Consider the following 57,671-nt stretch of genomic DNA (forward strand, 5'->3'; position numbering starts at 1 on the left):
GGCATCTCTGCGAGGCTGCGTGGTTATCCTCCGACAGGTTCTCCGTGCCGATAGGGATCGGCATGGATGCCATGATCAAGTCATGGCATGACGAAATCGAGAGTTGGTGGCCCCCAACCGGATCGCTCAGCTTTTGGCGGCTCGAAACAAAACGAGCGCCCCAATCCCAACCCCATCCTTCGTCATGCCATGGCTCGACCATGGCATCCATGCCGTGCCCTCTCCTTGAGCAAGGCATCTCTGCGAGGCTGCGTGGTTATCCTCCGACAGGTTCTCCATGCCGATAGGGATCGGCATGGATGCCATGATCAAGTCATGGCATGACGAAATCGAGAGTTGGTGGCCCCCAACCGGATCGCTCAGCTTTTGGCGGCTCGAAACAAAACGAGCGCCCCAATCCCAACCCCATCCTTCGTCATGCCATGGCTCGACCATGGCATCCATGCCGTGCCCTCTCCTTGAGCAAGGCATCTCTGTGACGCTGCGTGGTTTTCCTCCGACAGGTTCTCCGTGCCGATAGGGATCGGCGTGGATGCCATGATCAAGTCATGGCATGACGAAGGAGAGATCGGCGCGTGTGGCGATTCACGCTGGTCGCCTCGCCCATTGCCCGGCGAGGCAATCTCCCGTAATAGTGCGCTCCAAAGATCCCCGGATTCCCAATTCAAGCACGGAGACGCGAGGCCCCATGGCGCGCCAGTTCATCTACCACATGCATGGTCTTTCCAAGTCCTACACGGGCGGCAAGAAGGTGCTCGACAATATCCACCTGTCCTTCTACCCGGACGCCAAGATCGGCATCCTCGGTCCGAACGGTGCGGGTAAGTCGACCCTGCTGAAGATCATGGCCGGCCTCGACAAGGACTACACCGGTGAAGCTTGGGCCGCCGAGGGCGCCAAGGTCGGCTATCTGGCACAGGAGCCGCAGCTCGACAATACCAAGACCGTTCTTGAGAACGTCATGGAAGGCGTCGCGCACAAGCAGGCCATCATCGACCGCTACAACGAGCTGATGATGAACTACTCGGACGAAACCGCCGAGGAAGGCGCCAAGCTGCAGGACATCATCGACGCCGAAGACCTCTGGAACCTTGAAAGCAAGGTCGAGATGGCGATGGAAGCCCTGCGCTGCCCGCCGTCTGACAGCCCGGTCGACAACCTGTCGGGCGGTGAGCGCCGCCGCGTTGCCCTGTGCAAGCTGCTGCTCAGCGAACCGGATCTCCTGCTGCTCGACGAGCCCACCAACCATCTGGACGCCGAGACCGTCCACTGGCTGGAGCGCCACCTGCGCGAGTTCAAGGGCTCCGTGCTGATCATCACCCACGATCGCTACTTCCTTGACAATGTCACCGGCTGGATTCTCGAGCTCGACCGTGGCCAGGGCATTCCCTACGAGGGCAATTACTCGGTCTATCTGGAAAAGAAGACCAAGCGCATGGTCCAGGAAGGCCGCGAGGACATGGCGCGCAGCCGTGCCATCGCCCGTGAACGCGAGTGGATGGGCATGTCGCCGAAGGGTCGCCAGACCAAGTCCAAGGCCCGTATCAAGGCCTATGAGGACCTGCTGTCGGCGCAGGAAGAGCGTATCCCGTCGATCGAGCAGATCATGATCCCGGTCGGCGAGCGCCTCGGTGCCAACGTGATCGAGTTGAAGAACGTCTCGAAGGGCTTTGGCGACAGGCTGCTGATCGACAACCTGTCGTTCAAGCTGCCGCGCGGCGGCATCGTCGGCGTCATCGGTCCGAACGGTGCCGGCAAGTCGACCCTGTTCCGCATGCTGACCGGCCAGGAAACGCCGGATTCGGGCGAGATCATCGTCGGCGACAGCGTGCGCCTTGGCTATGTCGACCAGTCGCGTGATGCGCTGAACCCGACCAACAACGTCTGGGAGGAAATTTCCGGCGGCGCCGAGGTGATCTATCTCGACGACAAGGAAATCAACTCGCGCGCCTACTGCTCTTCGTTCAATTTCAAGGGCCCGGCACAGCAGGCGAAAGTGGGCGACCTCTCCGGTGGTCAGCGCAACCGCGTGCATCTGGCCAAGGTGCTGAAGCAGGGCGCCAACGTGCTGCTGCTTGACGAACCGACCAACGATCTCGACACCGAAACGCTGGCCGCGCTCGAAGACGCGCTGGAAAACTACGCCGGCTGCGCCGTGGTCATCTCGCACGACCGCATGTTCCTCGACCGTCTGGCCACCCACATGCTCGCCTTCGAGGGCGACAGTCATGTGGAATGGTTCGAGGGCAACTTCGAGGACTACGAGAAGGACAAGGTCCGCCGCCTCGGCGCCCATGCCGCCGATCCGCGCCGCATCAAATACAAGCCGCTGACCCGCTGAGACTTCACGGTAAAAGACAAATCCCCGGGGCAGGCCCCGGGGATTTTTTTGCCTGCTTGTAGTCTCTCAATCGTCATCCCGGGCGCAGCGAAGCGGAGACCCGGGACCGGAGAGCCAAAGCCTTTCGGCTTCTGGTTCAATGAAATCGTGAGACCTCGGCTCTCCGGTCCCGGCTCGGCGCTTCGCTTGGCCGGATGACGGACGTGAGGGTACGGCTTGCCTACAAGACGATCCCGGGGCTGGCCCCAGGTTTTTGTCTCCATTTCGATGGATCACTGCGCCGGCTGTCCCGCCGCCGGTGCGCCATCCGTTGCCCCGTCCAGGCTGCCTGAAACGGCCGCTCCGGCAGCGGCGATCTGCGCTGGGGTCGGGTTGGGGATCACGTATCCGTCCTCTGTGGCAACCCGCACGGTTACCTCGCGGTGGGCAAAGTGGATGCCGTTCTTTTCGAACAGCTCCTGCAGGCCGGCATAGATCACCTTGCGCAATTCGAACTGCTTGCCCGGCCTCGACATGAATTTCACACGGGCGATCATGGCGCTGTCTTCCATCGACAGGATGCCCTGCGACTTCAACGGATCGAGGAACATTGGCCCGTAGTAGGGATCGTCCAGCAGTTCCTGCCCGAACTTCTTGATGATCTTGCGCATCTTCTCCGTGTCCGTGTCATAGGTGACGCGGAAGGCGAGCTTCATGATGGCCCAGTCGCGCGAGTAGTTCTGCACGTGCTTGATCTCGCCGAAGGGCACCGTGGTCAGGGCCCCGCGATGGTGACGCAACTGCATCGAGCGGATCGAGATCTTCTCCACCGTGCCCTTGGCGCCACCGATGTCGATGTACTCGCCTTTGCGGAAAGCGTCGTCGATCAGGTAGAACGCGCCGGAGAAAATGTCCCGGATCAGGGTCTGCGCGCCGAAGCCGATGGCCAGACCTACGACACCGGCACCGGCGAACAGCGGGGCGATGTCGATGCCCATCTGCGACAGGATCAGCATGCCGGAGATGACGACGATCGTGATCAGCAGGAAGTTTCGGAAGATCGGCAGAAGCGTCGACAGGCGCGAGTCACCCTGGCCGCCCACTTCGACTTCGGTTCCGCCATGGGCATCACCTGGCGGCTTCTGGCGCCGCATGGCCTGCGCCACGGCAATCTCGACGGCCTGGTAGGCCATGTAGCCGAGGAAACCGACAATCGCGATCTCGATCGTGTTGCCGATGATCGAGCTTTTGTCCTGGATCGAGATGCCCCAGGCCTGCAGCAGCAGCCAGGCTGAGAACACCAGTGTCAGCACACCGGCGCCATGGTCCAGCAACTCGCGGTAGGGGGCTCGGGCCGCCTCGTTTTCAAGTGCCTCGGCCTCGGCCTGGGACGCGTTCGCGGCCTCGTCGCGCGCCTCTCCCGAAGATTCGGCGCTGCGCTCGATGTCACTGACGAGCGCGGCCTGTGCACGCCTTGTGTCAAGGCGGGGAAGCAGGCGGTCGATCACCAGCAGCAGAAGCGCATAGAGAACCAGCGCTGCGATCAGCGATTGCACCGGGGCCGCCACCAGTCCGATGGCAAACGGTTGGTCCAGCAGGATGCGGACAGACGACATGCCGAAGGCGAAGACGAAATAGAGGATCGCGAGCACATGCCAGATCCGGGCGATGAACTGCACCGGAGCAACAGTGTCTGTCTCCTCCGCGCCCAGGATGGCACCGGCAACGTCCATGCGCCACAGCACTGCAATGGCCGACAGGACGAGCGTGGAGAACGCCGCCGAGCCGACGAGGGCGAGTTTGTGGGCGTCCGCATCAAGACCGAGTTTCGACATCCACAGGCAGATCGCCAGCAGCAGGATGGAGATGCCCACACCGGCGCGGAGTGCGTTGTAGAGCCCGTTAGCGGCCTGGTCGCTGAGGGCAAGCATCCGGTGATGCGCGGAGTCCGGGGCCAGGACGTTGAAAAAGATCAGCCGGGCTGCGAGCCAGGCCGTATAGGCGGACAGCCCGGTCATCACGGTGATCCGGGCCGCCTCCGTCTCCTCATGCAGCATCACCGCAACCAGCCAGGCGGCAAGCAGGAATGTGATGATCTCAAGGGCCATGACGACGCCTCGGCCGAGAAGAAAGGCGATCTTCTCCGTCCGGGTTTCTGGATGCCGGGCAAAGCGGGCAAGGTAAACCGCCTTGGCCCACCGGCGGAATATCAGCTTCGTGCCGGTTCCGGCCAGAATGGCGAGAAGCGTGACAAGGATTGCGCTCCACAGCCAGCCGAGGCTGCCATCCGGGGACATGGCGCGCAGGGTCGCAGTGATGCTGGCCGGCAGTTCGGGCAGTTCTGCGAGGATTCGCTGCACTGCTCCGCGCAACTGGAACGTCTCGGTCATGGTCTGGCCCATGTCCTTGGACAACTGGTCGTAGGCCGAAATGTCATAGGCGGCGGATTGTTGCGGCGTTGCTGCAAGGCCCGCTGCGCTGGCGGGCGATTGCTGTTCCTGCGCCCGGACAGGCAAGGCGGCGAGGCTCAGGAGAACCAGGAGGGCAAGGAGGCCTCTCCTCCACAGCGAGCGCATCAGATTGGATATGCCTTGTGGCGGGCAAGCCTGCCCACCCTTTGCCTGCACCGAACCGGTCATCGCGTCGCGCCCCCTTGTAACCACGCGGCATAAAAGCGGAAATGGGGCTGGGAAACAAGCTGGCCCTGGCTTGCGGCGGTGAAAGCGGGGTGGATGCCAGTGGGGCTGATACACGGCAAAAGGCTCCTGTGCCGAAAGGGCAAAGGGGCCTCGTGCAAACAGGACGCTGCATCCGGCGTTGCTGACGGGGCCGGCCACCGGCAACGGCCCCAACTGCCTGGCGTCAGTGAGTGACCATGTCGTCCCAATGCGCCAGCTTCTGGCGGGCTTCGTCCGGGCGCATCGCCTCGTACTGGGCCAGGGCCATGGCGCGGGCCTGAACCGACAGCCGGTGCCGCCAGGGGCCGACCTTGAGCAAGGTCGCCACGGTCAGCGGGGTAAAGCCATGCGCCTTGGCGACGGTTAGGAACGGGTCGACATCGAGCCGGACCATCCAGTGGCTGGCCTCGTGCAGGCCGATGCGGGTCAGGCAGGCAAAGGCCACGACCGCTTCGGCGAAACGGTCATCGGCGGCAAACCAGCGCAGGGTCGCTTCGGTCAGGCGGCCATCGCGGGCCATGGTCATGACCCGGCCGCGGGCGGTCTCGAAGTCATAGCGGCTCAGCCAGTAGTCGTTTGACATGCGCTGGGCGGCAATGCTGGCAGCCTGCGGCAGCTTCTCGGCATCAGCCGCCGCCGCCGTTCCGGCCAGTTTCTGGCGAACAGCTTCGGTGGCCACCGAGACGAGTTCCTGGATCTGGTCCTCGGCGAGGTCGGTGCGGTCGCTGAGGGCGAGCTGCAGGGGCTGGTCCGAAGACGCTGCTTCCAGCAGTCCGGCCATGCCTGCGGGAGAGAACGTCGCACCCTGATTGGCAGCTACCCGGCGTTTCACCCGGATATCGCCGCGCTTTACCAGCACGTCGGTGACCTCTTCCGACAACATCTCGCGCTGTGCAATGGCAAGCCTGTGCGCATTGCTCTGGACGTCTGCGATGTCGACCAGATCACGGTCGCGCAAGACATGGGACCGGCGCAGGATCAGCTCTGCAACGTCGATCTCGTCGCTTGCCAACTGGCGGATGGTGCGTTCCGGCCCCCGGCGCAGCTCTGACAGCCGTTCGGCAACGAAACGGCGTACTTCTGTTTCTACCATGTCAACCAGACGCAGCAGGACGGAGTCGTAGATATCGACCTGCTCGTCGGTGCATTTCTCTGAAGTTAACGAAAACAGCACGGCGACATGGCGGGCTAGTTCCGCTCGTCTGTCTGCACTTGTTTCACTTGATAGATCCTGAAAATTCACGAGCTCAGTCTTATAAGCTTCCACCATTCGAAATCACCCGGCCCTTTGGACATGTGACCCTTCTAGTGTGCAGTTTTAAAGATAAGAAAAATCTGTATGCGTTGAAATTATACTTCTTTGATCGATATTTTGTTCAATTTTTATCGAGTATGTCTCCAGATCTTGGTTGTTATGCTTTGGTAGGATGGGAGACTTGCGCCAATCTGGAGCCATTTCCCGAACGGGCGGCGGGGCCTGCGCGGGGCTGACCTGGCCCAAAAAAGAGGGGCGATCCGCAGATCGCCCCTGAAGTCGGGCATCAAAATGGAAACATGGTTACCGGCAGATTTCGCATCACGCGGGGGCGATGCCCTGTCGGTAGAAACATGCGAGGAGCCGGTTCGGACGCGTCTGGCTTGCGCCATCAGGGTCAAACGAACCGGCAGCAAGGTGCCAGCTTGGGCCGATCAGGTCCAATCGGATTGATTTGCGTCGTCGATCAGTTATTTTTATCGAATGCTGTCACTTCGCCAACTTCGCTATCTTGATGCCCTTGCCACGCACCGGCATTTCCGCCGGGCGGCGGAGGCCGTGTCGGTGTCCCAACCGGCCCTGTCGATGCAGATCCGGGATCTTGAACTGGAACTCGGCCTTGCCCTTGTCGAACGGCGCAGCGGGGCCGTGCGCTTGACGGCGGACGGGGAGGAAGTGGTGCGCCGGGCCCGGCGGATCCTGTCGGATGTGCGTGATCTTGCAGATTACGCCAGGCATCGGGGGCGGCCGCTCAGTGGTCCGCTGCGCTTGGGCATCATTCCGTCGATTGCGCCTTATCTGCTGCCACGCGTGCTTTCGGTGCTGCAGGCCAGTCATCCGGACCTGCAGTTGACCCTTCGCGAGACGCTGACGGATCAACTTTTGGCTGAACTCAGCGACGGCGATCTGGACGTGGTCATCGTGGCGCTTCCGGTTTCGCAACCTGATCTCGTGGTGATGCCGCTGTTTCAGGACAGGTTCCTGCTCGCCGTGCACAACCGGCCCGACCTTGATGAACGGCTGCGGGTCAGTGTCGATGACATCCGCCAGCAGGATCTGTTGCTGCTGGAGGAGGGGCACTGCCTGCGGGACCAGGCGCTGAACTATTGCCAGGCGGTTGTGGGTGGGCGGCGCTCTGCCTTTGGCGCGACCAGTCTGGCGACGGTCATGCAGATGGTGGCGGCCGGATATGGCGTGACCCTGTTGCCGGAGATCTGCGCCGACGTTGAGGTGCGCGATGACCGGGTTGCGCTGCTGCGCTTTGCCGATCCTCAGCCTGCGCGCATGGTCGGGCTGGTCTGGCGCAAGTCCTCGCCGCGCCGGCAGGACTTCGAGACGCTGCGCCAGACATTTGCCGAAACCCTCAGTGATCTTGGGGTTGCGGTGCCGGATCTGGATGCGCCGGGCGCCTAGGTCTCAGGCTGCAACCGGCGTGACCCTGTAGACACAGCGGCGGTCGCCGGACAGGAGATGTTCACATCGGTCGATCACGGTTCCCGGGCCCAGGACCTTTTGGAACAGGGCCAGTTCAGAGCGGCAAAAGCCCTGGCAGGCCGTTGCGGCGGCGCAAATGGAACAGTGGTTCTCGATGAAAAGCCAGCCGCCCGTGCCGTCCTCCTCCACTTCGGCCATGTAACCTTCGCGGCTGCGCAGCGCGGCAAGCCGCTCGAGGCGCGTGGCAACGTCCGGGGCATCGTCCAGTTCGGCGCCATAGACCGCTTCGGCCTCCTGCTCGCGCAGGGCAATCAGGCGGTCCAGGCCTTCTTCGCCATAAATCTGGCGCAGGCCACCCAGCAGCCCGGCGACCAGCGTTGCATGATTGTCGGGAAAGCGCGCATGGCCTGCGGCTGTCAAGGCCCAGACGCGGCGGGGACGGCCAACCGACCCTTTCTGATCTTCGAAATCGACCAGGCCTTCCCCGGCCAGCCCGTCGAGATGCTGGCGGATGGCAACGGGCGTAACCGCCAGCGTTGCGGCGAGGTCGGCAGCGGTCTGGGGGCCGGATCCCTTGAGGGCGTTGAGGAGACGGGTTCTTGTACGATCGGACATGTCTGTCTTCTAGCACGGATGGAGAGATATAAAAAGTTTTCTCTTTTCATATTCGACGCCTCATATTAAGTAAGAAAAATCTTTCTTAATAGGTGCGTCATGACCCTTCTTCACCGTTTCCGGCTTGCGCTGTCGTTGTTCACCTCTCGCCGGTTCCTGGCCGGAACGGGGAGGATATGGCGCAGGCGGCCCCTTCCGTTGCCTGGGTATCTGCGCCGCGATGTGTTTGCAGATGAGGAGGTTGGCACAATGGCGGGGCGGGGCTCGCCTTCTGCCGGCCTTTCCCCTAGACCGGGAGCAGGCGAGGCGGGGGCGGCGAGCAATGGCGCAAGGCACGAAGCGGCAACAGGACATGCGCAAGGCCTTGCGGGCCATGGCGCCGCGCATTCCGATGCTGGACGCGGCGGCCATCCTTGAAGCCGCACAGGTCGGCCACTTGCGGCATCTGCCGGTGTCGATTGCTGTCTGGCAGGTTCTGGCAAGTCACGTCCGGCATGAGCATACCGATTATGACACGTTGCTGGACGAGGGGTATGACCGGGACGCGGCGCGCTATTTCGTGGCCCCGGCCATGAACGAGGTGCTCGAGGACTGGGGCTGCGCCCGTCGCATCGGCGAGGAGGACGCTGGCGACGGGATCTAGCGTACGGTTTCCAGGATCCAGAGGAAGGCCATGGCAACCAGCCCGAGCGCCGGAAGGATGATGGCGGGGTAGCCGAAGGCGGCAATGGCCAGAAGCCACAGCACCACCATGTTGAAGGCAAACCACAGCCGGTCCTCGTCCGAGCCATGGATCGCCTCGCGCAGGAACAAGTTGAACACCGGCACGAGCATCAGGATGCGCAGCAGCAGGATCGGCGGGGTTTTGTGGCTGGACGCGGTGGTAACGGCAGACATGATGGGCCTCGGGGGTCAGAGCAAACACAGGCACTGCAGGGAAACTGCTTACGCGCTACTGCGTAGATGGCTGCTGACGGCGGCGAGGTCACTGCGGCGCGATGCCCTGCGGCAGGGCGCCACAGGGTATTGGTCGTCTCGGTGCCAGAGCGCAAAGGGTCTGCGCGCGCTAAGGGGCTGCGCGCGCTCAGGGTCTGCGCGCGATCAGGTCGATCTCAACCAGCGCACCAACAGCAAGGCCGGTGACCCCGATGCATGTGCGGGCGGGCAAGCGGCCGGGGATGAAGAAACGGCTGTAGGTCTCGTTCATCGCCGCGTAGTCGCGCTCGAACTCGGTCAGATAGACGCGGGCCATCGTCACATGCTCGAGGCCAAGGCCGATGCCGGCCAGCACCAGTTTGAGGTTCTCCATCACCCGCGCGGTCTGGGCGGCTACGCCCTCGGGAAGTGGTGCGTCCGGCGCCTCCGGATCGGTCGGCATCTGCCCGGTGACAAACACCCAGCCATCGGCCTCGACCGCATGGGAGAACGGCGCGACCGGACGCGGGCCGCCCGGAATCATGTGGTGGATCGGAAGCATCTCGGTCCTTTCGCGGGAGTTCCTGGTTCAAGCCTGCGGATAAAGCCAATGTTCGGGGATATGGGCCGTCACAAGTTCGCCCGGACGGATGACGCCCGGCTTCTCGACAAAGGCAACCAGCCCGCGCCGGTTGCGGGCCTTCTGCGGGAACAGGAGGTCAAGGCCCTCCCGGTCCGGATAGTGCTCGGCGATCCCCTTGCCGGCAATGCGGCAGGGCACGTTGTCGCCGTCCACGCGCAGCACGACGCCATCCTCGAACACCAGCCGCGTGCGCGGCGGCACCAACGTGAAATGCGCAATGCCGGAGACGAGAATATTGCCGCCGATCCAGCCGGCATCGATCCGCGGCAGGTCCATGCGGCTGGCGATGACCTCCAGTTCCTCGGTAGACAGCAACGAGATCTGGCGCTCGTTGACCATCTCGGTGCCGCGCGGATACCACGGCTCGCGCCCGCCCGAACGGCGGGTGAATCCGGCATGCCGATCCCCTGCAATGCCTTCGAAAGCCAGGGGCAGTGTCTCGACATCGTGGGTGCGGAAGTCATCAGGAGAAGCAGTTGCCAGCACGCGCTCGACGATACCCTTGATCCGGCGTCCGGGTGTGCGGACCAGCCCTTCGGGAAAACCGTGTTCGCGCTGATCATGTGCTGCGTCTGCCATGCTTGGCTCCTTCTATGTTTACGGCAAGCTATAGCGTGGCGAGAGAGCAGGGGCCAGAGCGCCCCGGTTTTCACATTCGGTCATCACAGTCGGTCATCACATCCGATCAGTGCAGGCGTCCAAGGGACAGTGCCCAAAGTCCGAGGAGACCGCCGCCATGGCCGCACCGCTTGCCAGCATCACCTTGTCGCTCGTTGATCTTCGCCCCGTCACCGACCGCAAGTCCGCCCTCTACGTGCTCCTGACCGCCGAGGACGTCACCGGGCTTGGCAATATCGCGGCGAACACAATGACGGCCCTGTCCGACATTCCTGGGGCGGAAATCAGCTTCACCACGATCACCAGCGGCCGGCTTTACGTGGGGCTGGAGCCCTTTCCCAATCCGCCGGTCCCTTATGGCTCGTCCTGTTATGGCTGGATCGAACTGACCCGCACGGCCAGTGACGAAGGCGTCTGGCTCAACCTGTCCAACGTCGACCTGCTGGCGCTGCCTTTGTCGGTTGCCGGCACGCTGACAGGCGGCTCGCCCTTTTCCCTCGGCTTCAAGACGCCCGTCTCGACGCTGATGACGCAAGTCCAGACCTCCGCGCTGGTGCCTGGCCCTGCCGGCCTGACGGCCGTTCTGAAGGCCTGGACAGGGCAGACCATGATCGCGGGCCCGACCATCGCGCCACAGGCCTACCGCCCCTTCGATCCTTACGTCGATGCCTTGACCATTGCCAGCGCGCCGCTCTTGCTGACATCCGACACGCCCGCCGGCGGTGCAGCGCTCACCATGTCCGGGTCGTTCCTTGCCCCCGGCAACGCCTTCGACCCGGTGGTCAGTCTCACCAGCGCGGCAGGCGATACATTGCAGATCACGGCGGCAAACCTCACCAGCGCCATCATCTATCGTTGCGACGGCGGCACGCTCACCTTCAACGGCCAGATCTATCCGCAGAACAGGACAGCCGCGAATGATCCGTTCGGCGATCCGGCGCAGCAGGTCATTACCAACTCGCTGTTCCGCAATCTGATGATCGGCCTCAACGAGGGCTACTTCACCACGACAGGGCCCAACGACAGCACCCAGTTCGCAGGGCAGGTGCCCTTTGCCACCGGCTACGGCAATCCTTACGCAAAGGTCATCCACGCGGGCAGCAACTCCTATGGCTACCCCTATGCCGACGATAACCTGAAGGTGCTGGTGACCGCCGATCCGTCAGAGCCGATTGTCGTCTCCGTCCTGTCCCAGTCGATGGCCGAGGGCTATTCCGCTGACCCTGCCGGCTCTGCTGCCAACCAGCCCACGGCAGGCACCTACCAGTTCGGCATCGGTGCCGGCAGCGGCGCGCTCGGGCCGATCCGCATCGGCAACTGGGTCTATCCGGCCAATGCCTCCGGTGCCTTCGGCGGCTTCCTGCCCGCCCTGCCGGACTGGACGAAGATGGTCTTTTCTGGCCTCGGGCCGGGTCACTACATCTGGGTCCGCGACGGTCAGATTGATGCCGGCACCAGTCTCACCGCCCCCGGCGCCTGGGACCCGACAGGCACGGTCTATTTCTGGCCAGCCGATCTTGCCTGGGTCTCCGGTGCCACGCCGCCGCCTTTTCCCGGTCCTGTGCCGCTCTGAGGCAGGGTGAGCCCGGCCTGATCCGCCGGATGAGGTGGCAGCGAAAAGCCGAGTCTTCAGAACCACTTCGCGCCATCCGGTGAGGCGGCCCCATGGCCTCCTCGCCGGATGAGCTGCTTCATGCAGTGAATCATCGCTCCATCCCTTCGCCATCCGGGCAGAACCCCGGAAACCGGTGCTTTTCCTCACGTGGCACGGCAAGCGCGGGCGTCAAGTTCCCGGTCAGCCGCAACGCCGGCGGCTCTGGTTCGCCCGCATCCTCAAGTTCAACAAGGTGGAAAAGAACGAGTCATAAGAATCGCTTGAGGGTTTCCGTTTATGGTGTGGGTGATGCGCTGCAGCATGCAGGCGACCGCGCACCTGCCATTTTGCATTAAGCACTTCTCAACCACTTGAACGCTGCGGCATTGCCACGCGCCGGCGGAACGGACATGGTGGCTTGCGTCGAGCTTCGATCTCGTATAAAGATATCTTTATATCAGCTATTGATGTGAGCGGAATGAACGAGCCCCAGTATCTTGCGATTGATGACCTTCTCTCGGGCCTCAGGGCTGCGGGGGAGCCGAGCCGTCTGCGGCTGCTGGCGCTTCTTGCCCGAAGTGAACTGACGGTGAAGGACGCGACCGCCATTCTCGGCCAGAGCCAGCCACGCATCTCGCGTCACCTGAAGCTGCTCGCCGAGGCGGGTCTGGTGCGCCGTTATCCGGAAGGGTCCTGGGTTTTCTATCGTCTTGCGGAAGATGCTGCCGGTGATCTTGCCCGTGATCTGGTCGCCCGCCTGTTGCCGTCCGATGCTGTGCTGGATGCGGATGCCACCCGCTTCGATGCCCTGCGCCGGGCCAAGGCCGAGGAGGCCGCCGCCTACTTCGCCGCCAAGGCGCGCGACTGGGACAAGGAGCGCTCGCTGCACATTGCCGAGAGCGATGTGGAAGCGGCGATGCTGCGCGCCCTGGGCGACCGGCCGTTCCATTCCTTCCTCGATCTGGGCACCGGCACCGGCCGCCTGCTGGAACTGTTCGCCGACCGCTACACCACGGCGCTCGGTGTCGATGCCTCGCATGACATGCTCACGGTCGCCCGCGCCAAGCTGGCCGAGCTGGGCCTGTCGCGGGCGCAGGTTCGCCATGGCGACATCTATGCGCTGAATGTGCCGCCGGCCTCCTTCGATGTGGTCGCCGTGCACCAGGTGCTGCACTTCCTCGATGATCCGGCCCGCGCCCTGGCGGAGGCCGCGCGCGCGCTGCGTCCCGGTGGCCGTCTCATGATCGTCGACTTCGCCCCGCATGATCTTGAGTTCCTGCGCGAAGGCCATGCCCACCGCCGCCTCGGCTTCTCCCGCGATCAGATGGCGCGCTGGCTCGATGCCCTCGACCTGAACGTCGAACTCGTCACCGACCTGTCGCCCGCTGCCGCTGACGGGTCGCAGCTCACCGTCACCCTGTGGCTGGCGCGCGATCCGCGCATCGTCACCGATCTTCCGCTCGCCGATCTAACCCGTGAGGTTGCGTAACATGACTGCCTCGACTTTCGCCCGTCGTTCGCGCCTCGCCGAGCGCACCCCGATTTCCGCCTCCTTCGAGTTCTTCCCGCCGAAGAGCGACAAGATGGAAGCGGCGCTCTGGTCCACCGTTGAACGGCTGGCGCCGCTCAACCCGTCCTTCGTCTCCGTCACCTATGGCGCCGGCGGGTCGACGCGGGAGCGCACCCATCGCACGGTGGAGCGCCTGCTGAAGGAAACCCACCTGCTGCCGGCCGCTCACCTGACCTGCGTCGGGGCTTCGCGCGCCGAAGTCGATGCGGTCATCCAGGATTACTGGGACATCGGCGTGCGCCACATCGTGGCCCTGCGCGGGGATCCGCAGGAGGGCCTGGGTGCCCGTTACCAGCCGCGCGCTGACGGCTACGCCTATGCCTGCGATCTGATCGCCGGCATCCGCGCCGTCGGCGATTTCGAGATTTCCGTCTCCGGCTATCCGGAGCGCCATCCCGAAAGCGCTGACTGGAGCGTCGAGATCGACAATCTGAAACGCAAGGTCGATGCCGGCGCGACGCGCATCATCACCCAGTATTTCTTCGACAACGACCTGTTCGAGAGCTACCTGGAGCGTATCGCCAAGGCTGGCCTCTCGATCCCGGTCGTGCCGGGCATCCTGCCGATCCACAATTTCGAACAGACCATGGTGTTCTCGGCCAAGTGCGGCACCTCGATCCCGCACTGGCTGGCCCGCCGCTTCGCCGGCCTCTCCGAGGACGCCGAAACGCGCAAGCTCGTTGGGGCGGCCGTTGCTTATGAACAGGTGATGGATCTGGTCGATCGCGGCATCAACGACTTCCATTTCTACACCATGAACCGCGCCGACCTGACCTACGCCATCTGCCACATGCTGGGGCTGGGCCAGACCGAAGGCGCCCGCCAGGCGGCGTGACGGGTTTTGGCCCGCATGTTGGACCTTGAAGTGTACTGAGGCCTCTCAGCCCCCCTCCCCCTCGTGGGGAGGGGTAGGGGTGGGGGGGCTCGGAGCCTCCAAGTCTCATGAATAGCGAATAGAAGCGCGGAGTCAGGGAACAGCTTGAGGAACGCCGCAGCGTCCCTCTCCCCCCTTGAGGGGGAGATGTCTGCGCAGCAGACAGAGGGGGGTATCGGCGCTTCAACAGGCGACGACCTCCCAGGTAACGGGCCAGGTAACGGGCCAGGTAACGGGCCAGGTAACGAGAAAGGCAGCTACCCCCCTCTGCCCCCTGCCGGGGGCATCTCCCCCTCAAGGGGGGAGAGAGACCGGGGCCAGACTGTGATCGCCATCGTCCCCTGAAAAAGGGGAGAGGAACCGGTGCCTCGCTCCCGTCCTCCCCGGGACTGCAGCGCCCATAAAAACGTCAGGCGCGGATGCGAAACTCTGCGACAGACGACACCGAATGTCAGGTCCGGCCCGCCGGACCTTTTGCGTGACAGGAACTGGAACACACCCATGCTGAAGAAGTCCGCCGCCTTCGACCTGCTCCATGCCGCTGCCGCCAAGCGCATCCTTGTGCTGGATGGCGCCATGGGGACGGAGATCCAGACGCTGCGGCTCGACGAGGCCGCGTTCCGGGGCGCGCGTTTCGCCGACTGGCCGCAGGACCTTAAGGGCAACAACGACCTCCTGAGCCTGACGCGTCCCGATGACATCCGCGCCATCCACGTCGCCTATCTTGAGGCCGGTGCGGATATCGTCGAGACCAACACCTTCTCCTCCACGACCATCGCCCAGGCCGACTATGGCATGGAGGCGCTGGCTTACGAGCTGAACTTCGAGAGCGCGAAGCTTGCGCGCCAGGCCTGCGACATCGTCAGCGCCAAGACGCCGGAGCGGCCGCGTTTTGTCGCCGGTGCCATCGGCCCCACCAACCGCACCGCCTCCATTTCCCCGGATGTGAACAACCCCGGCTATCGCGCTGTCTCGTTCGATGACCTGCGTATCGCCTATGCCGAGGCAACCCGCGGCCTGATCGATGGCGGCGCCGACATCATTCTCGTCGAGACCATCTTCGACACGCTGAATGCCAAGGCTGCCCTGTTTGCAATCGACGAAGTCTTCGAGGAAAAGGGCCTGCGGCTGCCGGTGATGATCTCCGGCACCATCACCGACCTCTCGGGCCGCACCCTGTCCGGCCAGACGGCAGAGGCCTTCTGGTATTCCGTGCGCCATTCCGATCCGCTGTCGATCGGTCTCAACTGCGCGCTCGGCGCCAAGGAAATGCGCGCGCACGTCGCCGACCTGTCGCGCATCGCCCAGGCCCTCGTCTGCGCCTATCCCAACGCCGGCCTGCCGAACGAATTCGGCGAATATGACGAGAGCCCGGAACACATGGCCCGCCTCGTCGGCGAGTTCGCCGCCTCCGGTCTCGTCAACATCGTCGGCGGCTGCTGCGGCACCACGCCCGCGCATATCAAGGCAATTGCCGAGGCTGTCGCGGACAAGGCGCCGCGCAAGCTCCCCGACGTGCCGCGCCTGATGCGCTTGTCGGGTCTTGAGCCTTTCGTGCTGACGCCGGAGATCAAGTTCGTCAACGTGGGCGAGCGCACCAACGTCACCGGCTCGGCCCGCTTCCGCAAGCTGATCAAGGAAGGCGACTACGCGACCGCGCTCGACGTCGCCCGCCAGCAGGTTGAAAGCGGCGCGCAGATTATCGACATCAACATGGACGAGGGGCTTCTGGACTCGGAAGCCGCCATGGTCACCTTCCTCAACCTCGTTGCCGCCGAGCCGGACATTGCCCGCGTTCCGGTCATGATCGACAGCTCCAAGTGGACCGTCATCGAGGCCGGACTGAAATGCGTCCAGGGCAAGCCGATCGTCAACTCGATCTCGCTGAAAGAGGGCGAGGAAGCTTTCATCGCCCAGGCGAAGCTCGTGCGCCGCTACGGTGCGGCCGTTGTCGTCATGGCCTTCGACGAACAGGGCCAGGCCGACACGTTCGCCCGCAAGACCGAGATCTGCGCCCGCTCCTACAAGGTGCTGACGGAGGAGGTCGGCTTCGCGCCGGAAGATATCATCTTCGACCCGAACATCTTCGCCGTCGCCACCGGTATCGAGGAACACAACAACTACGGCGTCGACTTCATCGAGGCGACAGGCTGGATCCGCGAGAACCTGCCCCACGCCCACGTCTCCGGCGGCGTGTCGAACCTCTCCTTCTCCTTCCGCGGCAACGAGGGCGTGCGCGAGGCGATGCACTCGGTGTTCCTCTACCACGCCATCACGCGCGGCATGGACATGGGCATCGTCAACGCCGGCCAGCTGGCTATTTATGATGATCTCAGCAAGGAACTGCGCGACCTCTGCGAGGACGTCGTCCTCAACCGCTCGCCGGAGGCCACCGACCGGATGCTGGAAGCGGCCGAGCGCTGGAAGGGCGAGGGGGGCAAGAAGAAGGAAGCCGATCTCACCTGGCGCACATGGCCGGTCGCCAAGCGGCTGGAGCATGCACTCGTCAACGGCATAGATGACTTCGTCGTCGAGGACACAGAGGCGGCGCGCCAGACTGTTGACCGCCCGCTGCACGTGATCGAAGGCCCGCTGATGGACGGCATGAATGTCGTCGGTGACCTGTTCGGCTCGGGCAAGATGTTCCTGCCCCAGGTGGTGAAGTCCGCCCGCGTCATGAAGAAGGCCGTGGCCTATCTGATGCCCTTCATGGAGGAGGAAAAGCGCCTCTCCGGTCAGGAAGGCTCGTCCTCTGCCGGCAAGATCCTGATGGCGACGGTCAAGGGCGATGTGCATGACATCGGCAAGAACATCGTCGGCGTCGTGCTCCAGTGCAACAATTTCGAGGTGATCGACCTCGGCGTCATGGTGCCGGCGGCGAAGATCCTGGAAACGGCCAAGGCCGAGAAGGTCGACATCATCGGCCTGTCCGGCCTGATCACGCCGTCGCTCGATGAAATGTGCCATGTCGCGGCTGAACTGGAACGCGAGGGGATGAACGTCCCTCTGCTGATCGGCGGGGCCACGACCAGCCGCATTCATACGGCGGTGAAGATCCATCCGAACTACGCCAAGGGCCAGGCCATCTACGTCACTGACGCAGGCCGCGCTGTGGGTGTCGCCTCGCGGCTGATGAGCGAAGGCCAGCGTGAGCCCTACTACGCCGAGGTGCGGACCGAATATGCCGAAATCGCCGAAGCCCATGCTGCGGCGCGTGGCGGTGGTCCGCGCACGTCCATTGCGGACGCCCGCGCCAATGCCTTCCGCTGTGACTTTGGCAAGGCGCCGCTCGCTCCGCGCAAGCTGGGCCTCACGCGGTTCGACGACTTTCCGCTGGAAGACCTGGTGCCGCTCATCGACTGGACGCCGTTTTTCTCCACCTGGGAGATCAAGGGCCGCTATCCAGCTGTCCTGACCGACAACCGCTACGGCCCGGCCGCCAGGGCGCTTTACGATGATGCCCGGCGCATGCTGGACGAGATCGTTGCGAAGAAGCTTCTGACCGCCAAGGGCGTCGCCGGTCTGTGGCCGGCGCAGGCGCGCGGCGATGACATCGTGCTCTTCACCGGGGAGGACCGCCGTCAGGAACTGGCGACCTTCTTCACCCTGCGCCAGCAGATGTCCCGCACTGCCGGCGGCCGCGCCAACGTCGCCCTGTCGGATTTCGTCGCGCCGGAAGGCTCGGGCGTGGCCGACTGGGTCGGCGGCTTTGCCGTCACCGCCGGTCATGGCGAGGATGATCTTGCCGCGCGCTACGCCAAGGCGGGCGACGACTACAACAAGATCCTCAGCCAGGCGCTGGCCGACCGTTTGGCGGAAGCCTTTGCCGAGAAGCTGCACCAGATCGTCCGTATGGACCTGTGGGGCTATGCGAGCGGCGAAACGCTCTCGAACGAGGACATCATCGCCGAGAAATACCAGGGCATCCGTCCGGCGCCTGGCTATCCGGCCCAGCCGGATCACACGGAGAAGGAAACCCTGTTCCGGCTCTTGGATGCGCCGGCGGCGACAGGCATCCAGCTCACCGAGAGCTACGCCATGTGGCCCGGCTCGTCCGTGTCGGGCCTCTACTTCAGCCACCCGGACAGCCACTATTTCGGCGTCGGCAAGATCGAGGCAGACCAGGTGGCCGACTACGCCGACCGCAAGGGCTGGGACCTGGCCTATGCCGAGCGCTGGCTCTCGCCGATCCTGAACTATGACCCGAACCGCAAGGTTGCTGCGGCTGAATGAGTGTCCTGTCAGGCGGGCCCGACGCCGGGTCCGCCTGCGCCTGCCTTGCCCCCACGTGTTGCGGTGCCGCAAACACACTGTTCACGATCCGGCGAATAGTCTCTGAGGTGGGACGGTCTATATTGATCTCGACATGAACACCCGGCCTTCCCCGGGGATCATCAGGAGATCAGACGATGACTGCTACCCCGACCATTCTCAAGATTGACGCCTCTGCGCGCAAGGCCGGGTCCATGACCCGTGAACTTACCGACGCTCTGGTGACCCGCCTGCTCGACACCCATCGCGCTGCCCGGGTCCTGTCCCGCGATGTTGCAGCCGGCCTGCCGGTGGTCGATGAAGCCTGGATTGGTGCCAATTTCACCGATCCGGCCGAGCGCACGTCCGAGCAGAAGCTCAAGCTTGCCCTGTCCGACACCCTGGTGGCCGAACTGAAGGCTGCCGATATCCTCGTGATCGCTGCCCCGGTTTACAATTTCGGCATTCCGGCCAGCCTCAAGGCCTGGGTGGATCTGGTTGCCCGCGCCCGCGAAACCTTCCGCTACACGGAAAGCGGTCCGGAAGGCCTGCTGAAGGGCAAGAAGGCCTATGTGGTCGTCGCCTCCGGCGGCGTCCCGGTCAATTCCGCCGTTGACTTCGCAACGCCCTACCTGAAGCAGGTCCTTGCTTTCATCGGCATCACCGACGTGACGGTGATCGCGGCCGATCAGCTGATGATGGATGGTCAGGCCAAGCGCGCCGCAGCGCTCGCCGCAATCGAAGACGCGGTTACTCAGGCCGCCTGAGGTCTGAAACGGCGCCAAGCCGTCCTGAGGAATTGCTCATAATTTATGGCCATCGCAGTTCCTGCGGTGGCCATTCTGTTTCGACCCGCGGTTAAGTCCGGTGGCTGTTTGAGACAGTCAAAGAGGTCGACCAGACCAACCCGCTGTCGCGGCTTTCTGCTTGGATCCGGTCGCATCCGATCATGCACTGATACAATCAGTGGACCCTGCCGACATTCGCCGACAGGGTCCAGATCGAGATTAAAACTTGCCCCATGAACTGGTTGCCCTGGCTTATGCTCAAGGCCTTATCAACCGGGCTCGCGGTGTGGCCAGAGGCCACCCGCATTCGCCGGATACCGTATTCCGGACCTCTCCCGGGGTCCTGCACCTGGTATGACGCTCACCCTGTATGTCCTAGACCAATCCGATGATGATCGCGCCCAGGAACACAAAAGCCACGCACACAGCGATGACGTCAAGATGACGGACGATCGACATAGTCTGGCCTCCCGATGTCCATTTCCTGCACGAACGTTAATGTAGCGAAGCTTCTGCCCGTGTCGACCGGAAAAGTTGCCGCGGCGCACAATCGGGCGTCTGATACTCGCCCTGATTGTTGAAGTGCTGTGGTGGCATTCTTGTATATCAGTTTGTCCGCCTCGGAAATTTGCAATTTGAACAGCAATTTAACTGTATTCCCTCGGCCAAGGTTGCAGTTTTTAGAGACTAAGTCAGGAAAGTTCTCCTGCAAGTCGCAGGGCGCTTTTGTCGCATTGGGCCATTGCTGCGTTGTACTGCCGATATTGGGAAAAACGTCGAGAAATGGCTGAGGTGTTAATGACGCATTAACCAGATCCACCCTAGGGTTAAGTCGATAACAGGGAGACCCGGGCTCCGGGAGGTGGAATGGTCAGTCTCAGCAGGCTCCCAGAGCTGGCTCATGATCGCACGTCGGATGGGCGCAGGTCGCTCGTCGAGGCCGTGACTGATCTTTTTGCCTCCGCCCAACCCGAGCAGATGGATCATGTCAGCCTGCTCTTCGGCGACATCGTCCTCAAGGTCATTGGCCAGCTCGAGGAAGAGGCCAGGATGGCCCTGTCCGTCCGGATCTCGGCCAATCCGAACACGCCGCGTGAACTTGCCCTGCATCTGGCGCAGGATGAAATTTCCGTTGCGCAGTCCATTCTCGAATGTTCTCCCGTCCTGACCACGCCGGATCTGGTCGAGATCGCGACCAGCGGTTCGATGGATCAACTGGGTGCGATTGCAGATCGTCGCCCGCTGGATGCTGAAGTCACCACCGTCATTGTTGACCGGGGATCAACCTCCGTGTTGGCCCGGGTGGCGGCCAACGGCGAGGCGCGTTTTACGGTCGACACCTTTGACCGGCTGGTTGAAAAGGCGCGGGCGCATCCTCAGATCCAGGAAGCCCTGATCGGGCGCAGTGACATCCCGGAGGAGGGCGCGCGCCGCCTCGTCTCCTTCCTGTCCGATGAACTGCGTGAACGCCTGAAGGAAATGGGCGGCGACGGCACGCTGGTTGCCGTTCTGGCCGAGCGCGCGGCGCAGGAAGTCCAGGCGCAGGTGCGTGATCTTGGCAGTGCCAAGAACAAGGCGGACATGCTGATCCGCGACGTCAAGGCGCGCAAGCGTCCGGTTGATGATGCGGTGAACCAGTTCACCAAGGGCGATCGGCCGGTGGATCTTGCCTTGTTGCTGGCCGAACTCAGCGAGCTGCCGCACGAATCTGTTGCCCGCGTTGTGTTCAACCCGGAAGATACGGTGCTGAACATCCTCTGCCGCGCCAATGGCGTCAGCGACGCCGCCTACAAGAACATCGTCATGATGCGCACCAAACGGCTGAAGCTGACGAGCAAGGATCTGAACGATGCCTTCGCTCGCTATGCAAAGGTCCAGCGCGGCGAAGCGACCCGGGCCCTCAGCGTGATCAAGGACCGCACCCGCAAGGCGTCTTGAGCCTCTTGTCCTGACTGCTGACAAACCTCGACCTGACCGAAGTCATCCCGGCCAAGCTGAGCGTGAGCGAAGCGCCGAGCCGGGATCCAGACATCAGCCGCGCGAAGCGCGTCAAAGCCTGTCCGTCGCAAGTTTATCGCTTTGACTTCTCTATGGTCTCGCTTGCGCTCGAACAGACGCGCTGGGTTCCGGATCTGCGGTTCGCTGTCGCTCACCTTGTCCGGAATGACGGTAAACGTTGAAATCCCGAACTTTGTCAGCAGTCTGAGGCCGCCAATTCGGCGGCCTCTTTTGTGATCAGCTTCAGGCAGTCCTGCGCCGTCTTTCCATCCGGTAGAGTGCAAGCGCGGTCGCAAGGCCCGCAAGGCCGAAGCCGATGACCGCCATCAGGAACCCCCAGGGGGTAACGGCGTCCATGGCAGCGCCCGCGACCGGCGGGGCGGCCAGCGTGCCGACCTGATAGAGCACCAGGAAGGCTGCGTTCGCCGGGGCAAGATCAGCCGGGCGCAGCCGTTCGCCGAGGATCGCAAGACCCAGCGTGTAGAAGGCGCAGGCCAGGCCGCCGAGCAGGAAGGTGGCGGCCAGGGCCGCACCCGGCAGCGCCGTAGCAAGACCCGAGACGAGCGCCACCAGCGGGAAGGCAATCAGCATTATCAGCATCAGCTTGGGCCGGTCCATCCGGTCGGCCAGCCAGCCAAAGCCGAAGCTCAAGGTCACCCCGCCCCACAGGAAGGCCGTCACAAGCCCGAGGCCCATCGCTTCATCCAGCCCCAGCCGGCTGGCAAAGCTCGGCAGCAGGGCGATATAGGCATATTCCAGCACACCGGCGATCAGCGCTGCCGACATGCCCAGCGGCACCAGCTTCGCGACGGCTGCGGGATTGCCGCCGGCGTGCCCGTCAATGCGCGGCGCAAGGCTGGCCGCCGCCACAAGCGGCAGCACGGCCAGCATCAGGGCACATCCGGCGACGATGAAGGGCTGGAGCCCTTCTGTGCCGATCTGGCCCAGCAGCACCGGGCCCATGCCATAGCCGCCGAACAGCGCCACCGTGTAAAGCGACAGAACCCGGCCCCGGCTTGCCTCTTCGGCGGCAGCGTTGATCCAGGTCTCGCCGAGCAGCCAGGGGAACAGCAGACCGACACCCATCATGAAGCGCAGCACCAGCCACGCCTCGACGCTCGGCATCAAGGGCATCAGGATGAAACCGGAAAGGCCAATGGCACATCCACCGGCCATTGCCGGCACCAGCCCGATACGGAAGGCGAGGCGCGGGGCAAAGGGCAACAGCACCAGCGCGGCCAGCGCCGGCATGCCGGCTGCCAGACCCGTCAGCCAGCCCGGCGCACCCCAGCGCTCGAAGCTGACAGCAGTCAGCGGATAGCCGATGCCATGGGCAAGGCCGAGGAAGAAGGTGGAACCGATCACGGCGGCAAGGCCGAGGGCTCTTGCATCGGGTCTGGCGGCAAGGCTGCGCATCGCAAGTCTCCTTTAGATGTGCAAGATCGTCCAGGGACAAGGGCCCTGGCCGAAGACAGCTTGATTTCTACAGTGCAGAACATGTAATTCTACGGCGTAGGAATGGCAAGGGGAAATTTCTGCAGTGTCGAAAAAACCCACTGAAGGTCGTGGCGAGGGGCGTGGTGAAGGCCGTCAGGGCCCGCGCGGAATTGACCCGCATGCGGTGCTGGAGGCAGCGATTGCCTTGCGCGAAAGCGAGGGCGCGGAAGGCTTCAGCCTGCGCCGTCTGGCTCAGTCCCTCGGGCTTGATCCGATGACCGTGCAATATCACTTCGGGTCGAAGGAAAAACTGGAGCGGGCCATGGGCGACCGGCTCAATGCGCAGCTCATTCCCGTTGATCCGGCCACATCCTGGCGCAGCCGGCTGGAGAACCTTGCCTTCCAGTATCGCCGCCTGGCTCTGGCCTATCCGCAAACCTTCCCGCTGCTGCTGCGGTTCTGGGTGACAGGTCCCGCCGACGTGCGCCACGCCGAGATGGTCTATGTCGCGCTGGCCGATGCGGGCTTCAACGCCGAAGACCGGGTGGATTATTGCGTTGGCTGGTATGCTGCGGTTCTGGGTCTGGCGGCTGCCGAGGCCGGCGGCCTGCTGCGCCCGGCCTCACAGGCCATGCTGGACGAAACCGACCAGCTCGACCCGAGAGAGTTTCCACAGACCGTTCAGCTTGCCGCCGAGTTCCGCCGTCAGGCGGCCGGTCGGGCGTTCCAGAAGGCGCTCGACCGGATCATGGACGGGATGGAGCAGGCGGCCAGCCGCTGACACCGCCTCAGGCGGCGCGGCGCAGCGCCGCCGTCATGGCCGCCGCGCTGATCAAGAGACTGCCTCCGACCCGGTTCAGCGTCTTCAGCGTCCCCGGCGTGCGGATCTTCGTCCGGATCGCCGAGGCCGTGACGGCATAGACAGCAGCGTTCAGCGTTCCCAGCACGACGAAGGTGATCCCAAGCAGCAGCAGTTGCGGGGCCACTGGGGCCTGCGGGGCGATGAAATGCGGCAGGAAGGCGATGAAGAAAGCGATGCCCTTCGGGTTGAGGCTGGTCACCACATAGGTGTGCCAGAACACACGGCGCGGGTTCATCGCCAGTGCTGCTTCGCCCTCGCTGTCCAGTTCCAGCGGGGCAGGGGGCTGGCGCCACATCTTGATGCCGATCCACAGCAGATAGGCTGCTCCCAGCCACTTGAGGACGGAAAAGGCGGTCGCCGAGGTCGCCAGGATCGCGCCGAGCCCCAGCAGCGAGGCGGTTGCCGATGTGGCATCCCCCAGCGCCACGCCCAGCACGCAGGCTGTCGATGCCTTGCGGCCGTGGGCAAGTGCGTAGCTGATCACCAGCAGCACGGTCGGACCGGGGATCGCCACCACGACAAGCGTCGCGATCACATAGGCCGTATAGAGTTCGATTGTCATGGAGGTCTTCCAGGAAGGACGCGTTGGATAACTGAGCCATGGAACCACCAGTGTCGCAAGTCCGTTATGATTCCACCCGCACGTTTGCGGGGCCTGTCGTGCCACTTGAAAGACGATGACTTGATATCAATCGGGAATCGGGCTCGTCTTGATGACGCAACGCCGATGCGGGGCCAGACCGGTCTCTCACTCAAGGATTATGCGGATGGATCGCTTCCGGACTGCCGTTGATGCCGCCCTTGCCTTGCGCCCTGACCAGCCAGTCTATTGCTTCCGGCCCTCGGTTCTGACCGAGGACGCGCGCAACTTCATGGCAGCTTTTCCGGGCAAGACCGCTTATGCGGTGAAAACCAACGGCGAGCCCTTTGTCCTGAAGGCTCTGGCCGAGGCCGGGATAGACTGTTTCGATGTGGCCTCACCGGCCGAGTTTGCTGCCGTCCGCGCGGTCGCCCCCAGAGCGGAAATGCTCTACATGCATCCGGTCAAGGCCCAGTCCGACATCCGGCTGGCGCTCGAAACCTATCGCATCCGCACGCTGTCGCTCGATCACGAGGACGAGGTCGCCAAGATCCTGCGCATCGTGCGTGCGCTCGACATCGATCCGGGTGACATCACCCTGTTCGTCCGCCTCGCCACCAAGGGCCATGCCGCCTACGAGCTGTCGAAGAAGTTCGGTGCAGCGCCCGCCCATGCCGTTGAACTGTTGCAACGCATCGACCGGATCGGCTTTCGCTGTGGCCTCTGCTTCCACGTCGGCAGCCAGATCGAGGATGCGGAAACCTATGAGCGGGCGCTGGCCTCTGCCGACTGGGTGCGCTCCCGCTCCGGGGTCGAAATCTGCGAACTCGACGTCGGTGGCGGCTTCCCGGCCGTCTATGGCCATGACCCGCGCCGCAAGACGCCGCAGATGCCGGCCTTGGCCGATCTGATGAGCGAGTTGCGCAAGGACATTGCCGAGTGGGGCTTTGACAAGCAGCCACTGGTGGCCGAGCCCGGCCGCGTCATCGTCGCAAGGTCCATCTCGCTCATCGTGCGGGTGCTCTTGAAGAAAGGCCGGCGGCTTTACATCAACGACGGCATCTGGGCGTCCCTGTCCGACAGCTGGACCGGCAAGATCACCCTCCCGGCGCGCTTTATTCCGGACCCCGCCCGCCGCCGCCGTGTCGGCAACGCCGGCGAGATCGTGCCGTTCAAGGTCTGCGGGGCCACCTGCGACAGCGTCGACATCCTGTCGCGGCCCTTCTGGCTTCCCGAGACCGTCGATACGGGTGACTGGATCGAGATTGGCCATATCGGCGCCTACAGCCTGTCGCTGCGCACCCATTTCAACGGCTTCTATCCCGACACAGTCGTGGAAGTGGAAGAGCCGTTCTTTGCAGGCGCGGCGCCCGAAGGCTTTGCCTCCATTGAGACCATGGCCGACTGACCATCGGGACACACAACTAAACGCAGAAAGGCCGCCCTTTTGGGGCGGCCCTTCGCTTGTCCGCAACCGGTCTTGCGGGGCAGGGCAGGGGACGACCGGCTGCGGAGAGACGAACTCTGTCGGTCAGTGACCGTGCCGCTTACTGGCAGAAGCGCTTTTCGCCGGAATAGGTCGTGAACGTTCCGGTCTGCGGATTGAAGCTGCGGTAGCGCGAGCGGCAGTAGTCGTACCAGGCCGGGCTCCAGGGCTGATAACCGACGCCAGCAGTGCCATGGGCAATGATCGGGCGATCATCGACCGGTACGCCGGGCTGAGGGATCGGCTGAACGCCGGCCCCATAGGCCGGACCGACATAGACGGGACCACCATAGGCAGGGCCGCCATAGACCGGACCACCGTAGGCCGGAGCCGGCGGGTAATAGGCCGGCGGCGGAGGCGCGGAATTGCTGTTGCCCAGGGTGCCGAGCAGGATGGCGCCGGCCGCCAGGCCGATCACACCGGCTGCAATGGCCGCATCGGTGTTGTCGCGCTTCTTCCTGCGGTCCGGGTTGTGGGGGCGGTGACGATGATCGCGGTCCCAGCCGCTGTTCCAGCCGCGCTCTCCGCCACGCGGGCCCCAGCCGTCGCCGGCCTGGGCAGAAGTTGCCACCGGCACCAGCAGGGCTGCGGTCAGGGCAAGGGCAAGCGCGCGATGCGTCATGCGGGTCATGGTCTCTACTCCGTAAGGGACGGGGCGGCAGGGCGCCCGTTCGATGTCGCCAATCTCGCAGATGCGCACTGAACGCACTCTGAGACCGCCATTCATCTGGCGTTCATTTTAGCAGGGGGTGCGGCAGAGGTGGAGGTGCATTCCCGGACGCTTCCCGATAGACTTTGCCGTGAGGGAGACGCGCATTTTGACAGGAACACCAGATGGCCGAAACGCCAAAGAAGAAGGATGTCCTCCAGGACGTCGATGATGCTGTCCGTCGCCAGGCCAAAGGCCTTATGCGCCTTGCCCGCTACGGCGCCCTTGCCGTGCTCGAACCGGAAACCGGTCACCCGCTCTGCAGCCGCGTGGCGCTGGTCTGTGACCTTGACGGAACGCCGGTGATTCTCGCCTCGAACCTTTCCGGCCATAGCGCCGGTCTTGCCGCCGACAGCCGTTGCTCGCTGCTGGTGGGCGAGCCGGGCAAGGGCGATCCGCTTGCCCATCCGCGCATGACGCTGTTCAGCGTTGCCCGCAAGCTGGCCCGTGAGAGCGATGAACACGCCCGTCTGCGCCGCCGTTATCTGGCCCGCCACCCGAAGGCTGAACTTTACGTCGATTTCCCCGATTTCGCCTTCTACCGGCTCGAGGTCGAGCGGGCGAGCCTCAACGGCGGTTTCGGCAAGGCCTATGCCCTGACGCAGGCGGACCTGATCCTTGCGCCGGAGCGCTGGTCCGCACTGGTCGCCTTTGAGCCCGGTGCCGTCAGTCACATGAACGAGGATCACGCCGAAGCGGTGAAGCTTTATGCCGAAGTGCTCTGCAAGGCACCCCAGGGCTCCTGGCGTCTGGCCGGTCTTGATCCGGAAGGGCTTGATCTTCAGGCCGGCGATCTCAGCGCGCGTCTCTGGTTCGACACGCCGCTGACGGCCCCGGGAGACCTGCGCGCCGCCCTCGTCGACCTCGCCGGCAAGGCGAGGGGCACCCTCGCGCAAACAGACGGCTGATATCTCAATCCGCGCTGTCCCGGCCTTGTGCCGGGACCTGTCATGCTGCGCGCTGGTACCTGATGGTTTTAGCCGGGGTCATAACGAACGGGTCCCGGCTCAAGGCCGGGACAGCGTGGTGTTGCCGGTCTCGCGGCATCGCTTCGAAAGGTAACCCCTGGCGAGGTTGACGATCGAGAAGGGCCGAAGCCCTTCTCGATCTGCCCGCCGTCACGCCGCGCGGACGTTGGCGAGGAAGCCATTCAGTTCGCGGCGCAGCATATCGGACTGCTGTGTGAGGTCTTCCACCGTCGACAGGACCTGACGGGCACCGGCACTGGAATCGACCGCGCTTTCTCGGACACGGACGATTGTCCGCGTGATGTCCTGGCTGCCTTGAGCCACTTCGGCCACATTGCGGGCGATTTCGGACGTGACCGCGTTCTGCTCCTCGATGGCTGAGGCGATCGCCGTAATCTGCTCGTTGATCTGGCCAATGGAGCGCACCACGTCCTCAATGGAGCGGGCAGTGTTGGCCGAGCCATTCTGCATGTCGCCGATCTGCCTGCCGATGTCCTCCGTCGCCTTGCCGGTCTGATTGGCCAGGGCCTTCACTTCGGAGGCGACCACCGCGAAGCCCTTGCCCGCCTCGCCGGCACGCGCGGCTTCAATCGTGGCATTGAGGGCGAGCAGGTTGGTCTGGTCGGCAATGTCGTTAATCAGGCGCACCACTTCGTCGATGCGCTGGGCGGAGGTCGCCAGTCCTGCAACCGTTGCACTCGAGCGGTCTGCGCTGCTGCGCGTCGTCGAGGCGGCGGTCATGGCGTTGCTGATCTGCCGGCTGATTTCGCGGATCGAGCTGGACAGCTCTTCCGATGCTCCAGCCACCGACTGGACGCCGGCGGTTGACTGTTCTGCCGCAGCCGCGACCGTACCGGCCTGATCTGAGGTGCTTTCCGCATTGCGGGCCATCTGGTTGGCTGTGCGCTCAAGCTCCTGAATGGCATCGGCAATCCGGTCCGCAACCTGCTTGACGGTTGCCTCCAGACTGTCGGCCAGCCGCAGCGTTGCGGCGCGCTTTTCTGCCTCGATGCGCTTTTCTTCCTCGCGCATTTGCGCCTGCAGCAGTTTCATCTCGATGAGCTTTTCGCGGAAGGCGGTAAAGGCCACCGCCAGTTGCCCGATCTCGTCGCGGTTCTTCACCCTGACTTCGACGGACGTGTCATCCACCGCAAGCCGGTTGAGTGCATTGGTTACGGTGCGCAGCGGTCGGCTGATTCCGAAGATCGCCAGATAGACCGACACGGCCAGACCAAGTCCGATCCCGGCCGCTGATACGATAACCAGCAGGTTGAGGCCTTCCTTTTCGTGTTCGTGGGCCAGTTTGGCGGCCAGTGCCGTCGCTGAACTGAGGTCGCTCATCAGGCCCATCAGCGCCGCATCCAGGCGGTCCTGCTCTTCTTCAAGCTTGCGCGCCAGCGCTGTTGCCTCGGTGATCTGCCCTGCCTTGATGAAGGCCTTTATCTCACCCGCGTGCCGTTCATAGAGCTTGTGTTCTTTTTCGATCACTTTGAGACTGCTCAGCACGTCGTTGGCTCGGCGCGCATGGTCTTCATCCGGCGCCGCCCGGAGGGCCGCTTCCGCCTTTGCTTCGGCGTCAAGAATCTCGCTGTCTACCTTCTTGCTGAGCTGGTCAAACTTGCGGATCTGGCTGTCCAGATCACTGGCGTCGCCCGGGATCTGCGCGATGCGCAGGATCCGCTCCATCAGCACTGCCTGCTCGAGCTGGTGCGCGGTGACATCGGTGACGGTCGCGGTGAGCGGAATGTTCTGGTCCGCAATCTCTGTCAATTCTCCACCAATGGAAGCCATCTGGAGAAGGCCGACAGTTGCAATGGTCACCATCACCCCGGCCAGGAACAGAACGATAGCGAGGATCTTGGCGGAAACGGAGCGCAGCGGGGATGGCTGCGGCAGGATGTCTTTCATTTGGTCTGAATCCCATCGGCTGCAAATGGACCTTTGGCATCCTGGCTTGATCGCCCTTTACGGAAGGTCAGAGCAACGGGATGCGCTTTGCCTGTTAAATATTCCGTTCTGCGAAAATAATAGATCAAATTAATTAATAAAATTGTATCGAAATCGCCGCGATTGAATGTTCTTGGCGCTTTTGATTAATTTTATGTTTGTGGCTATAAATAAAATAAGGTCGACGCAAGTATTGCGTCGACCTGTTAGTTTTACGAATGCTGCGGCTTAGCGCCAGACGACGTCCTGGTTGCGGACCGTGATCACCGAGCTTTCGCAGTAGTCGATGTCGGCGTCGATAAAGGTGCCATCGCTGAAGTCGATCCGCGTGCGCACGGCGCATTCACCTTCGTCGGACCCGAAGTCCATGTCGAAGGTTTCGCCTGGCGCCACGTTTTCCGGCAGCCAGTTCTGGCTCCAGTTGCCGTCTTCCTGGGTGCGGAACGAAGTCACATGTGCCTCGGACTTGTTCTCCAGGTTGAACACCCAGCTGCCGGCAGAGGCGAGGCCAGCACTTGCCATTAGAAGAGCCGCAGCGGTCAGGGCGGTGACGAACTTCATTCTAATCTCCCGAATGCGAATACTCGCGTTGTCCGCGTCATGCAGACAGCGCATATAACCATATTTTGCCTTTGAAATAAGTGATTTACATCGCAGCGGCGGCGCGTGCGGCCTGCTCGTAGTTTCCCGATATTGTCCGCAACGCTGCCGCCAGACGGGAAAGTTCCGCTTCGTCCAGTCCGATAGATTTCACAGGTTGCACTAAGAGAGCCTCGCGCAATCTGCGATACTCCAGGCAGGCCCGTTCCCCTTCCGTTGTGATGGAAACGGTCTTTTCTTTGCCCCGTTTGCCCGAGACGATCAGGCCGCCCTGTTCCAGCTTCTTCAGGGCATATGTCACCGTGTGTGTATCTTCGATGTTCAGCACCAGGCACACATCGGCCAGCGTCTTCGCGCGGCCCCGGTGATTGACCTGGTGCAGCACCTGAACTTCCAGCGGGCTCATCGCCGGAACACCGGCGGCCGCCATGCAGCGCACCATCCAGCGCTGGTAGGCGTTGACCATCATGGTGACGGCGAATTCGATCTCCGACAGCGCGGGCATGGCACCGGAGGCAAGGTGCGAGGCCGACACGATCGGGCCGATCGGCGGCAGGTCAGGCTTGTCATCGTGCTCTGTCATCGCGCTCTGGTCTGTGTCGCTGTCTGATTTGTGTATTATCGCATCTTATCGATATTTTATCGACAAATTCTTTTTGTCACGTTACGCTTCCGGCACAATCCCGGCTGCGGGCTCAAAGTGCCGCGCCGGAGAACCGGTTTTGCATTTGGGAGGATGGCATGGGCGGGCAGATCGCAAGTCAGGCTGACGGTCAGTGGGATTTCTGGATCGACCGGGGTGGCACTTTCACCGACATCGTCGGCCGTGCGCCGGACGGCAGCATCCACGCCCACAAGGTCCTGTCGGAGAACCCGGAAGCCTACCGCGATGCCGCCGTGCAGGGCATCCGCGAGCTGATGGGCCTTTCCGCCGGCGCGCCGATCCCTTCCGGCCGCATCGCCACTGTCAAGATGGGCACCACCGTTGCTACCAACGCGCTCCTGGAACGCAAGGGCGAGCGCACGGCGCTGTTCACCACGCGCGGCTTCCGCGATGCGCTGGCCATCGGCTATCAGGCCCGGCCGGAGATCTTCGCCAAGGAGATCATCAAGCCGGAGCTGCTCTACGAGCGCGTTTATGAGATCGCCGAGCGTCTGCGCGCGGACGGTGCGCTTGAGCTGCCGCTGGACGAGGCCGGGGCCCGCGCCGCGCTTGACGCGGCCTATGCGGACGGCATCCGGTCGGTCGCCATCGTCTTCATGCATGCCTATGCCTATCCGGATCACGAGCGGCGGGTTGCCGCCATGGCACGCGCCATCGGTTTCCCGCAAGTCTCGGTCAGCCACGAGGTCTCGCCGCTGATGAAGCTGGTGGGGCGCGGCGACACGACCGTGGTCGATGCCTATCTGTCGCCGATCCTGCGCCGCTATGTGGCGCAGGTGCAGGAGGAGCTGGGTGCGGGGCCGCGCCTCATGTTCATGCAGTCCTCCGGCGGCCTGACGGCGGCGGACCTGTTCCAGGGCAAGGATGCCATCCTGTCGGGCCCGGCCGGCGGCGTGGTCGGCGCGGTCGAGACGTCGAAGCTCGCCGGCTTCGAGAAGGTGATCGGCTTCGACATGGGCGGCACCTCCACCGATGTCTGCCATTTCGACGGCACCTATGAGCGCGCCTTCGAGACAGAAGTTGCCGGCGTGCGCATGCGTGCGCCGATGATGATGATCCACACGGTGGCGGCCGGTGGCGGCTCGATCCTGCATTACAGGGACGGCCGCTTCCAGGTCGGACCGGATTCCGCCGGCGCCAACCCCGGCCCGAAATGCTACCGGCGCGGCGGGCCGCTGGCCGTCACCGACGCCAATGTCATGACCGGCAAGCTTCTGCCCGACTTCTTCCCGAAGATCTTCGGCCCCGGCCGCGACCAGCCGCTGGACACACAGGCGGTGCAGGTGGCCTTTGCCGAACTGGCCGAACGCATCGGCGACGGGCGCACGGCGGTCGAGGTGGCGGACGGGTTCCTGCGCATCGCCGTCGAGAACATGGCCAATGCCATCAAGAAGATCTCGGTCCAGCGCGGCTACGACGTGACCGAATATGCGCTGACCTGCTTCGGCGGCGCAGGCGGCCAGTCTGGCTGCATGGTGGCGGACACGCTGGGCATGACCACGGTCATCGTGCATCCCTTCTCCGGCATCCTGTCGGCCTATGGCATGGGCCTTGCCGACATCCGCGCCAACCGGCAGCAGGCGGTGGTCAAGCGTCTCGACGCTGCCCTTCTGCCCGAACTCGCCCGGCTGACCCAGCGGCTCGCCTCTGAGACCGAGGCGGAGCTGGCAGGGCAGGGCGTTGCGGCCGCCGACCGACAGACGCTGGCGCGTGCACATCTGCGCTATGAAGGCACCGACACGCCGATGCCGGTGCTGCTGTCGTCGGTCCAGGATATGCTCACGGCCTTCGAGGATGCGCACCGCAAGCAGTTCGGCTTTGCCTACGAGAACAAGCCCGTGGTGGTCGAGGCCGTCGAGGTCGAGAGCTTCGGCGGCGGGGCCGGCATTGCCGAACCCGACTGCACGCTGGCAAGCGGCACGGCCACGCCCGCCCGCATGACCCGCTTCTATTCCGCCGGTGCCTGGCATGATGCCGCCGTCTATGCCCGCGCCAGCCTCACCCCCGGCATGAGCGTCGACGGGGCGGCGCTGATCATCGAGCCGCACCAGACCATCGTTGTCGAGCCGGGCTGGCGCGCGACGATCAACGCCAAGGATCATGTCATCCTCACCCGCGTCGTGCCGCTCGACCGGGCGGCGGCCATCGGCACCCATGCCGACCCGGTCATGCTGGAGGTCTTCAACAACCTCTTCATGTCCATCGCCGAGCAGATGGGCGTGACGCTGCAGAACACCGCCTATTCGGTCAACATCAAGGAGCGGCTGGACTTCTCCTGCGCCGTCTTCGACCGCACCGGCGCGCTGGTGGCCAATGCGCCGCACATGCCGGTGCACCTTGGCTCCATGGACCGCTCGGTCGAGACGGTGATCAAGCTGAACGCAGGCGCGATCCGCCCCGGCGACGTCTTTGCGCTCAACGCGCCCTACAACGGCGGCACCCATCTGCCGGACATCACCGTGGTCTCGCCCGTCTTCGATGACGAGGGACAGGAGATCCTGTTCTGGGCCGCCAGCCGCGGGCACCATGCGGACGTCGGCGGTTCGGCTCCGGGTTCCATGACGCCGCGCGCGACCACGGTCGACGAGGAGGGCGTGCTGATCGACAACTTCAAGCTTGTCGACCAGGGCCGCTTCCGCGAAGCCGAACTCGTCGAGCTTCTCACCTCGCATCCCTATCCGGTGCGCAACGTGCACCAGAATGTCGCGGACCTGAAGGCCCAGATCGCCGCCAACGAGCGCGGCATCCAGGAGCTGCGCAAGATGGTCAATCACTTCGGCCTCGACGTGGTGACGGCCTACATGGGGCACGTGCAGGACAATGCGGAGGAAAGCGTCCGCCGGGTGATCTCGGCACTGAAGGACAGTTCCTGCGACTATCCGACCGACCAGGGCTCGGTGATCCGGGTGAAGATCACCGTCGACCGGGACAAGCGCGAGGCGACGGTTGACTTCACCGGCACCACCGGCGTCAAGCCGAACAACTTCAACGCGCCCGAACCCGTGACCCGCGCGGCGGTGCTCTACTGCTTCCGCGTCATGGTCGACGGGCACATCCCGATGAATGCCGGCTGCCTCAAGCCGATCCACATCATCATCCCGGATGGCTCGATGCTGAAACCTGCCTATCCGGCGGCGGTCGTGGCCGGCAACGTCGAGACCTCGCAGCATGTCACCAACGCGCTCTTCGCCGCGCTGGGCGCCATGGCCAATGCGCAAGGGGCGATGAACAACCTGACCTTTGGCAATGCGACCTACCAGTATTACGAGACCATCTGCTCCGGATCGCCGGCCGGTCCCGGCTTCAACGGCACCGATGGCGTGCACACGCACATGACCAACTCGCGTCTGACCGATCCGGAAGTGCTGGAGTTCCGCTTCCCCGTCCTTCTGGAGGACTTCCACATCCGCCCGGGTTCGGGTGGGCAGGGCAAGTGGTCGGCCGGTGGCGGCACCCGGCGCACTCTGCGCTTCCTCGAGAAGATGGACTGCGCCATCCTCGGCTCGCACCGCACCTTGCCGCCCAAAGGCATGATGGGCGGCGGTGACGGCACCATCGGGCGCACGGAGGTGCGGCGGCTGGACGGGCGCATCGAGGTGCTGGCCAGCTGCGACCAGACGGTGCTGGAGGCCGGCGAGGCGGTGACCGTCATCACGCCGACGGCTGGCGGCTGGGGCGCGGCGGACTGATCCGCCGCCAGCTGGACACTAGGTCGGGCGGGCTACAGCGCGATCAGGTAGCCCGCCTGGTCCATTTGCAGGGCGGCTGTCATCGCCGTGGTGCGGGTTGCGATCAGCGCACCCTTGCTGCGCGAGGTCGCGCCATCCTTGCCGGCCATGCGGCTGCGCAGACTGGCGGCCATCACATAGCCTTGCCCCAGCAGCGAGCGCGGCAGCACGAGATGCGCGGCCGGAACCCTCAAGGCGCCGAATTTCTCCTTGTAGGCCTGATCGCCCGCCCCGAAATTCAGATAGGCAAAGCCTTTTTCCCTGGCCCAGTCCTGGATCTTCAGGATCAGCACCATGCCGGGTGAATATCGTTTCCATTCCGGCCCGGAGATCCCGATCAGGCTGCCATTGACGTTGTTGCCGCCACCGACGAGCGCTGCACCACTGACAATGTCGCCGTCGCCATTGCTGATCACCAGCACGTGCAAGCGGTTATGCGGGTCGTCCTGCAGGATGAGATGGTGATACAGGGCCTCGGCCTGTGCCGCGTCGGGAATAGGCATGCCGCGCAGCCGGAAGCTCTCTTCGCGCAGGCGCAGCAACGCGCCGATGACACGCAGCCGGGAGGGGGTGTCGAGCACTTCGCGGAACCGATAGCTTCTTTCTGTCAGTTTACGGTACTTGACCTCGTATTCCTTGTAGGCGGAACGGTTTGGTCGATGCTCCGGGCTCTGCGTTGCCAGATGCATGGTGTATTGGCAGGTCGTTGCGTCCGTCCCGGATGCAACGGAGTACAAAGGGTTCGATTGCCCGTTTGTGACCTGCGGAATGTTGCGGAGGCGCAGGAGGTCACAGCCCTCGATGCCGTTGACCAGGCTTCGCATAGCAGCGTCCTGCTCCTTTGACGGGAGGCTGCGAAAGCTGTCCGAGATGACCGGGGCTGAGATGTCACAGTAGTCGCGTCCGGCAATATCGGCGCGTCGCGCACCATACCGGCTGGACCGGACCACGGGGAGGGCCAGCAGGACGGTGCCGTTTCGCTCTGATGTTACTGAGTATATTTCCAGCTTGTCCCCGGTCGATGCGCAGCAGGACGCAAGCAATGCAGACAAGAACCAGACGGATTGAAACGGCGAGATTTCTGCGGTTGTTCCGAGCCGCTGCAATAAGTTGCTGATTTCGCACGGGCAGGAAATTTCCTGCCGCGTCACCTTGTAGCAGTGCATGTGCTCGCCCCCGAACGCGACCGCAATATTAATAACACGTTAAGAATTGCACCAAGATTTGTCAATCTGCGGTTGTTTTTTCGTAAAACATCGTAAACGACTGTATCTGGTTGTTTCTGTAGGATGGGTGTCGATGAATCACACTCGGGCGCAAAGGCGTAATAATTTTTTGTTGTCTATGATTGTTCTGAGGTAGGTTGCCGTATTCGTAAGATTTTTGTCTTGTCGTTTCGAGCTCAAGGCGACCTCAGGAGGCGTGTTGTGATTTTTTTGAAATGTAACGTCTGTATATGTTGTTTAAATAAATGAATGCATCCAGTTCGACGGTGTGCGCTTGAGATGTTTGGGGTCGAGCTGACTTAGGTCCCGGCTCGCACTTGGGCCCGGCTCGCAGATGAAAAGCAAGGGCAGTCATTGACCATCACCATCTACCACAACCCGTCCTGTGGCACGTCGCGCAACACGCTGGCGATGATCCGGCGCTCAGGCGAGGAGCCGCGCATCATCGAATATCTGAAGACGCCGCCAGATCGGGACGAACTGGTCGATCTGATCCGCCGGGCAGGCCTTTCGGTCCGCCATCTCCTGCGCGAGAAGGGAACACCTTATGCGGAACTCGGCCTCGGGGATCCGAGACTGAGTGACGATCACCTGCTGGATGCCATGATGCAGCATCCGATCCTGATCAACCGGCCCCTGGTCGTGACGCAGAAGGGCGTGCGCCTGTGCCGCCCGTCGGAAGTGGTGCTGGAAATCCTGCCCAATCCGGCCATCGGCACCTTCATCAAGGAGGATGGTCAGGTGATCGAAGCCCCGACGGACGGCTGCTGACGGGTCACGTCACTGCAGCGCGGATGTTTTCGCCAGTGCATCGTCGACCGTTTCCGGCAGCGGCGCCAGGATTGTGCCATCCGGGGCGATGCCCGGGCTTCCTGCATCAACCTGTGTTGTCGCTGCGGTTACCTCAAGCGTCCACTCCCGCACGTCGGCATCCTCGGCAACAATCTCCCTATCCGATGGGGTCGGGAAGGGGCGCGACAGAGGCGCTTCGGCGGCGCTCATGGTGGACTGTCCCTGGCGCACGGCACCGGGGCGGCCGAACAGGAAGCCCTGGACCAGGTCGCAACCGGCAGCGCGCAGCAGCGTAACCTGGTCCTGGTTCTCGACCCCTTCTGCGGTGATTTCCACGTTCAGCGACCGACCAAGCCCGATGATCGAGGTGACGATGGCATCCGTGCCGATGTTGCGGCCGAGAGTGCGGATGAAGCTGCGGTCGATCTTGATCTTGTCGAAGGGGAACCGGCTCAGGTAGCTCAGCGATGAATAGCCGGTGCCGAAGTCGTCCATGGCGATGGTGACGCCGAGCGCATGGATTGCTTCCAGTGTCTCGACAACGGCATCGGTGTCGGAAATCAGCAGGCTTTCGGTGATCTCGATTTCCAGCCGGCGTGGATCGATGCCGGACTCGGCGATGGCCTTGGCGACTTTTTTCTGAGTTTCCCCGGCGCGGAACTGCGCTGCAGAAAAATTCACCGCGACCCGCAGGCTCTTGTCGTCCCAGGCTGCAGCTTCCTTGCAGGCCCGGCGCAGCACCCAATCCCCGATGTCCTCGATCAGGCCTGTGTCCTCGGCGACGGAAATGAATACATCCGGCGCGATGGTGCCCTTGGTCGGATGCTCCCAGCGGATCAACGCTTCATAGGCCTTGAGGCGGTTGTCATGCAGGGAGAACTGCGGCTGGTAGACCAGCTCGAACTGGTCGAATTTCAGTGCCTTGACGAGACCGGCCTCGATTTCCTTGCGGCGCTGGGCTTCGGCGTCCATCTCGGGATTGTACCAGACGAAGGTCGAGCGGCCCGAGTGCTTGGCCCGGTACAGGGCAAGATCGGCGCAATGCAGCAGGCGCGAGGCCCGCCAGCTGCCGTCATTGGCGCGCGCCAGTCCCATCGACAGCGAAATCTGGATCTCGATGCCGTCGATCACGCAAGGCGCCTTGGTCGCTGCGATCATGTCGCTGGCCATCTTGGTCATCCGCGCCACGTCGGAATGGCTTGTAACCATGACGGCAAACTCGTCGCCTGACAGGCGCGCCACCAGATGCTGGCCGAACACCGAGCGGAGGCGGTCGGCGATGATCTGCAGGAAGACGTCGCCCGTGCCATGGCCGTAGGTGTCGTTGATCGCCTTGAACTTGTCGACGTCAATCAGCACCACGGCGATGTTGCTCGCCTTGGCATGGGCAAGCCGCAGCGCTTCGTTCAGCTTGGCGCTGAAGACGGCTCGGTTCGGCAGACCGGTCAAGGGATCATGGTGGGCGAGAAACTCGATGTTCTGGTTGGTGCGCACGACATCGCGAAACCGGACCCAAAGGACAAAGATCGCCGAACAGAAGGATAGCACGCTCAGCACGGCCATGATGGTGCTGACGGTCAGCACCAGACGGTTGGCCGAGGCGATCACCGGCGAGATATCCAGCAGCAAGACGCCGCTGCCATAGAGGTGACCGGCCCGGCGCAAGGGGGTGGCGATGATGGCCAGCGGTTCGATCCCGCCCCACCAGGTGCGGAATACGGTGAGGCGCGGCGTCCTGGCCTCGTGCAGTTGGAGGAATGTTTCCGTCAGGTGCTGCGGTGTCAGCGGCGGCACCTGAAACGCCTCTGGCAACTGGGCCGTCATCTCCGCAGCACGAGCGCTCGACCAGGCCATCATGTCGGGGAAAAGGACCTCTGCCTGGGCCCGCAGGCTTTCAGCGCCCATATCCGCCGTTGCCGCATTGGCGATGCGGTCAAGATAGGCGGTGCCATTTTCCAGCAAGGCTCCTGCGGTCTCGTCCTCCGGGATCTGGGCATAGGTCTCGGACAGGGTCGTCAGTCGCAACCCGAGGCTGGACGCGGACACCGGATCGTCTGTCCCGCCGAGCCCGACAGCGACCTGGCTCCAGCCGGTCAGGGCCGATTCGAGGCTGTGGACAACCAGCCAGCGCGCCAGCAGCCGGTTGCTGGCAAACAGCCCGGCGGCAAGCAAAGCGGTCAGGAGCATGAGGGCAACGACCATGGCGAGATTCCGCCGGCGGGAAAGCTGGGTCATTGTCGGGTTTTAGCCTTTGTCTCAGGTCCTGTTTGGCGGCACTTTAGTCACGAGAGGTTTCAGTCAGGTTTATGCAGCCTGTTCTGCGGCAGCCGGGACTTGCGAAGGATCGGCAAGTCCCTGTAGTCCATGGGTGTTCGGGTTGGTCCAGGCGCAAGGTGGCCCGCCCTGAAGGTACGGAGCAGGCGGTTGAACATCTGGAGCAGCATTGGTGCCATCGTGTCTGCCATCGGCGCAGGCGGGGCCCAGCTCATCGACCGCCTGGTACAGCTCGTTCTGGCGCGGCCGGAGGGCACCAGTTCTGTCGGCTTCACGGTCGCGATGATTGCGCTCTCGGCCAAGATGGCCAAGGCGGACGGGGTGGTGACCACGGATGAGGTCCTGGCCTTCCGCGACCTGTTCGAAGTGCCCCCCGGCGAGGAGGCCAACGTCGCCCGCCTGTTCAACCTTGCCAAGCAGGACATCGCCGGCTTCGAGACCTATGCCAAGAAGCTGGCCGATCTCTTTCCCTATGACCGCAAGACCCTGCTCGACATCCTCGATGGCCTGTTCTACATCGCCAAGGCGGACGGGGTCGTGCATCAGGACGAGTTGAGCTTTCTGGAGCGGGTCAGCGAGATTTTCGGCCTCGATGCGCGGGAGTTTTCCAAGGTGCTGGCCCGGCATGTGCGCGAGCGCGGCAATCCCTACGCTGTTCTGGGCATCTCTCCCGATGCCAGCCCCGAGGACATCAAGGCGCAGTACCGCCGCGAGGTCCGCGAGACGCATCCGGATGTGATGATCGCACGGGGTGTCCCGGAGGAATTCGTGCGGATTGCCAATGACCGGCTGGCTGCGCTCAATGCAGCCTATGCCCAGATCAATGCGGAGCGTGGCCTGTGAGTGTCCGGACAGATTGCAGTGTCAGCGCCAAGGTACATCCTTCGCCCAATCACAACGAGCGGCGCGATGCGGCGGCCATCGACATGCTGGTCCTGCATTACACCGGCATGCAGGACGGGACCAGCGCGCTGCAGCGCTTGTGCGATCCACGCGCCGAGGTCTCGGCGCATTACCTCGTCGAGGAAGATGGCTCGATCCTGCAATGCGTGCCGGAAGCCCGCCGGGCCTGGCATGCAGGCAAGTCATTCTGGAAGGGCGTCACCGATCTCAATTCCTGTTCCATTGGCATCGAGATCGTCAATCCGGGCCATGCCTGGGGCTACCGGCCTTTCCCGGACGGGCAGGTCGAGGCCGTGATCGCGCTCTGCGCCGACATCTGTGCCCGGCACAGGATCGCGCCCTGGCGTGTCCTGGCGCATTCCGACATCGCGCCCGAACGCAAGAACGATCCGGGTGAACTGTTCCCCTGGGATCGCCTGGCTGCTCAGGACATCGGGCATTTCGTCCCGCCGGTCCCGGTAACGGGCGGGCGGTTCTTCCAGCAGGGGGAGAGCGGACAGCCCATCGAAGCCTTGCAGTCGATGCTGGCGATCTACGGCTACAACATCGCCGTGAATGGCGAATACGACGCCCAGACAACGGCCGTCATCACCGCCTTTCAGCGCCACTTCCGGCCAGAGCGGGTTGACGGCATCGCCGATGCCTCGACCATCGCCACCTTGCATGCCCTGCTGACAAGCCTGCCCGACCTTGCCTGAAGCGCTCGGGTGATGACCCGTCACACCTGTCCGCTCCAGCGTGGCGCAAACGCACCTGGCGTCAGGCCGGCAATCTGAAATTTCCGGTAAGTCAGAAAAGGCGGGTTTCAGGCTGTTCTCATGCTCGCCGCAATGAATCACAGTATTGCCTAATTCTCGTCAAACTTCGCAGGAATTGACGAAAATTCGCCAGTAATATCGTAGTATTAGAGTTAACAACTGTAACATTTCGTGATTGATCCGGGCCCATTCTGGCCCCAGGTCGCCGTCATTTCTCTGCGCCTCGTTTTCGCCGATGGCTGACAAAGAACAACAAGACGGAGTTTGACCGTATGTCCAATTCGCGCACACCCTTGCGCCGGGCCACCTTTGCCCTCTTCGCCCTCCTGATTTCTGTGGCTACGACGGCCTCACCGGTTCTTGCCAGTGGTGGCCGTGCGCTGCTGCCCAAGCCGGGCGCCGAAGCCAGCAAGAGCAAGGACAAGCCCGAGATGCGTGAAGTGCTGGTCGAGGATGAGTCCGGCCTGCTGCGTCCGGCCTGGCGTCCGGTCGACGAACCGGTTGCCGCTGGCCTGCTGCTGCCGGGCAAGGGCAACAGCCCGAAAGCTGCAGCATCGGCCAAAACGGCAACTCCTTCGAAGGCCAAGTTCAAGGACCTGATTGACGCCGCCGCGCGCAAGCATGGTGTGCCGGTGGCTCTGGCCCACGCCGTGGTGCGTGTGGAAAGCAACTACAATCCGCGTGCCCGTGGCAGTGCCGGCGAAGTCGGTCTCATGCAGATCAAGCCGGCAACCGCGCGCGGCCTTGGCTTCCGTGGTTCGGTCAAGGCGCTGTATGACCCGGCGACCAACCTGGAATGGGGCATGCGCTATCTGGCTACCGCGCACAAGCTGGCCTCCGGCGATACTTGCGGTACCATCCTGCGCTACAATGCCGGCCATTTTGCCAAGCGCATGAATCCGGTCAGCAAACGCTACTGCGGCAAGGTCAAGGTCATCCTCGCCTCTGCCTGATTGACCGGACAGGGGCGGTAACCTGTCCGCCCCGCGCCCTCACAGGAACTTGCGCCGGATCGTCGTAACTGACGTCGGGGCCCGCACATCCGGACGGGTCGTGCTGTCTGCCAGCGGCGCGCCAACGGTGGTCATCACCGGAATGATGCCAGCCCAGATCGGCAGGTCGAGATCATCCTTGTCGTCAACCGGCGGGCCGGCCCGGCGCTTGGCAGCAGCATGCTCGACTTCGATGGCGACAATGCCGGTGGCCTTCAGTTCCTTTTCGGTCATCTTGCGGCTTTCGGCCCAGCGGCCGGGCAGCAGGTGATCGGTGATGACCGTCAGCGCGATTTCAGCCTCCTGCAGGTCTGTGACCGGCCGGGCACGGCCGTGCACCACCACCGAGCGGTAGTTGACCGAGTTGTGGAACGCCGAACGGGCAACGACGAGGCCGTCGATGATGGTCACGGTCATTGTCACCGGCGCCCCCTCCGGCAGGGCCTTGACGATGCGTGCGGCGCTTGCCCCGTGGATGTAGATGGTCTCGCCGTCGCGGCCATAGGCCATTGGGATCACCATTGGCCGGCCTTCGCTGATGAAGCCGACATGGGCGACCATGCCGGCGTCCAGCACCTCATGCACGGCGTCGATGTCATAGTCGGCCCGCAGACCGTTCCGGATTCGGGCGTGGCGGGGCAGGGACTTGGGGTCAAATACTGCGTCATTCATGATGGGTCCGTCCGCTCCGGCGTCGGTGGGCTTCTCGCGTGTGGTCAGGATGTGCTATCGACTGGAGCCTCGCCAGAGCCACTCCTGCGCAAAATGAGGGGTCCAGTTGTTTGACGGTTTGATCACGCTTGATCGCGGCTTGCCGCGTAGTCTGCCACAGCAGATTTACGCCGGACTGCGGAACGCCGTGCTGCAAGGCACACTGAAGGCCGGACAGCGACTTCCCTCGTCGCGGCAGCTGTCGGAGGTACTCGCGGTGTCGCGCAACACCGTCAACCTTGCCTATGAGCTGCTGGCTGCCGAGGGCGTCATCGAGGTGCGCCCAGGAGCTGCGCCCCGCATCAGCGGACCGGTTCTTCCCGAGGGCGCGCAGTCGGGTGCCGCTGTTGCCGCCCGGCCGGTCACCCTGTCCGCGAGGGGCGTCCGGTTGACGACCGATCCACGCGGCCCGGACTGGATCACGCGCCGGGGGGCGCTGCAGGCGGGCTTGCCTGACCCGGCGCTGTTTCCAGGTGAGCTCTGGGGCCGGGCCTTGCGCCGCGCTGCTAGGACACTCCGCACCGGCATCCTCTATGACGAGGCAGCCGGCCTGCCTGTGCTGCGGCAGGCGCTCGCGGACTATCTCTCCGCCGAGCGCGGCGTCAGGGCGTCGCCGTCACAGATCCTGATCGTCTCCTCGATGCAGGCGGCCCTGTCGGCTGTTGCGCAGGCCTTCGCTGATCCGGACGATGCCGCGCTGATCGAGAACCCCGGCTACATTGGTGCCCGGATGGCTTTTCTCGGTGCCGGCCTCACCGTGCATCCGCTGCCGGTGGACGAGCGCGGTGCTGACATCTGGCGCCTTGCGCCCGACACGCCCGCGCCGCGCCTCATTTACGTCACCCCATCGCAGCATTACCCGCTCGGCGGCCGCATGACCCTCGACCGGCGCCTGGCCCTGATCGAGGCCGCACGGCAGGCGGGGGCGCTGATCCTGGAAGACGACTACGACAGCGAGTTCCTGTTTGAAGGCCGGCCGATTGCCGCCTTGCAGGGGCTCGCCAATCAGGACGAGGTGATCTACCTCGGCACCTTTTCAAAGAGCCTTCTGCCAGGTCTGCGGATTGCCTATTGCGTCGTCCCTGAGGCACTCGTCCGGCCCTTGACCCTGCTCCTGCGCAACACTGGCCGTCAGGCCAATGCCCATGTCCAGGCAGCACTGGCCGATTTCATCAGCGAAGGGCATCACCGCGCCCACCTGAAGCGCGTTCGGGAGGTTTATTCCGGTCGCGGCCAGGCGCTTTATGCGGCGTTGACCGAGCGTCTTGGCAATCGCATCCGTATCGCCTCACCAACGGGAAGCATCCAGCTCGCCGTGCGTTTCAATGAACAGGTCGATGATCTATGGCTGGCGAGCGAACTCGCCCGGCGCGGCTTTGCCCCGTCCCCGCTCAGCTCCAGCTATCTCGGGCCAGAGCGCGAAAGCGGGCTGATCCTCGGCTACGCCAGCGCCACGCAGGCGGACATCGACCGCTGCGTGGCCGCCATCGATGACCTCTTGCGCAGTCTGTGACGACCCGTTGCTGATCAGGCCAGCCGCATTTCCGGCACGGTCTCGGCCGATCCGCCGGGGATGATCAGCGGCGCGCCGGTTGCCGCCAGGATCGTGTCGACATCAACCCCCGGCGCCCTTTCGCGCAGTTCGAGGCCCGCGTCGGTCGGGGCGATGACGGCAAGGTCGGTGACGACGAGATCCACCCGGCGCATCGCGGTCAGCGGCAGGCTGCATTCGGTCACCAGCTTCGGCTCGCCCTTGGCGCTGTGGATCATCGCCACCACGACCCGCCGCGCCCCGGCGACGAGATCCATCGCCCCGCCCATGCCCGGCACCATCTTGCCCGGCACCATCCAGTTGGCGAGATAGCCGCGCGCATCCACCTGCAGGCCGCCCAGGACGGTCATGTCGAGATGCCCGCCGCGGATCAGGCCGAAGCTCATGGCGCTGTCGATGGAGGCGGCCCCCGGAACGGCGGTGACAAAGCTGCCGCCGGCATCCGTCAGGTCCGGATCCTCCATGCCTTCCTCCGGCCTCGAGCCGAGGCCGATGACGCCGTTTTCCGCCTGGAAGAACACATGCACGTCCTTCGGCAGGAAATTGGCAACAAGGCTGGGCAGGCCGATGCCGAGATTGACCAGCGTGTTCGGCTTGACCTCCAGCGCCACGCGCCGGGCGATGAGTTCCTTGGCGTCCATGGCTCAGACCTCCCGTGCCAGAATGTGATCAACCAGAATGCCCGGGGTCTTCACCGCATCCGGCGGAATGACGCCAACGGGCACGATCACCTGCGGTTCGGCGATCACCAGCGTGGCGGCCAGCGCCATGATCGGGTTGAAGTTATGGGCGGTCAGCGAATAGTCGAGATTGCCGACATAATCGGCCTGGCGCGACGCAATCAGCGCCACATCGGCATGGATCGGACGCTCCAGCAGGAACGGGCGGCCATCCACCTCGATGACCTCCTTGCCCTCGGCCACCAGCGTGCCGATGCCGGTCGGCGTCAGGACGCCGCCGAGCCCGGTGCCGCCGGCCCGGATCCGCTCCACCAGCGTGCCCTGCGGCACCAGCTCCACCTCCAGCGTCCCGGCGATCATCTGCGCCTGGGTCTCCGGGTTGAGGCCGATATGCGAGGCGATCACCTTGCGCGCCGCGCCGGCACTGATCAGCTTGCCGATGCCCTTGCCCGGCATGGCGGTGTCATTGGCGATGATGGTGAGATTCCGCGCACCGCGCGCCACCAGTGCATCGATGAGGCGATGCGGCGATCCGACGGCCATGAAACCGCCGATCAGCACGCTTGCGCCATCGGGAACCATTGCGGCCGCTTCCTCGGCCTTGATCGCATGTTTCATGGGTGGCGCCAGCTCCCTGCTGCCCGCTGCCCCTTTGGCAGCCAGTGGACGCTACCGCGTTGCAAACCGCTGAACCAATGAAGTTTTTGCGACGCAGCACCCCCTGTCCTACCTCCTAGCCTCATCCTTCGAGTGACTTGCCAGCGGCGGCAAACCGGGCTTGTCTGGGACAAAACCGCCAGAGCCTGGGAGGGGAAACATGAACGTTGCCGAATGGCTGGCCCGCACGGGCCGGGTGATGCCGGAGCGGCCGGCGCTCTATCAGGGAACCCGCCTTGTCGCCGACTACGCCACCTTTGCCGCAAGGGTGCGCCGACGCGCCGTTCACCTGCGGTCCGTCGAAGGGCTGAAGCCCGGCGCGCGCGTGGCAATCTTTACTGAGAACTGCCCGGCCTATCTCGAACTTCTCTACGCCGGCTGGCACGCGGGCCTTGCCATGGTTCCGGTCAATTACAAGCTGCATGTCCGCGAGGCGGCCTTCATTGCCAGCGACAGCGGTGCCGAGCTGATGGTTGTTGCTGATCCGGGCGACGCTGATCTTGCTGCGGCGCTCCTGGAGGCCGGAGCCACTACCCGGCTTTCCGGCCTTGATCTCGGCCTGACCGCCGATGACGACTATGCCGGGCCCGCGCCACGCGGGCGGGACGACCTCGCCTGGCTGTTCTACACCTCCGGCACCACGGGCAAGCCGAAGGGGGTGATGATCACCCACGGCAACCTGATGGCCATGACGCTCAGCTATTTCTGTGATGTCGACGAAGTCCGGCCCGAGGACGCCGCCCTTTATGCCGCACCGATGTCGCATGGCGCCGGCATCTACAACTTCATGCATGTCATTCGCGGTGCCGGCCATGTCGTGCCGGACAGCGGCGGCTTTGAGCCTACGGAGATCCTGGCGCTGGGCCGGGCCTTCGGCAGCCTGCATCTTTTCGCTGCCCCCACCATGGTGCGCCGCCTGGTGGAGCGTGCCAAGGCCGACGGCGTCACCGGCGAGGGCCTTCGCACCATCGTCTATGGCGGCGGGCCGATGTATGTCGCCGACATCGAGGACGCCGTCGCGGTCATGGGGCCGCGCTTCGTCCAGATCTACGGCCAGGGCGAATGCCCGATGACCATCACCGCCTTGCCGCGCCATCTCGTGGCCGACCGCAGCCACCCGGCTTGGCGCGAAAGGCTCGGCTCCGTCGGCACGCCGCATTCCTGCGTCGAGGTGCGCATCGCCGGTCCGGACGGGACACCGCTCGGGCCGGGTGAAGATGGCGAGATCCTCGTGCGCGGCACGCCGGTCATGGCCGGCTACTGGAACAATCAGGAGGCAACGGCCAAGACCCTCGCCGGCGGCTGGCTGCACACCGGTGACGTCGGCCGCCTGTCCCCTGACGGCTTTCTGACGCTCACCGACCGTTCCAAGGACGTCATCATCTCCGGCGGCAGCAACATCTATCCGCGCGAGGTCGAGGAGGTGCTGCTCACCCATCCGGCTGTGCGGGAAGTCTCGGTCATCGGCGCGCCCGACCCGGATTGGGGCGAGGTGGTGGTGGCTTTCGTGGTGGCTGATCCGGGCGTCGCTGTTTCCGATCTCGACGCCCATTGCCTTGCCGCGCTCGCCCGTTTCAAGCGGCCAAAGGCCTGGCACTTTGTGACCGAACTGCCCAAAAACGCCTACGGCAAGGTCCTCAAGACAGACCTCCGCCAGCGTCATGCCACCCGTTGATCAGGCCCCATCCCCCCCCCCCCGCCGTCATGCCATGACTTGATCATGGCAACCACGCCGTTCCCTCCCGGTCCGCACGGACTAACAGCAGGCCACCCGACCAGCCGTCCACGCGGATGCCAGTGCCGGGCCGCTAGGTCACGGCATGGATGCCATGGTCGAGCCATGGCATGACGAAGGAACTGTTGCGGTGCGTGACGCTACCGCCGTTCTGCCCGATCCGGTGGTAGCTCAGTTCCTCCGTACCCCCGCCGTCAACATCGCCCTCGTTCCCCCTTGCCGTCATGCCATGACTTGATCATGGCATCCATGCCGTTCCCTCCCGGTCCGCACGGACCAGCAGCAGGCCACCCGACCAGCAATCCACGCGAATGCCGGCGCCGGGACGACAGGGCACGGCATGACGAAGATGAATGTCCCTCTCGTCGTCGATGGCATCGCGCCGCTGCATCCTGTAGGACTCCTGGGATGCGGGTGTCCTGCACCGCAGACCGGCATCTGGAGACCGACATGGACGAACTGGCAACCGTTGCAATCCTTGGCCTTGGCCTCGGCTTCATTGCCTTCGTGCTGCCGATCATCCTGTATTTCCGGGTCAGCGAGTTAAAGCGACGCGTTGCCACGCTCGAACGCGCGCTGGCGCCTGGGCTGGATCTCCGTGCGGCAGCGCAGACCGTTTCCGGTCTCGCAGACGAGAGTGAGGACGGCTTTCTGTCCGCCGCCCCTGAAGACAAGACACCGGCGGATTCAGTCGGCGGAAGCCTCGCATCTGCCGCCGCTGAGACCGCCGACCTGCCGCAACCCGATGCTGATGCGCCCGTTTCAGGGCCTTTCGCCCATCTGCCACGCCGCGACAGCTCCCCGCAGGCAAAGCCTGTGGAACCATCGACCAAACCCGCCATCGACCGGGAACGCGAGATCGGGGGCAAGTGGACCGTCTGGGCCGGCGGCATCGCGCTGGCCATCGGCGGTGTGTTTCTCGTCAAATACGCAATTGACAACAATCTCTTCGGTCCCGAGGTGCGGATCCTGCTGGGCGCCGTGCTTGGGCTGGGCCTGATGGCCGCTGGTGAATTCACCCGCCGACGCCCGGACGTCTTTGCGGTCCCCGGCTTTGAGACCGCGAACATCCCGGCAACCCTGACGGCCGCCGGCAGCCTGACGCTGTTTGCTGATCTCTATGCCGCCCATGCGCTCTACGGACTGATCGGTCCCGCCCTTGCCTTTGTCGCGCTGGGCGCAGTTGCGGTGCTCACCATGCTCGCCGCGCTGCTGCACGGACCGGCGCTGGCCGGGCTGGGTGTCGCCGCCAGCTACGCCGTGCCGCTGCTGGTCACCTCCCGCGAACCGGCGCTTGTGCCGGCCATGACCTACATCCTGTTCGTCTCGGCTGCCGCCATCGGCATCGGCCGGGCCCGGTTCTGGCTCTGGCTTGCGGGTCTCGCCGTTGCCGGGCTCTGCGCCTATGGCTTCCTGTTCGGCTTTGCGGCAGGGCAGGGGGACCGGCTGGCGCTGGTGCTCTACTTGCTGGCGGCAACACTCCTTGTGCTGGCCGGCTTTGTCTTCCGCCTGCACCGCAATGCTCCGGCCGTCCCGGTCGCCGTGGATTGGGTCGCCACTGCCGCCCTCTCCGCCGTCCTGCTGCCGCTCGTCCTCACCCTGCAGTTCCCGTCAGGTCTGGGGTTCAGCCTGCTCGAGGCTGGCCTGTTGCTCGTGCCCTTCGTGCTCGCCAGTCATGCGCCGGCGCTGCGCTATGCCGTCTTCGGTCCGCTTGTTGTGCTGCTGTTGCTCGCCTTCGGCTTTGGCGAGGGGCTGATGCTTGACGACCTCACCCGCCTGACGCTGACGGGCGACGCGGCGGCGGTGATCACGCCAGTACCGGCGGAGGCGGTTGCACAGCTTGCAACCTTCCGACTTTTGCTCGGCATCGAGGGCCTGTTCCTGTTCGCGCTGGCCTTTTACGCCTCGCTGCGGTCGGCCGCGCGCGGTCTCGTGACGGCTGCGGCGCTTGCCGGGGTCGTCGGCCTTGTCGGCATCGCCTGGATCCGTCTTGAAGACTGGCAGGTTTCTGTGCGCTTCGGCCTTCTTGCCCTCGCCCTCGCCTTGCTCTGTCTTGCCATGGCCGAGCATTTCACCGCCCGGTTTGGCCGCCGCCAGTCGTCTCAAGCTGCGCCTTTCGTTCCGGGCGGCGAAGCAGCCCTGGCCGGTTGGGTGATCGCCGGTCTGACCTCCGCCGTGCTGTCCGCCTGTTTCAGCCTTGGCTCTGCCGCACTCACCGTCGCGCTGGGCCTCTTGCCCCTCATTGTCGCGGCAACCGGACTGCGGCACAGGCTTGTGGCGCTGCGCTGGCTGGTGCCCCTCAGCGTCCTTCCCTATGCCGCCCGTCTTCTTTGGGATCCCTTCATCGTCGGAGATCAACTCGGGGCAACGCCGCTGTTCAATGCCCTGTTGCCGGGATACGGCCTGCCGGCCCTCGGCCTTGCCGGCGCAGCGGTACTCCTCAGCTTCCGTAGCCGTGACTTGCCAGCGCTGGGAGCCCAGGCGCTTGCGATCCTGTTTGGCGTTCTTGCCCTCGCCATGCTGGCGTTGCATTCTGTGGATCCGGTCTTCCGCTTCTCCGGCAATGGCATGGAACTGCAGGCCAGCGCGGTGCTGGTGCTCATCGGCTGTGCGGTTGCCCTCGGCCTCACCCGGCTCGGGCGCAACACAGTGTCTCCCGTCCTCACCTGGGGCGCCATGGCGGTCAGTCTCGCCGGCATGGGCTTTGGCGCCCTGACGCTCAGCGCGCTGGTCAATCCGCTGATGACGGGTGAACCGGTGGGGATGGGGCATGTCTTCAACTGGGTGACTTATGCCTATGGGCTTCCGGCGGTCCTCTACACGGTGCTGGCCCTGGCTGCGGCTCCCGTGCGCCCGCGCCGCTATGTCCAGGCCACAATGCTGTTTGCCGCCCTTCTTGGCTTCTGGTTCGTCAATCTCACCATTCGTCAGGCCTTCAGTCCGGACTATCTCGATGCAGCTCCAATCAGCGAACTGGAAACCTATGTCACGTCGCTGGTCTGGCTGGTGATCGGCGTCGGTCTGCTCGGTTTTGGCTTCCTGCGGGCCTCGCTTGGCCTGCGAAAGCTGTCGGGCGTGGTCATTGCCGCCGTAGTGCTCAAGGTCTTCCTGATCGACATGTCCTCGCTTGAAGGGGTGATGCGGGCGCTGTCCTTTGTCGGTCTCGGCCTGACGTTGATGGGGATCGGCGTTGCCTATCAGCGGCTTGTCCTGCGGCTGCCGGCCCCGCTGCCTGCAGCCGATGACACCGCTCGTCCTTGACCCGGCTCCGTTTCGTCCGTAAGGGGGGCGGGTCAGTCGGCCGGACGGCTGCTGCCGCGAGACCCGAAAGGGTGCGGGAGAGGAAAGTCCGGGCTCCAAGGAGACACGGTGCCGGGTAACACCCGGCGGGGGCGACCCCAGGGAAAGTGCCACAGAAAGCAAACCGCCTTCGTCCCCCGCGTCTCTGGATGCGGATCAGGGCCTGAGGTAAGGGTGAAAGGGTGGGGTAAGAGCCCACCGCGCGACCGGTAACGAAAGCGGCACGGTAAACCCCACCGGGAGCAAAACCGAATAGGGATGGCGCAGGTTCCCGCAAGGGCGCCGGGTTGGTTTCCAGGCCGGCCATCCGGGTAGGTTGCGCGAGGCGTCTGGCAACAGGCGTCCCAGATGAATTGCCGTTACGTGGGCCGGTTCGCCGGCCTGCCTTACAAAACCCGGCTTACAGGCCGACTGACACTTTTCCCTTTCATTCGTTCAAGGATCGCCGCTCGACAGGCGCCGGTTCGCCGTGTCTTGCCGGCTGGGCCCGGCTCGGCGCCTTTGATCCCAACCCTGCCAGTGCAGCCCCGGTAACACTCGCTTAACCCTGCTGATGTTTCTGGGGACAGGCGGTGTCATTGCGGGGTGCTGTGTCTTGGTGGTGGCTGATTCCATTGACGCCCATGCCATCCCATGGTATCCCATAATGACCCGGAAATGATGGATGAGCTGCGGTTTTCCGCGCCGCGCGAGGGTCCCCGGCATGGGACAACGCGCCGTGTCTTTTGAGTTCATTCAGTGATTTCCGAGGGTTCGGGGCTCACGCCAGAAGGCGTGTTGAAAGGGAATTATGGCCGGCTTCGTCTCGCATTTTGTCAACCGGCTGGATTCGAAGGGGCGGGTGTCTATTCCTGCGCCGTTTCGGGCTGTGCTGGCGCGGGACGGGTTTGAGGGGCTCTATTGCATCGCATCGCCGCATGCTCCTGCTGTCGATGCCGGGGGGAATGCGCTGGTCGGTGAGATCGAAACCCGCCTCGCCGGCTTTGCCAAGCTGTCTGCCGACCATGATGCGCTGGCCTTTGCCCTGTTTGGTGCCAGCGAGACGCCGAAGGTCGACGCGGAGGGCCGCATGATAGTGAGCGACATGATCCGCGAACAGGCCGGTATTGCCGATGAAGTCGCCTTTGTTGGCCTTGGCTACAAGTTCCAGCTCTGGGAGCCTCAGGCGTTCCGCGCCCATCGCGCCGAGGCGCAGAAGCGCGCATTGGCCATGCTGACGGCAGGAGGTCCGGCATGACGGGCGATCTGTTGACCGCTCAGGACGAAGCCGCCGGCGCGCCGGTCCGCCACGTGCCGGTTCTTCTGGATGCGGTGCTCTCGGCCATGGCGGCTGAACCGGGCGAGTTGATCGTTGATGGCACCTTTGGCGCTGGCGGCTATTCAAGGGCGCTGCTGGCCGCCGGTGCGCAGGTCATCGGCATTGACCGGGATCCGGATGCGATTGCCGGCGGTCAGGCGCTGGTTGCCGCCGCCAAGGGCGCGCTCCGACTGGTTCCCGGCCGCTTTGCCGATCTTGCCACGCATCTGGAGGCGCTCGGCGTCGAGGCGGTCGATGGCGTCGTGCTGGATCTCGGCGTCTCCTCGATGCAGCTGGACGAGGCCGATCGCGGCTTCTCCTTCATGCGCGACGGGCCGCTGGACATGCGCATGGAACAGGCGGGTCCCTCCGCCGCCGACGTGGTCAACACGCTGCCCGCCCGCGATCTGACCCGCATCATCGGGTTGCTGGGCGAGGAAAAGCGCGCCGGTCAGGTCTCCCGCGCCATCGAGGCCCGGCGCAAGCTGGAGCCTTTCACCCGCACGTCTGATCTGGCGGCGCTGATCGAGAAAGTCGTCGGCCGTTCGCCGAAGAAGATGCACATCCATCCGGCCACGCGCACCTTCCAGGCGCTGCGGATCTATGTGAACAGCGAGCTGCATCAGGCTGCCGAGGTGCTTGCGGCGGCCGAGGCGGCGCTGCGTCCCGGTGGCCGGCTGGTGGTCGTCAGCTTCCACAGCCTCGAGGACCGCATCGTCAAGAAATTCTTCGCCGACCGCTGCCGCGTCACGGCCGGCGGCTCGCGCCACATGCCGGAGCAGGATGTGCCGCCGGCGACGTTCGAACTGCTGGTCAAGGGTGGTCAGGAGCCGGACGAGGCCGAGACGGCCGTCAATCCGCGTGCGCGCTCGGCGCGCCTGCGTGCCGGTCGCCGCACCACGGCCCCGGCCCGCCCCCTCGACATTCACGCGATTGGCGTGCCGCATCTGGCGGCATTCCAGGGACTTGGAGGATAGGCAATGCTTGGCCGCTATCTCAATCTTGTCTTCGTGATCGCCGTCGTGATCGGCGCCGCCACTGTCTTCGACATGAAGATGGCAGCGGAGCGCTCGGCGGAGCGGGTGGCGGAACTGAAGCGCAAGATCGAGGACGAGCGCGAGGCGATCCGTCTCCTGCGGGCCGAGTGGAGCCTCCTGAACCAGCCGCAGCGCCTGCAGGGGCTGGTTGAGCGCTACAGCGATTTTCTCCAGCTGCAGCCGCTGGAGCCGAAGCAGATCGTCAGCCTCGACACCTTGCCGGTGAAGCCGGTGATGCTGGAGCCTGTCGGTATCGACAGCCTCATTGACGGATTTGCCGCAGCTCCGGTTGCCACCACCACAGCCGCAACCATCCAGTAAGGGCAAAGCCATGAGCCAGGCGAGCGAGCCTCTGTCCTTCCTGCAATTCAAGCGCAGCCAGCCGAAGCCGACCTATGGTTCGGTGTCGACCGGAACCGTGCGCTCGCGCGTCTATTTGTCCATGGTCGTCTTTGCCCTGATCTTCTGTGTCATTGGCGGACGGCTCGCCCAGCTGGCACAGATGGAGGAGCAGCCGACCAAGGAATTCATGTCGGCACAGGATGCGGTCGCGGCCTCCCGTCCGGATCTTGTCGATCGCAACAGCGAGATCCTCGCCACCGATATCAAGACCGCCTCAGTCTATGCCGAGCCGCGCAAGATCCTCGATGTCGAGGAGGTGCTTGAGGGCATCGGCAGTGTGTTTCCGGACCTCAACAACGACGCCATGCGCAAGCGGCTGTCCAGCCGCGCAGGCTTCATCTGGCTGAAACGCGAGATCACGCCGGCACAGCATCAGGCGATTCACCGGCTCGGTTTGCCCGGCATTGGCTTTCTCTGGGAAAAACAGCGCTTCTATCCGGGCGGACCGATTGCCTCGCATATCGTCGGCTCGGTCAATATCGACAACCAGGGCATCGCCGGCATCGAGAAATACGTCGATGACGCCTGGCTTGCCGACCTGCAGAAGCTCGGCTTTGCCTCGGACCGCTCGATGGAGCCGGTCAAGCTGGCGGTTGACCTGCGCGTCCAGCATGTCGTGCGTGATGAACTCCTGAAGGGCATCGAGCGCTACCGTGCCATTGCCGGTGTCGGCATCGTTCTCGACGTGAACACCGGCGAGGTCGTCGCCATGGCGTCGCTGCCGGATTACGATCCGAACAACCGGGGCGAGGCGCTGGAAGCGGACCGCATGAACCGTGCCACCGGCGGCACCTTCGAAATGGGCTCGGTGTTCAAGGGCTTTACCACGGCCAATGCGCTGGCCTCCGGCAAGGTCACCATGTACGACAGCTTCGACGCCACTCGCCCGATCCGGGCTGGCGGACGGACGATTTCGGACTTCCACGGCAAGAAGCGCATCCTCTCGGTCCCTGAAATCTTCATCTACTCCTCGAACATCGGCACCGCCAAGATGATGCTGACCACCGGCATCGAGGAGCAGAAGCGCTTCTTTGCCGATATAGGCTTTACCTCGCGCACGGTTACCGAACTCCCCGAAAATGCGGCGCCGCAGGTGCCCAAGCGCTGGGGCGAACTTGCCGCCATCACCATGTCCTTCGGCCATGGCATTTCAGTCACGCCAATGCAGACGGCGGTTGCGGCTGCGGCGCTGGTCAATGGCGGCCGCTACATTCCGCCGACGTTCCTGCCGCGTGACGAGGCAACAGCGAACAGCCTTGCCCGTCAGGTCATCCCGCCCAAGGTCAGCCAGGCGCTGCGCTATCTTTACCGTCTCAACGTCATCACCGGGTCGGGCAAGCGCGCCGATGTTCCTGGCTATCTTGTTGGCGGCAAGACCGGCACGGCGGAAAAGGTCGAGAACCGGCGCTACAATCCGAACAAGCGCCGCAACTCCTTCCTCTCCGCCTTCCCGATGGATGATCCGCGCTATGTGGTGCTCGTCGTCCTTGACGAGCCCAAGCCGGAGAAGGAAGGCATGGCGGCCACCGCCGGTCTCAACACGGCTCCGATGGTCGCCAACATCATTCGCCGTGCCGCGCCCATGCTGGGGGTGATGCCCCGGGCAATTACCGAAGGGACACAGACGATCGAAATAGCCTATTAAGGGCCGCATGCGGGGAGAGTTCGGGATGGGGTCGCAGCCAGTTTCCCGCTCTCGCCGGAACCGACGACGCACAAGCGAACCTGGGATGACATGCATCTGAGCAACCTGATGGCGGATCTTGCTGGTCCGGCCTCCCTTTCTGATCTGACGATCACCGGTCTGACCTCGGACAGCCGCGCGGCCGGTCCGGGCTTTCTGTTTTTCGCCCTTGCTGGCGTCAAGGTGCACGGCGCCACCTTTGCTGGCCGCGCGGTCGCCGAGGGCGCCGTCGCCGTTGTGACGGATGCAGCCGGCGCTGAGCTGCTGGCGGGGCAGGGCGTTGCTGTTCCGGTGTTTGCGGTCGCGAACCCGCGCCTTGCGCTGGCGCAAATGGCTGCCCGGTTCCACGCCCCGCAACCGTCGACCATGGTTGCGGTCACCGGCACGGCCGGCAAGACCTCCGTCGCCCATTTTGTCCGCCAGATCTTCGAGCGCTGCGGCCATGCCGCCGCCAGCCTTGGCACCCTTGGAACCATCACGTCGAACGGCAAGAGCTATGGCGGCCTGACAACGCCGGATCCGGTGACGCTGCACCAGGACCTTGCTCGTCTTGCAGCTGACGGCATCACCCATGCGGCCATGGAAGCGTCCAGCCATGGGCTCGACCAGTTCCGGCTTGATGGCGTGCAACTGGCCGCTGCCGGCTTCACCAACCTTGGCCGCGACCACATGGATTATCATCCGACGGTCGAGGACTATCTCGCGGCCAAGCTGCGTCTTTTCACCGAGTTGCTGCCTGCCGGCGCCATCGCCGTCGTCGATCCGCTCGAGCCTTATGCCGACCGTGTGGTCGCTGCCTGTGAGGTGCGCGGCCTGAAGCTGCTGACGGTGGGCGAGCGCGGCACCGACCTGCGTCTTACCGGACTGAAGCACAGCGGCTTCAGCCAGGTCCTGACCATTGCCACACCGCGCGGCGACTACAAGATATCGCTGCCGCTTGCCGGCCGGTTCCAGGTCTCCAACGCCCTGATTGCCGCTGGCCTGGCCATCGCCGCCGGCGAACAGCCCGGTTCTGTCCTGCGGGCGCTGGAAGACCTTGAAGGCGCGCCGGGCCGGCTGGAACTGGTTGGTCACAAGGAGAACGGCGCGCTGGCCTTTGTCGATTATGCCCACAAGCCGGATGCGCTCGACAATGCGCTGGCGGCGCTGCGTCCGTTCACCAAAGGCCGGCTCGTCTGCGTCGTCGGCGCCGGTGGTGACCGGGACCCGGGCAAGCGGCCGATCATGGGCGAGGTCGCTACACGCCGGGCCGATGTGGTCATCATCACGGATGACAATCCGCGCAGCGAAGATCCGGCGCTGATTCGCAAGGCGATGCTGGCCGGCGCACCGGATGCTATCGAGATCGGCGATCGTCACGAAGCCATCGCCCGTGCCGTTGCAATGCTGGAAACAGGGGATGTCCTCTGCGTGGCCGGTAAAGGTCACGAAACGGGCCAAATCGTCGGTGACACGGTGCTGCCCTTTTCTGATCACGACGCGGTTCGCGTTGCGCTCGGCCTTGCGGTGGCTGATGCCGCGCGCGACATGGGAGATCCGGCATGAGCCTGCCGCTCTGGACCCTCGAGGAATTCGTAACTGCCGTCAGCGGCCGTGTCGTCGGCACTGCGGATGCTGCAATCACCGGCGTCTCGATTGACAGCCGCACGCTTCAGCCCGGCGAAGCCTTTATCGCTATCGCCGGCGACCGGTTTGATGGCCACGACTTCGTCGACGCCGCTTTGAAGGCCGGCGCAGCCCTTGCGCTGGTCTCACGCGAGCGCCTGCCGGATCTGCCGCAAGATGGCCGCTATGTGGTGGTCGAGGATGTTTTGGAAGGCCTGCGCTGCCTTGGCCGAGCCGCCCGCGCCCGCGTCAATGCGCGGATTGTTGCGGTTACCGGATCGGTCGGCAAGACCGGCACCAAGGAGGCGCTGCGTCTTGCCCTGACGCGGGTCGGCAAGACCCATGCCTCCGTTGCCTCGTTCAACAATCACTGGGGCGTGCCGCTGACCCTGGCGCGCATGCCGCGGGATGTCGAGTACGGTGTCTTCGAGATCGGCATGAACCACGCCGGCGAGATCACACCGCTGGTCCAGATGGTCCGCCCGCATGTGGCGATCATCACCACCGTGCAGCCGGTGCATCTGGAATTCTTCGATTCCGTCGAGAGCATTGCCAAGGCCAAGGCGGAGATCTTTGCCGGACTGGAGCCAGGCGGTGTTGCCATCCTCAACCGGGACAATGACCAGTTCGATCTCCTGACCTTCCTCGCCAAGACTGCCGGTGTCCCGACCATCCGCACCTTCGGCGAGACGGCGGGCGCGGATGGCAAGCTGCTGAAGCTCGTCACTCAGACCGGAACGTCGGTCGTGCAGGCACGCATCTTGGGGCAGGAGATCACCTACAAGATCGGAGCGCCGGGCCGGCATTTTGGCATGAACAGCCTCGCGGTCCTGCTTGCGGTCGTTGAAATGGGTGCGGACCTGGCCCTGGCAGGGCTGGCACTGGCCGAACTCTCAGCTCCGAAGGGACGCGGCGCCCAGACCCGTCTGATGCTCGCTGGCGGCCCGGCCATTCTCATCGACGAGAGCTACAACGCCAATCCGGCGTCCATGCGTGCGGCCCTCAGCCTTCTGGGAGACGCGCAGGTAAGTGTCCCCGGGCGCCGGCTCGCTGTCCTCGGCGACATGCTGGAACTGGGCGCGACGTCGCCGGCGCTGCATGCCGAGCTTGCCCCGCCGATCGCGGCGGCAAAGGTCGACGCTGTCTATTGCTGCGGTCCGATGATGCATGAACTGTGGCAGCGTCTGCCGGCAGGACAGCGCGGACTTTATGCAGATACATCCGCCGGTCTTCTTGACCGCCTGAAGGAAGATATTCGGCCGGGTGACGTGATCATGATCAAGGGATCTCTGGGCAGCCGAATGGGCCCCCTTGTGGAAGCGCTCAAGCAGGACTATGCGGCAGCGGATGAAACCGCAGCGGTTTAAGGATTCCCTATGTTCTATCTTCTCGGCGAACTCTCCGGCCAATTGTCTGCGCTGAACGTCTTCCGCTATATCACCTTCCGGACCGGAGCGGCGATCATGACCGCGCTTGTCTTCGTGTTCCTGTTCGGGCCGAAGATTATCGCCAGCCTGCGCCTGCGTCAGGGC

46 protein-coding genes and 1 other RNA gene (1 of these 47 running past the window's edge) are annotated in these 57,671 nt (G+C 64.0%); 28 read left to right on the top strand and 19 right to left on the bottom strand.

Going from position 1 to position 57,671, the window contains the following annotated elements; genetic code table 11:
- The coding region (locus ACTIFE_RS12080) for a hypothetical protein (protein WP_439529406.1) at positions 1-211 on the bottom strand (211 nt) is incomplete at its 3' end.
- A gap of 477 nt (positions 212-688) precedes the next feature.
- Here ACTIFE_RS12080 and ettA point away from each other — a divergent pair.
- On the top strand, positions 689-2,341 hold the full coding sequence (ettA, locus tag ACTIFE_RS12085; protein WP_439529407.1) for an energy-dependent translational throttle protein EttA: 1,653 nt from the start codon (positions 689-691) through the stop codon (positions 2,339-2,341).
- Between the two features lie 272 nt (positions 2,342-2,613).
- On the opposite strand, the gene ACTIFE_RS12090 is transcribed toward ettA, so the two are convergent.
- A complete protein-coding gene (locus tag ACTIFE_RS12090) occupies positions 2,614-4,896 on the bottom strand; it encodes a mechanosensitive ion channel family protein (RefSeq protein WP_439529408.1) in 2,283 nt (760 codons plus the stop codon).
- Positions 4,897-5,182: 286 nt separating this feature from the next.
- Positions 5,183-6,091: a DUF2336 domain-containing protein gene (locus tag ACTIFE_RS12095; protein ID WP_439529409.1), complete on the bottom strand. Its 909-nt coding sequence runs from the start codon at positions 6,089-6,091 to the stop codon at positions 5,183-5,185.
- 645 nt (positions 6,092-6,736) lie between these two features.
- Between ACTIFE_RS12095 and ACTIFE_RS12100 the strand changes: the two genes are divergently transcribed.
- Entirely contained in the window at positions 6,737-7,666 is a 930-nt protein-coding gene (locus ACTIFE_RS12100; RefSeq protein WP_439529410.1) for a LysR substrate-binding domain-containing protein, read from the top strand.
- Between the two features lie 3 nt (positions 7,667-7,669).
- On the opposite strand, the gene ACTIFE_RS12105 is transcribed toward ACTIFE_RS12100, so the two are convergent.
- Entirely contained in the window at positions 7,670-8,302 is a 633-nt protein-coding gene (locus ACTIFE_RS12105) for a helix-turn-helix transcriptional regulator (RefSeq protein ID WP_439529411.1), read from the bottom strand.
- A 322-nt stretch (positions 8,303-8,624) separates the two neighbouring features.
- Between ACTIFE_RS12105 and ACTIFE_RS12110 the strand changes: the two genes are divergently transcribed.
- A complete protein-coding gene (locus tag ACTIFE_RS12110) occupies positions 8,625-8,945 on the top strand; it encodes a DUF2293 domain-containing protein (RefSeq protein WP_439529412.1) in 321 nt (106 codons plus the stop codon).
- On the opposite strand, the gene ACTIFE_RS12115 is transcribed toward ACTIFE_RS12110, so the two are convergent.
- From ACTIFE_RS12115 to ACTIFE_RS12125, 3 genes are all read right to left on the bottom strand, one after another.
- The gene (locus ACTIFE_RS12115; protein WP_439529413.1) at positions 8,942-9,199 is read right to left on the bottom strand and encodes a hypothetical protein; all 258 of its coding nucleotides are present in this window, start codon (positions 9,197-9,199) and stop codon (positions 8,942-8,944) included. The two genes, ACTIFE_RS12110 and ACTIFE_RS12115, sit on opposite strands and share 4 nt — an antisense overlap.
- Before the next feature lie 187 nt (positions 9,200-9,386).
- Positions 9,387-9,779, bottom strand: coding sequence for a RidA family protein (locus ACTIFE_RS12120; RefSeq protein ID WP_439529414.1), 393 nt, complete (start codon positions 9,777-9,779; stop codon positions 9,387-9,389).
- 27 nt (positions 9,780-9,806) lie between these two features.
- On the bottom strand, positions 9,807-10,439 hold the full coding sequence (locus tag ACTIFE_RS12125) for an MOSC domain-containing protein (RefSeq protein ID WP_439529415.1): 633 nt from the start codon (positions 10,437-10,439) through the stop codon (positions 9,807-9,809).
- A 157-nt stretch (positions 10,440-10,596) separates the two neighbouring features.
- On the opposite strand from ACTIFE_RS12125, the gene ACTIFE_RS12130 reads away from it, so the two are divergent.
- The 6 genes from ACTIFE_RS12130 (at position 10,597) to ACTIFE_RS12155 (ending at position 21,493) form a co-directional block, all read left to right on the top strand.
- Entirely contained in the window at positions 10,597-12,051 is a 1,455-nt protein-coding gene (locus ACTIFE_RS12130) for a hypothetical protein (RefSeq protein ID WP_439529416.1), read from the top strand.
- Positions 12,052-12,550: 499 nt separating this feature from the next.
- Complete coding sequence (locus ACTIFE_RS12135; protein WP_439529417.1) at positions 12,551-13,561, top strand: ArsR/SmtB family transcription factor; 1,011 nt, start codon at positions 12,551-12,553, stop codon at positions 13,559-13,561.
- Position 13,562: 1 nt separating this feature from the next.
- Positions 13,563-14,477 carry a methylenetetrahydrofolate reductase [NAD(P)H] gene (gene metF, locus ACTIFE_RS12140; protein WP_439529418.1) on the top strand — a complete coding sequence of 305 codons (915 nt, stop codon included), beginning with the start codon at positions 13,563-13,565 and terminating at the stop codon, positions 14,475-14,477.
- 540 nt (positions 14,478-15,017) lie between these two features.
- Positions 15,018-18,749, top strand: a complete 3,732-nt coding sequence (gene metH / locus ACTIFE_RS12145) for a methionine synthase (RefSeq protein ID WP_439529419.1) — start codon at positions 15,018-15,020, stop codon at positions 18,747-18,749.
- Between the two features lie 176 nt (positions 18,750-18,925).
- Positions 18,926-19,534, top strand: coding sequence for an FMN-dependent NADH-azoreductase (locus ACTIFE_RS12150; RefSeq protein WP_439529420.1), 609 nt, complete (start codon positions 18,926-18,928; stop codon positions 19,532-19,534).
- 888 nt (positions 19,535-20,422) lie between these two features.
- Positions 20,423-21,493, top strand: a complete 1,071-nt coding sequence (locus ACTIFE_RS12155; protein ID WP_439529421.1) for a DUF2336 domain-containing protein — start codon at positions 20,423-20,425, stop codon at positions 21,491-21,493.
- A 303-nt stretch (positions 21,494-21,796) separates the two neighbouring features.
- Here ACTIFE_RS12155 and ACTIFE_RS12160 read toward each other — a convergent pair whose 3' ends face one another.
- Positions 21,797-22,969, bottom strand: a complete 1,173-nt coding sequence (locus ACTIFE_RS12160; protein ID WP_439529422.1) for an MFS transporter — start codon at positions 22,967-22,969, stop codon at positions 21,797-21,799.
- A 124-nt stretch (positions 22,970-23,093) separates the two neighbouring features.
- Here ACTIFE_RS12160 and ACTIFE_RS12165 point away from each other — a divergent pair, with 124 nt between their 5' ends.
- Complete coding sequence (locus ACTIFE_RS12165) at positions 23,094-23,771, top strand: TetR/AcrR family transcriptional regulator (RefSeq protein ID WP_439529423.1); 678 nt, start codon at positions 23,094-23,096, stop codon at positions 23,769-23,771.
- 7 nt (positions 23,772-23,778) lie between these two features.
- On the opposite strand, the gene ACTIFE_RS12170 is transcribed toward ACTIFE_RS12165, so the two are convergent.
- The gene (locus tag ACTIFE_RS12170; protein ID WP_439529424.1) at positions 23,779-24,414 is read right to left on the bottom strand and encodes a LysE family translocator; all 636 of its coding nucleotides are present in this window, start codon (positions 24,412-24,414) and stop codon (positions 23,779-23,781) included.
- A 205-nt stretch (positions 24,415-24,619) separates the two neighbouring features.
- On the opposite strand from ACTIFE_RS12170, the gene ACTIFE_RS12175 reads away from it, so the two are divergent.
- Entirely contained in the window at positions 24,620-25,840 is a 1,221-nt protein-coding gene (locus ACTIFE_RS12175) for an alanine racemase (protein ID WP_439529425.1), read from the top strand.
- A 139-nt stretch (positions 25,841-25,979) separates the two neighbouring features.
- Here the strand turns inward: ACTIFE_RS12175 and ACTIFE_RS12180 are convergent, their stop codons facing one another.
- On the bottom strand, positions 25,980-26,549 hold the full coding sequence (locus ACTIFE_RS12180) for a BA14K family protein (RefSeq protein WP_439529426.1): 570 nt from the start codon (positions 26,547-26,549) through the stop codon (positions 25,980-25,982).
- A 203-nt stretch (positions 26,550-26,752) separates the two neighbouring features.
- Between ACTIFE_RS12180 and ACTIFE_RS12185 the strand changes: the two genes are divergently transcribed.
- Entirely contained in the window at positions 26,753-27,535 is a 783-nt protein-coding gene (locus ACTIFE_RS12185) for a HugZ family protein (protein ID WP_439529427.1), read from the top strand.
- Positions 27,536-27,745: 210 nt separating this feature from the next.
- On the opposite strand, the gene ACTIFE_RS12190 is transcribed toward ACTIFE_RS12185, so the two are convergent.
- From ACTIFE_RS12190 to ACTIFE_RS12200, 3 genes are all read right to left on the bottom strand, one after another.
- Complete coding sequence (locus ACTIFE_RS12190) at positions 27,746-29,503, bottom strand: methyl-accepting chemotaxis protein (RefSeq protein WP_439529428.1); 1,758 nt, start codon at positions 29,501-29,503, stop codon at positions 27,746-27,748.
- A 267-nt stretch (positions 29,504-29,770) separates the two neighbouring features.
- On the bottom strand, positions 29,771-30,103 hold the full coding sequence (locus ACTIFE_RS12195; RefSeq protein ID WP_439529429.1) for a hypothetical protein: 333 nt from the start codon (positions 30,101-30,103) through the stop codon (positions 29,771-29,773).
- An 85-nt stretch (positions 30,104-30,188) separates the two neighbouring features.
- Positions 30,189-30,725 (bottom strand): winged helix DNA-binding protein, encoded by a 537-nt coding sequence (locus ACTIFE_RS12200; protein ID WP_439529430.1) that lies wholly within the window; start codon positions 30,723-30,725, stop codon positions 30,189-30,191.
- Positions 30,726-30,883: 158 nt separating this feature from the next.
- Here ACTIFE_RS12200 and ACTIFE_RS12205 point away from each other — a divergent pair, with 158 nt between their 5' ends.
- A complete protein-coding gene (locus ACTIFE_RS12205) occupies positions 30,884-34,495 on the top strand; it encodes a hydantoinase B/oxoprolinase family protein (RefSeq protein WP_439529431.1) in 3,612 nt (1,203 codons plus the stop codon).
- Between the two features lie 32 nt (positions 34,496-34,527).
- Here ACTIFE_RS12205 and ACTIFE_RS12210 read toward each other — a convergent pair whose 3' ends face one another.
- The gene (locus tag ACTIFE_RS12210; protein ID WP_439529432.1) at positions 34,528-35,685 is read right to left on the bottom strand and encodes a GNAT family N-acetyltransferase; all 1,158 of its coding nucleotides are present in this window, start codon (positions 35,683-35,685) and stop codon (positions 34,528-34,530) included.
- Positions 35,686-36,114: 429 nt separating this feature from the next.
- Between ACTIFE_RS12210 and arsC the strand changes: the two genes are divergently transcribed.
- On the top strand, positions 36,115-36,531 hold the full coding sequence (gene arsC / locus ACTIFE_RS12215) for an arsenate reductase (glutaredoxin) (RefSeq protein WP_439529433.1): 417 nt from the start codon (positions 36,115-36,117) through the stop codon (positions 36,529-36,531).
- A gap of 9 nt (positions 36,532-36,540) precedes the next feature.
- Here arsC and ACTIFE_RS12220 read toward each other — a convergent pair whose 3' ends face one another.
- Positions 36,541-38,754: a putative bifunctional diguanylate cyclase/phosphodiesterase gene (locus ACTIFE_RS12220; protein ID WP_439529434.1), complete on the bottom strand. Its 2,214-nt coding sequence runs from the start codon at positions 38,752-38,754 to the stop codon at positions 36,541-36,543.
- Between the two features lie 222 nt (positions 38,755-38,976).
- Here ACTIFE_RS12220 and ACTIFE_RS12225 point away from each other — a divergent pair, with 222 nt between their 5' ends.
- The 3 genes from ACTIFE_RS12225 to ACTIFE_RS12235 all read left to right on the top strand — a co-directional run bounded on the left by ACTIFE_RS12225 (position 38,977) and on the right by ACTIFE_RS12235 (position 41,440).
- Positions 38,977-39,669 (top strand): TerB family tellurite resistance protein, encoded by a 693-nt coding sequence (locus ACTIFE_RS12225; protein WP_439529435.1) that lies wholly within the window; start codon positions 38,977-38,979, stop codon positions 39,667-39,669.
- The gene (locus ACTIFE_RS12230; protein WP_439529436.1) at positions 39,666-40,427 is read left to right on the top strand and encodes an N-acetylmuramoyl-L-alanine amidase; all 762 of its coding nucleotides are present in this window, start codon (positions 39,666-39,668) and stop codon (positions 40,425-40,427) included. The genes ACTIFE_RS12225 and ACTIFE_RS12230 overlap by 4 nt, the downstream gene beginning before the upstream one ends.
- Before the next feature lie 578 nt (positions 40,428-41,005).
- Positions 41,006-41,440 carry a lytic transglycosylase domain-containing protein gene (locus ACTIFE_RS12235; RefSeq protein WP_439529458.1) on the top strand — a complete coding sequence of 145 codons (435 nt, stop codon included), beginning with the start codon at positions 41,006-41,008 and terminating at the stop codon, positions 41,438-41,440.
- A gap of 39 nt (positions 41,441-41,479) precedes the next feature.
- Here ACTIFE_RS12235 and ACTIFE_RS12240 read toward each other — a convergent pair whose 3' ends face one another.
- Positions 41,480-42,151, bottom strand: coding sequence for a pyridoxamine 5'-phosphate oxidase family protein (locus tag ACTIFE_RS12240; RefSeq protein ID WP_439529437.1), 672 nt, complete (start codon positions 42,149-42,151; stop codon positions 41,480-41,482).
- Positions 42,152-42,257: 106 nt separating this feature from the next.
- Between ACTIFE_RS12240 and ACTIFE_RS12245 the strand changes: the two genes are divergently transcribed.
- The gene (locus ACTIFE_RS12245) at positions 42,258-43,703 is read left to right on the top strand and encodes a PLP-dependent aminotransferase family protein (protein WP_439529438.1); all 1,446 of its coding nucleotides are present in this window, start codon (positions 42,258-42,260) and stop codon (positions 43,701-43,703) included.
- 14 nt (positions 43,704-43,717) lie between these two features.
- Here ACTIFE_RS12245 and ACTIFE_RS12250 read toward each other — a convergent pair whose 3' ends face one another.
- Both ACTIFE_RS12250 and ACTIFE_RS12255 read right to left on the bottom strand, forming a co-directional pair.
- Positions 43,718-44,383, bottom strand: coding sequence for a 3-oxoacid CoA-transferase subunit B (locus tag ACTIFE_RS12250; protein ID WP_439529439.1), 666 nt, complete (start codon positions 44,381-44,383; stop codon positions 43,718-43,720).
- A 3-nt stretch (positions 44,384-44,386) separates the two neighbouring features.
- Entirely contained in the window at positions 44,387-45,040 is a 654-nt protein-coding gene (locus ACTIFE_RS12255) for a CoA transferase subunit A (protein ID WP_439529440.1), read from the bottom strand.
- Positions 45,041-45,239: 199 nt separating this feature from the next.
- Here ACTIFE_RS12255 and ACTIFE_RS12260 point away from each other — a divergent pair, with 199 nt between their 5' ends.
- Entirely contained in the window at positions 45,240-46,754 is a 1,515-nt protein-coding gene (locus ACTIFE_RS12260) for an AMP-binding protein (RefSeq protein ID WP_439529441.1), read from the top strand.
- Between the two features lie 133 nt (positions 46,755-46,887).
- Here the strand turns inward: ACTIFE_RS12260 and ACTIFE_RS12265 are convergent, their stop codons facing one another.
- Positions 46,888-47,040 carry a hypothetical protein gene (locus tag ACTIFE_RS12265; RefSeq protein WP_439529442.1) on the bottom strand — a complete coding sequence of 51 codons (153 nt, stop codon included), beginning with the start codon at positions 47,038-47,040 and terminating at the stop codon, positions 46,888-46,890.
- Positions 47,041-47,222: 182 nt separating this feature from the next.
- Between ACTIFE_RS12265 and ACTIFE_RS12270 the strand changes: the two genes are divergently transcribed.
- The 9 genes from ACTIFE_RS12270 to mraY all read left to right on the top strand — a co-directional run.
- Positions 47,223-50,075, top strand: a complete 2,853-nt coding sequence (locus ACTIFE_RS12270; RefSeq protein WP_439529443.1) for a DUF2339 domain-containing protein — start codon at positions 47,223-47,225, stop codon at positions 50,073-50,075.
- A 32-nt stretch (positions 50,076-50,107) separates the two neighbouring features.
- An RNA gene (rnpB, locus tag ACTIFE_RS12275) (RNase P RNA component class A) lies at positions 50,108-50,533 on the top strand.
- A 371-nt stretch (positions 50,534-50,904) separates the two neighbouring features.
- Positions 50,905-51,351 (top strand): division/cell wall cluster transcriptional repressor MraZ, encoded by a 447-nt coding sequence (locus ACTIFE_RS12280; RefSeq protein ID WP_439529444.1) that lies wholly within the window; start codon positions 50,905-50,907, stop codon positions 51,349-51,351.
- Positions 51,348-52,388, top strand: coding sequence for a 16S rRNA (cytosine(1402)-N(4))-methyltransferase RsmH (gene rsmH, locus ACTIFE_RS12285; RefSeq protein ID WP_439529445.1), 1,041 nt, complete (start codon positions 51,348-51,350; stop codon positions 52,386-52,388). The genes ACTIFE_RS12280 and rsmH overlap by 4 nt, the downstream gene beginning before the upstream one ends.
- A gap of 3 nt (positions 52,389-52,391) precedes the next feature.
- Positions 52,392-52,769, top strand: a complete 378-nt coding sequence (gene ftsL / locus ACTIFE_RS12290) for a cell division protein FtsL (RefSeq protein ID WP_439529446.1) — start codon at positions 52,392-52,394, stop codon at positions 52,767-52,769.
- Positions 52,770-52,779: 10 nt separating this feature from the next.
- Positions 52,780-54,495 (top strand): peptidoglycan D,D-transpeptidase FtsI family protein, encoded by a 1,716-nt coding sequence (locus ACTIFE_RS12295; RefSeq protein ID WP_439529447.1) that lies wholly within the window; start codon positions 52,780-52,782, stop codon positions 54,493-54,495.
- Positions 54,496-54,585: 90 nt separating this feature from the next.
- Positions 54,586-56,079 carry a UDP-N-acetylmuramoyl-L-alanyl-D-glutamate--2,6-diaminopimelate ligase gene (locus ACTIFE_RS12300; protein WP_439529448.1) on the top strand — a complete coding sequence of 498 codons (1,494 nt, stop codon included), beginning with the start codon at positions 54,586-54,588 and terminating at the stop codon, positions 56,077-56,079.
- Positions 56,076-57,506: a UDP-N-acetylmuramoylalanyl-D-glutamyl-2,6-diaminopimelate--D-alanyl-D-alanine ligase gene (locus tag ACTIFE_RS12305; protein WP_439529449.1), complete on the top strand. Its 1,431-nt coding sequence runs from the start codon at positions 56,076-56,078 to the stop codon at positions 57,504-57,506. Before ACTIFE_RS12300 ends, ACTIFE_RS12305 begins: the two co-directional genes overlap by 4 nt.
- A 9-nt stretch (positions 57,507-57,515) precedes the next feature.
- Positions 57,516-57,671, top strand: partial view of a phospho-N-acetylmuramoyl-pentapeptide-transferase gene (gene mraY / locus ACTIFE_RS12310; protein ID WP_439529450.1) — the 5' end (the start) only. 930 nt of this gene lie beyond the right edge of the window; 156 of the gene's 1,086 nt are visible here — the first part of the coding sequence; its start codon is at positions 57,516-57,518; its stop codon lies off the right edge, out of view.

Source organism: Pannonibacter sp., from assembly GCF_051860505.1.
Classification (GTDB): domain Bacteria; phylum Pseudomonadota; class Alphaproteobacteria; order Rhizobiales; family Stappiaceae; genus Pannonibacter.

Coding starts and splice junctions, on each gene's coding strand:
- ettA (WP_439529407.1), top strand. CDS start 689: ATGGCGCGCCAGTTCATCTACCACATGCATGGTCTTTCCAAGTCCTAC.
- ACTIFE_RS12090 (WP_439529408.1), bottom strand. CDS start 4,896: ATGCGCTCGCTGTGGAGGAGAGGCCTCCTTGCCCTCCTGGTTCTCCTG.
- ACTIFE_RS12095 (WP_439529409.1), bottom strand. CDS start 6,091: ATGGTAGAAACAGAAGTACGCCGTTTCGTTGCCGAACGGCTGTCAGAG.
- ACTIFE_RS12100 (WP_439529410.1), top strand. CDS start 6,737: ATGCTGTCACTTCGCCAACTTCGCTATCTTGATGCCCTTGCCACGCAC.
- ACTIFE_RS12105 (WP_439529411.1), bottom strand. CDS start 8,302: ATGTCCGATCGTACAAGAACCCGTCTCCTCAACGCCCTCAAGGGATCC.
- ACTIFE_RS12110 (WP_439529412.1), top strand. CDS start 8,625: ATGGCGCAAGGCACGAAGCGGCAACAGGACATGCGCAAGGCCTTGCGG.
- ACTIFE_RS12115 (WP_439529413.1), bottom strand. CDS start 9,199: ATGTCTGCCGTTACCACCGCGTCCAGCCACAAAACCCCGCCGATCCTG.
- ACTIFE_RS12120 (WP_439529414.1), bottom strand. CDS start 9,779: ATGCTTCCGATCCACCACATGATTCCGGGCGGCCCGCGTCCGGTCGCG.
- ACTIFE_RS12125 (WP_439529415.1), bottom strand. CDS start 10,439: ATGGCAGACGCAGCACATGATCAGCGCGAACACGGTTTTCCCGAAGGG.
- ACTIFE_RS12130 (WP_439529416.1), top strand. CDS start 10,597: ATGGCCGCACCGCTTGCCAGCATCACCTTGTCGCTCGTTGATCTTCGC.
- ACTIFE_RS12135 (WP_439529417.1), top strand. CDS start 12,551: ATGAACGAGCCCCAGTATCTTGCGATTGATGACCTTCTCTCGGGCCTC.
- metF (WP_439529418.1), top strand. CDS start 13,563: ATGACTGCCTCGACTTTCGCCCGTCGTTCGCGCCTCGCCGAGCGCACC.
- metH (WP_439529419.1), top strand. CDS start 15,018: ATGCTGAAGAAGTCCGCCGCCTTCGACCTGCTCCATGCCGCTGCCGCC.
- ACTIFE_RS12150 (WP_439529420.1), top strand. CDS start 18,926: ATGACTGCTACCCCGACCATTCTCAAGATTGACGCCTCTGCGCGCAAG.
- ACTIFE_RS12155 (WP_439529421.1), top strand. CDS start 20,423: ATGGTCAGTCTCAGCAGGCTCCCAGAGCTGGCTCATGATCGCACGTCG.
- ACTIFE_RS12160 (WP_439529422.1), bottom strand. CDS start 22,969: ATGCGCAGCCTTGCCGCCAGACCCGATGCAAGAGCCCTCGGCCTTGCC.
- ACTIFE_RS12170 (WP_439529424.1), bottom strand. CDS start 24,414: ATGACAATCGAACTCTATACGGCCTATGTGATCGCGACGCTTGTCGTG.
- ACTIFE_RS12175 (WP_439529425.1), top strand. CDS start 24,620: ATGGATCGCTTCCGGACTGCCGTTGATGCCGCCCTTGCCTTGCGCCCT.
- ACTIFE_RS12180 (WP_439529426.1), bottom strand. CDS start 26,549: ATGACCCGCATGACGCATCGCGCGCTTGCCCTTGCCCTGACCGCAGCC.
- ACTIFE_RS12185 (WP_439529427.1), top strand. CDS start 26,753: ATGGCCGAAACGCCAAAGAAGAAGGATGTCCTCCAGGACGTCGATGAT.
- ACTIFE_RS12190 (WP_439529428.1), bottom strand. CDS start 29,503: ATGAAAGACATCCTGCCGCAGCCATCCCCGCTGCGCTCCGTTTCCGCC.
- ACTIFE_RS12195 (WP_439529429.1), bottom strand. CDS start 30,103: ATGAAGTTCGTCACCGCCCTGACCGCTGCGGCTCTTCTAATGGCAAGT.
- ACTIFE_RS12200 (WP_439529430.1), bottom strand. CDS start 30,725: ATGACAGAGCACGATGACAAGCCTGACCTGCCGCCGATCGGCCCGATC.
- ACTIFE_RS12205 (WP_439529431.1), top strand. CDS start 30,884: ATGGGCGGGCAGATCGCAAGTCAGGCTGACGGTCAGTGGGATTTCTGG.
- ACTIFE_RS12220 (WP_439529434.1), bottom strand. CDS start 38,754: ATGGTCGTTGCCCTCATGCTCCTGACCGCTTTGCTTGCCGCCGGGCTG.
- ACTIFE_RS12240 (WP_439529437.1), bottom strand. CDS start 42,151: ATGAATGACGCAGTATTTGACCCCAAGTCCCTGCCCCGCCACGCCCGA.
- ACTIFE_RS12250 (WP_439529439.1), bottom strand. CDS start 44,383: ATGGACGCCAAGGAACTCATCGCCCGGCGCGTGGCGCTGGAGGTCAAG.
- ACTIFE_RS12255 (WP_439529440.1), bottom strand. CDS start 45,040: ATGAAACATGCGATCAAGGCCGAGGAAGCGGCCGCAATGGTTCCCGAT.
- ACTIFE_RS12260 (WP_439529441.1), top strand. CDS start 45,240: ATGAACGTTGCCGAATGGCTGGCCCGCACGGGCCGGGTGATGCCGGAG.
- ACTIFE_RS12265 (WP_439529442.1), bottom strand. CDS start 47,040: ATGACGGCAAGGGGGAACGAGGGCGATGTTGACGGCGGGGGTACGGAG.
- ACTIFE_RS12270 (WP_439529443.1), top strand. CDS start 47,223: ATGCGGGTGTCCTGCACCGCAGACCGGCATCTGGAGACCGACATGGAC.
- ACTIFE_RS12280 (WP_439529444.1), top strand. CDS start 50,905: ATGGCCGGCTTCGTCTCGCATTTTGTCAACCGGCTGGATTCGAAGGGG.
- rsmH (WP_439529445.1), top strand. CDS start 51,348: ATGACGGGCGATCTGTTGACCGCTCAGGACGAAGCCGCCGGCGCGCCG.
- ftsL (WP_439529446.1), top strand. CDS start 52,392: ATGCTTGGCCGCTATCTCAATCTTGTCTTCGTGATCGCCGTCGTGATC.
- ACTIFE_RS12295 (WP_439529447.1), top strand. CDS start 52,780: ATGAGCCAGGCGAGCGAGCCTCTGTCCTTCCTGCAATTCAAGCGCAGC.
- ACTIFE_RS12300 (WP_439529448.1), top strand. CDS start 54,586: ATGCATCTGAGCAACCTGATGGCGGATCTTGCTGGTCCGGCCTCCCTT.
- ACTIFE_RS12305 (WP_439529449.1), top strand. CDS start 56,076: ATGAGCCTGCCGCTCTGGACCCTCGAGGAATTCGTAACTGCCGTCAGC.